A 55,963-nucleotide genomic window follows, 5' to 3' on the forward strand; every position below is an offset into this window, starting at 1 on the left:
CAGCATCAGCAGGCTTTCCGCCCGGGTATCCAGGGTGGCGGGAAGCACCGGCTGCCGCTGCTCGGGCAGATCGTTATCCAGCAGGTTCAGGGCCTGCTCCCAGCCGGCCTCCTCCTGAATCCGCCAGCCCTTGGCCTGCAGCTGCGCGCGCAACGGCGCCAGCGGGCCGGCGACCTGCACATCCAGCGGCCAACGCTGTTCGTCGTCGAACTCGTTGCGCCGCGCGGGCTGCTGTTGCCATTCGTTTTCCCACCAGTCTTCCAGCGGAGTCGAGGTGGTGAACTGTATGACTTCGAACTGCGCGAGCAAGGGCGCGATGTTGCGCGGCGCATGCCAGAGCGCCGCCACGGCGATGGATCCATAGAACAACCACGCCAACGGCTTCATCCATAGCGAGCGGATGGTGCGGCGGCGGTAGGCGATGCCCAAGACCAGCAGCCAGAAGATGCCGAACAGCATTCCGCCGATGACGTCGCTCAACCAGTGCGCGCCCAGGTAGATGCGGGCGAAGCCTATCAACGCCACCACCATGCCCGATACCAGATAAGGCCAGATGCGCCGGCGGCCCGGCAGTTCGCGCGCGATCAGCACGGCGAAGAAGCCGAAGGTGATCGTGGCCATGGTGATGGTGATCGACGGAAAGCTGAAACCGCTACTCACCGCAGGCGGGCGCGGAAAATCCACCGATATGCCCAACCACGCAGTCAGGGCAAGGCCGAAGGCCAGCGCCGCCAGCCAGTGCGCGGCCGCCATCCAGCGCTTGCGCCAGGCCAGGTACAGCAACACCAGCCCAGCGGCCGGCGCCAGCACTTCCACGTCGCCCAGCGAAGCGAGCGCGGCCATCGGGTAATCGGCCAACGGATTGCGCAGAGCCTGCATCGCCTGGTGGATGGCCAGATCGACGCCCAGGGGTTCGCCGTGTCCGAGCACCAAGGCCAGGAACGCGAACCAGATCCAGCCGATGGCCAGCAGCATCACCGCCAGCAAGGCCAACGGCACCGATTCGCGCCGCTGCGGATCGAAGACGGCGATCGAATAACGCCCCAGCACCGGATGCGCGTGCGACCACGCCAATACGCGCGCCAACAGGGAATCGGCGTGCGCGGCGAACCAGCGATAGGTGTACAGCACTCCCGCCCAGGCCAAGGCCATCACCGCCAGCACCAGCGCCAGCACCAGCGCCAACCGTCCCGCGACCGCGGCCACCGCATCGTAGGCCTCGCCCAGCACCCATCCGGGGGCAAGGAACAGCACCGCCCAGCTCACCGCGGCGATCAGGCTGGCCGGGACGTAGCGACGCCAGGGCATCTTCAGCATTCCCGCGATCGCAGGCACGAAAGGGCGGATCGGGCCCACATAGCGTGCGATCAGGATGCTCTTGAGCCCATTGCGGCGGAACATCGTCTCGCCACGATCCAGCAGCTGCGGATACTTGCGGAACGGCCAGTGGTTGCGCAGCTGCGGCCCCCAGCGCCTGCCGATCTGGAAGCTGATCGCGTCGCCCACGAAAGCGCCCAGCGCGGCCGACACTAAGGCGTACGGCCCGGACAGTTCGCCCAGGCCGATCAGCATGCCCACGGCGAACAACAACGGCAGCGCCGGCACGATCGCGCCCAGCACGATCAATGCGTCGCAAAAGGCGATGGCGAAGATCACGGCGCCCGCGGCCACGGGATGCGCAGTGATCCAGGCCAGCAGGTTGTCGAACCAGGAAGGATTCATTAGCGCCCGATTATAGAGTGCGCGCACAGGCGGCGCGGAAGGGCAGACGGTTTAAACTGCCGCCATGAACCGCGAACATGTCATTGAGAAGACAGCCATCGACGAACCGGCCATCGAAGTAGAAGCGCTCAAGGCCGACAGTTTCGGCCGTATCGCCCTGATGCGCGATGCGCGGGGCTTGTTCGTGCGCCGCGATCTTTCCGCGTCGCCGTGGTGGCTGCGCTTTCCCGCCTGGCGGCTGGCGCGCCGCGAAGCGCTGGCCTTGCGCCGGCTGGTGGGGCAGGCGCAGACGCCGCAGCTATTGAACTGGAACGGAACCCACTTGGACCGCAGTTTCCTGGACGGCGTGGCCATGTACAAGAATCCGCCGCGCGGCGATCTTGCGTATTTCCATGCGGCGCGGCGCTTGCTGCAGCAGGTCCATCGCCGCGGCGTCGCCCACAACGACCTGGCCAAGGAGGCGAACTGGTTGGTGCGCGCCGACGGCAGCCCGGCCCTGATCGATTTCCAACTTGCGGTGCTCGGCGATCCGCGTTCGCGCTGGATGCGCCTGCTGGCGCGAGAGGACCTGCGCCATCTGCTCAAACATAAACGCATGTACTGCCGCGACAAGCTCACCCCGGTGGAGTGGCGCCTGCTGAAACGGACCTCGTGGATGCGCGATCTGTGGTTCCGCACAGGCAAGCCGGTTTACCGTTTCGTCACCCGCAGGATATTGAAGTGGGAAGACAATGAAGGGCAGGGACCGAAGCCGTGAATCGTCTGCATCTCGCGGAGCTTTGTCCGTCATCCCAGCGAAAGCTGGGATCCATCTTGATCCTGCCCTTGATTTTGCTTCCGCAGAATTCGGGCAAAGGCAAGAGCAAAATGGATCCCAGCTTTCGTTGGGATGACGAGTAGGCCGCCTCTATCCTGTCTACTATCAAGCGTTGCATTTCCGGAATCACCCATGACCACCCTCGCAGGCAAGACCCTATTCATCACCGGCGCCTCGCGCGGTATCGGCCTGGCCATCGCCCTGCGCGCTGCGCGCGATGGGGCCAACGTGGCCATCGCGGCGAAGTCCGCGGTGCCTAATCCGAAATTGCCGGGAACGATCTATACCGCCGCCGATGCAGTCACCGCGGCGGGCGGCCAAGGGCTTGCGCTGAAATGCGACATCCGCGACGAGGACGAAGTGAAAGCCGCAGTGGCGGCGACCGTGGACCTGTTCGGCGGCATCGACATCCTGGTCAACAACGCCAGTGCCATCTGGCTGCGCGGTGCGCTGGAAACGCCGATGAAGCGCTTCGACCTGATGAGCCAGGTCAACTCGCGCGGCAGTTTCCTGTGCGCGCAGGCCTGCTTGCCATACCTGCTGCAGGCGCCCAACCCGCACCTCCTGACCCTGGCGCCACCGCCGTCGCTGGATCCGAAATGGTGGGCGCCGCATACCGGCTATACGCTGGCGAAAATGGGCATGAGCTTCGTCACCCTGGGGCTCGCCGCGGAATTCGGCCCGCGGGGCGTGGCCGTCAACGCGCTCTGGCCGCGCACGCTGATCGCCACCGAGGCCTTGAACATGATTCCCGGCGTCGATGCCGCCAATGGTCGCAAACCGGAAATCATGGCCGATGCGGCGCATGCCGTGCTCACCCGCGCAGCGGAGGGATTTTCCGGCAATTTCCTGATCGACGACGAAGTACTGGCCGAAGCCGGCGTCACCGATCTCTCGGGTTACGCAGTGGATCCTTCGCAACCACTCTATCCGGATCTGTTTCTCGATTGATCCATACTTCATCGACCCGCCATCGGAGTCCCCCACGACGATGAAATACCTGCACGCCATGATCCGCGTCCACGACCTGGACGCGACCGGCAAGTTCTTCACCGAAGGCCTCGGCCTGAGCGAAACCCGCCGCATCGACAACGAGGCGGGCAGGTTCACGCTGGTCTACTTCGGCGCGCCGGCCAATCCGGAAGCGGAGATCGAGTTGACCTACAACTGGCCCGCCGCGGACGGCTCGCCGGCCGAGGACTACGGCAGCGCGCGCAACTTCGGCCATCTGGCCTTCGAGGTGGACGACATCTACGCCACCTGCGCGCACCTGCAATCGCGGGGCGTCCTGATCAACCGGCCGCCGCGCGACGGGCGCATGGCGTTCGTGCGTTCGCCAGATCTGATTTCCATCGAGTTGCTGCAGAAAGGCGGGCGTCTGCCGCCGCAGGAACCGTGGCTGTCCATGCCCAACACGGGCGTGTGGTGAGTTCTTCTTCCTCAAACTATGGATAAGCGATGAAAAATGCGTTGGTGATCATTGATGTGCAGCAGGGATTGTTCGACGAAACCCCCGCACCGGCCGATGCCGATGCGGTGATCGAACGCATCAATGCCTTGTCCGCGCGTGCGCGCGCCAGCGACGTGCCGGTGATCCTGGTGCAGCACGAAGTGCCAGGCACCCAGCTTCAGCACGGTTCGCCGGGATGGCAGCTGGACTCGCGCCTGCAAGTCGAGCCCGCCGACCATCGCATCCGCAAGACCACGCCCGATTCCTTCCTGCGCACGGGTCTGGACGAGGTGCTCGCGTTCTCCGGCGTCGAGCAGGTGGTGATTTGCGGCTACGCCACCGAATTCTGCGTGGATACCACCACCCGCAGCGCGGCCGCGCACGGCTACGCGGTGATCCTGGCCGCCGATGCGCACACCACCCAGGACAAGGCGCATGCCAGCGCCGCGCAGATCCGCCTCCACCACAACGCGACCTTGCCGGACATCAGCAGTTTCGGCCCGGTGATCGAAGCCGTGCCGGCGGAGCAGATCCGCTTCGCCTCCTGATCCAACCTCCTGATCCATCCCTTCCAGGATCCACCTCGAATGTCCGATACCGCCGACCTGCTCGCTGCCGGCCAGCACTACTACCTTCCGGTCTACCGTCCGCGCGAAGTGATCCTGGAGCGCGGCCAGGGCGCGCGCGTCTGGGATCGCGACGGCAACGAATACGTCGATTTGTCGGCTGGCATCGCCGTGTGCGGGCTCGGCCACAACGATCCCGATCTGGTCGCCGCGCTGACCGAGCAGGCCGGCAAGCTGTGGCATACCAGCAATGTGTTCTACAGCGAACCGCCGCTGCGGTTGGCCGAGGAGCTGGTCACCGCTTCGCGTTTCGCTGCGCGCGTCTTCCTGTGCAACTCCGGCGCCGAGGCCAACGAGGCCGCGATCAAGTTGATCCGCAAGTGGGCCACGGCGCAGGGCCGCGCGCCGGACCGCCGGGTCATCGTCACCTTCCGCGGCAGTTTCCACGGCCGCACCCTGGCCACGGTCACCGCCACCGCGCAGCCGAAATACCAGGAGGGCTACGAGCCGTTGCCGGGCGGTTTCCGTTACGTCGATTTCAACGATCTGGCGCAACTGGACAACGCGATGGCCGCAGGCGATGTCGCCGCGGTATTGGTGGAGCCGATCCAGGGCGAAGGCGGCGTGATGCCGGCGGCGGAAGGTTTCCTGCGCGGCGTGCGCGAACTCTGCGACCGCCATGGGGCATTGCTGGCGCTGGACGAAATCCAGTGCGGCATGGGCCGCACCGGCACGCTGTTCGCGCATTGGCAGGAAGGCGTCACGCCCGACATCGTCACTTTGGCCAAGGCGCTGGGCGGTGGTTTCCCGATCGGCGCGATGCTCGCCGGCCCCAAAGTCGCCGAGATCATGCAGTTCGGCGCGCACGGCACCACCTTCGGCGGCAATCCGCTGGCGGCGGCGGTGGCGCGGGTGGCGTTGCGGAAACTGGGTTCTCCGGAAATCGCCGCCAATGTGCGCAAGCAATCCGGGGCGCTGCGCGAGGGATTGTCGGCGCTGGGTACGGAATTCGAACTGTTCTCAGAGATACGCGGTCGCGGGCTGATGCTCGGCGCGGTGTTGAAGCCGGCGTACGCCGGACGCGCCGGCGAGATTCTCGATCATGCCGCCGCCAACGGGCTGTTGTTGCTGCAAGCAGGGCCGGACGTGTTGCGGTTCGTGCCGGCGCTGAACATCACCGACGTCGAAGTTGCTGACGGTTTAGCGCGCCTGCGTTCGGCTCTGTCGAGTTTCGCGAAGAAGATTCCATCGACCTGAAGCCCCTCTCCAGCTAAAGCCCCTCTCCGGCGGGAGAGGGGTTGGGGTGAGGGTGCGGCGAAACCTTCGGCGGTTGAACCAACGTAACTCCGCCGTACCCTCATCCGGCGCTGCGCGCCACCTTCTCCCGGTGGGAGAAGGGTTGAGACAACGCGTGCATCAAGCTTCCCGCAACGCCTGCGCAAGATCCGCAATCAAATCGTCCGCATGCTCCAACCCCACCGAGATCCGCAGCAGGTTCTGCGGCGTGGTCGTATGCGGCCCTTCGGTGGAACCGCGGTGCTCCACCAGCGATTCGCAACCGCCCAGCGAAGTCGCGTTGGTGAACAGTCGCAGCTTGCCGGCCACGGCCAACGCTGTCTCGCGGCCGCCACGGAACTGCACGCTGAGCATGCCGCCGAAATCGCGCATCTGGCGCGCCGCCAGTTCATGGCCCGGGTGCGAAGGCAGGCCCGGATAGTTCACCCGTTCCACCTGCGGCTGCGCCGCGAGGAATTCGGCGACCTTGCGCGCGTTGGCGCAATGCATGGCCATGCGCGCCGGCAGCGAACGGCAGCCGCGCAGCGTGAGCCAGGCGCTGAACGGAGCCAGCACCGCGCCGGTGATGTGCAGCCGATGGGCGATGCGTTTGCAGAATTCGTCGTCGTGCTTGAACGCCAGCGCGCCGCCCAGCACGTCGCTGTGGCCGCCGAAGTATTTGGTGGTGGAATGCATGACGATGTCCGCGCCCAACGCCAGCGGCTGCTGCAGGACTGGCGAGGCGAAAGTGTTGTCGCAGACCAGCAGCGCGCCGTGTTCGTGCGCCAGCGCGGCCAGGGCGGCGATGTCGGTGACTTTCATCAGCGGATTGGAAGGCGTCTCCGCCCAGATCAGATCGACGCCGCCGGCGCAGGCGCTGCGCACGGCCGCCAGATCGGCCATGTCCAGGCGCTGCACCGCGATGCCGCGTTCGGGCAGGAATTCGGTCGCCAGCATACGCACGCCGGAATAGCAGTCGTCGGGGAGCAGGAGACGCGCACCGGACGGCAGGGATTCCAGCAGGGTGGTGACCGCGGCCATGCCCGATGCGAAAGTGAGCGCGGCTTCGCCGCCCTCCAGCGCGGCGATCGCTGCGCGCAGACGCTCGTTGGTCGGATTGCTCTCGCGCTGGTATTCGTAGCCCGCGATGCGTTCGCCCGCAGGCCCGTGCTTGAAGGTGGTGGCCAGGTGGATCGGCGGCGTCAACGCGCCGGTTTCGCGGTCGCTTTCGCCGCCGGCGTGGATGGCGAGGGTTTCAAGACGCATGGTCTGGCTTCCGATGGGAGAGGTGGGGAAGGTGCTCAGCCCGCGCGAACCGCCTTGAAGGCTTCGCGCGCTGCGGCGACGGTCTGCGCGATGATCGCTTCATCGTGCGCGCTGGACATGAATCCGGCTTCGTACGCCGAAGGCGCCAGATAAACGCCGCGTTCCAGCATGGCATGGAAGAAGCGGTTGAAGGCGGCCGTGTCGCAGGCGATGGCCTGCGCGTAGGTGTCCACCTTCTCGGTGGTGAAGAACAGGCCGAACATGCCGCCGACGCGGTTGGTGGTGACGGCGACGCCGGCTTCCCGTGCAGCCGCTTCCAGTCCATCGCACAACGCGTGAGTGGCCGCGCTCAAGCTGTCGTGGAATCCCGGCGCCTGCACCAGTTCCAGCATCGCCAGACCCGCCGCCATCGCCACCGGATTGCCGCTGAGCGTACCGGCCTGATAGATCGGGCCGCTGGGCGCGATCTGCGTCATCAGGTCGCGACGTCCGCCATAGGCGCCCACCGGCATGCCGCCGCCGATGATCTTGCCGAAGGTGGTGAGGTCGGGCGCGATGCCGTAATGCGCTTGCGCGCCGCCGAGCGCGACACGGAAACCGGTCATCACTTCGTCGAAGATCAGCAACGCGCCGTGCTTGCTGCAAAGCTCGCGCAAGTGCTGCAGATAGCCTTCGCGCGGCGGCAGGCAGTTGGCGTTGCCGACCACCGGTTCCACGATCACGCAGGCGATTTCGCCGCCCAGCGAGTCGAACAATTCGGTGGCGCCGTCGAAATCGTTGTAACTCAGGGTCAGAGTCAGGTCGGCCAATGCCTTGGGCACGCCGGGCGAAGTCGGCACACCCAGCGTCAACATGCCGGAGCCGGCCTTGACCAGGAACGAGTCGCCATGGCCGTGGTAGCAGCCTTCGAACTTGACGATGCGCATGCGGCCGGTCGCGCCACGCGCCAGGCGGATCGCCGACAGGGTGGCCTCGGTGCCGGAGTTCACCATGCGCACCATTTCGCAGGACGGCACCAGCCGGGTGAGGGTCTCGGCCATGGTCACTTCGGCCGGGCAGGGCGCGCCGAACGACAGGCCGTCCTGGATCGCGCGCTGGACGGCGTCGCGCACCTGCGGGTGGTTGTGGCCGACGACCATCGGGCCCCATGAGCCGACGTAGTCGATGTAGCGGTTGCCGTCCACGTCGAACAGATAGGGGCCGTCCGCGCGCTGCACGAAGAACGGTTCGCCGCCCACCGACTTGAAGGCGCGCACCGGCGAATTGACGCCGCCGGGCAGAAGTTCCTGAGCGCGGGCGAACAGAGCGTGGGATTTTTCGTGGTTCATGGGATCGTCGATTCGGGAAGGGATTTCGTATTCGTCGTAGGAGCGACGTGAGTCGCGATTGAGTCTTACCGGCAAGCCGCTTCGCGACTTACGTCGCTCCTACGAAGCGCGGATCAGCGGGCGAAGCATTGGAGGTAGGCGTGGACCGCGGCGACCGGATCGGCTGCGTCGTAAACGCCGGAAATCACCGCCACCAGATCCGCACCGGCGTCGATCAGACTGCGTGCATTGTCCGGGGTAATCCCGCCTATCGCCACCCGCGGCACGCCTAGCGAGGCGGCCTGCGACAAGAGATCCCCCGTGGCCTGGCGCGTACCGGTCTTGCTGCGGGTGGGAAAGAAGGCGCCGAAAGCCACGTAGTTCGCGCCCGCCGCCACCGCGGCTGCGGCCAAATCCAAGCGGTCGTAGCAGGACGCGCCGATGATCGCCTCCGCACCCAGCAGAACCCGCGCTGCGGCGATGTCGCCATCGTCTTCGCCCAGATGAACCCCGGCTGCGCCGACTGCCTTGGCCAGGCGCACGTCGTCATTGACGATCAGCGGGACGCCAGCCTGCCGGCATAGCGACTGCAATGCGGTCGCCTGTTCGTGCCGCAGCGCATCGCCCGCCGTCTTGTTGCGGTATTGCAACCAGGTCGCGCCCGCCGTCAATAGCGGCGCCGTGCGCGCCAGCAGACTCGCGGTGTCGGCTTCGTCAGGCGTAATCAGGTAGAGCCCTACAACAGCCGGCCCTACAACAGCCGGCCCTGAGGGCGCGGGGCCAAGCTGCGGCCAGCGGGAATTCATCGGCAAACTTCCGGTGCGGGGTGGGGAGTGGGACAATAGACGCCCGCTTCCCCGCCATTATCCCCCGATGACCGATACCGTCGACACCCGCTATCAGACCTGGATGTGCGTCGTCTGCGGTTTTATCTACGACGAAGCCAAGGGCCTGCCGGAAGAAGGTCTGGCGCCGGGCACGCGCTGGAAGGACATTCCCGACACCTGGACCTGCCCGGATTGCGGCGTGACCAAAGACGATTTCGAGATGGTCGAAGTCGACTGAACAATCCACGTAGGAGCGCCCCATGGGCGCGAGCTTTTGTGCGGGCCTGCGTTAAGAGCTCGCGCCCATGGGGCGCTCCTACAAAAAACGGATCAATGCATCCGCGATTTGCTGGTGTTCAGTTCCACCAGGCGCTCGCGCAAGGCGTGCGCGTCGGCCGCTTCCGGCGCCACGTGCAGGTAACGCGCCAGGTCGTGCCGCGCCCCCTGTTTGTAGTCCATCTTCAGATAGGCCAGCCCGCGGTCGCGCAAGGCTTCCGGTTGTTCCGGCGACAGTTTGAGCACACGGTCCGCGCTGCGCGCGGCGCGATCCCACTCGTCGCGTTCGGCGTACACGCCGTGCAGGTTGCGCAGCATGCGGATCAGGATGGCGCGGTGCGAAGCCGGGTCCAGGATATGCATCAGCGCGTTGTCGTCGGGAATGTCGCCACCCAGATGTGGCTTGGCGCGTTCGCGCAGTTCGTCCGCGCCCAGCGGGCGGCCGCCGTTGAACGGGTCCATCACCAGGATGCCGTCGTCCACTGGCAGGCGCACCAGGAAATGGCCAGGGAAAGACACGCCATCCAACGGCACGCCCAGGCGGCGCGCGACTTCGATCTGCACCATCGCCAATGAAATCGGATTGCCCAGCCTGCGCTCGAACACTTCGTTCAGATAGCTGTTGCGTGGGTCGTAGTACTCGTCGTGGTTGCCGGTATAGCCCAGTTCGTCGAACAGGTGCCGGTTGATGGCCGCCATCTTCAGCGGCCAGGCGTCGATGGCCTCGATCTCCGGGCGCAGGTGCTCGGCGTGGCTTTGCGCCAGAGTGTCGTAGAGGTCGGCGTCGAGGTTGGGGTATTCGTCGCGCGCGATCAGCAGCGCGGTTTCCAGCAGGGGCACGGTATCGTCAGCCTGCGCCGCCAGCGAACTCCAGTCCGGCAATGTCAGTCGTACCCCCATGGCCCAAGATTGGCGTCAATCGCCGCGACAATCAAGCCCTGGGATGCGCTTTGGTGGGAGCGGCTTCCCGCCGCGCGCTTTGCTCGAATGATGCTCGTATGGCAGCGGACAAGGGCTCGCGGCTGGAAGCCGCTCCCACGTGTCACGGCAGCTTGGGAATATCGTTGCTGAATTTCAGCTCGGCGCCGTTCTGCAGTTTCAGTTTCGCTGCTTCGCCCGCGTTCAGTTCCAGCACGTAGCGCGCTGGCGCATTGCTGGGATACGACGGACAGGCGTTGCCGGCGGTGCAGGGAGGCACGTCGCGCTGCTGCGCCACCAGCTTGCGCGCGTTGTCGAAGTACAGGATGTCCAACGGAATCTTGGTGTTCTTCATCCAATACGCCTGCGGTTCCTCGCGGTCGTGCAGGAAGATCATGCCGGTACCGGTGGCCAGTTCGTCGCGGAACATCAGCCCGCGGGCGCGTTCGGCGTCGTCGTCGGCTATCTCGACCCGGTAGCGCTGGCCGCCCAGTTCCACCCAGCTGCCGGCGCTGGCGCAGCCGCCGAGCAACGATAAAAGCATGAGGAGGCCGGCGCGAAGAAAGAGCATGGAGCGGTTCCCGATGAAGATGCCGCACCTTCCGGCAAGCGGCGGGTGGCGTCAAGAGGCCGCAGGCTTGCGCAGTTCCGCATCGTGCTGGCGTTATTCGCTGATCGGCTGGCGGCCCGACAGGTAGTGGGAGATGCGGGCGGCGACCTGCGCGTTGTCGCGGTAGTAGGCCGCGTTGTCGGCCAGATCTTGCCAGCGGCGCTGATCGCGCGCCAATCGCAACAGCTGCTGGGTCATGCGCATCAGCGTGTCCGGTTCCGGCATGGCGTTGTTGTCCACGCAGCATTCCAGTAGTTCCAGCAACAGTTCCAAGCGGTCCTGGCAAAGCTCGGCTTCCTGTCTGGCGCTGCTGGAAAGCCGGTCGAGCTGGGCATAGGGTAGCGGGGTGATGCCGACATCGGCCAGGCTCGGTTCGGGGCTGCCCTGCAACAGGTGGACCAGGCGCTCAAGGCTGGTATGCGGATCGGCGGAGAATGCGGCGCTCGGCGGCGATGCTTCTTCGGGGGTTTCTTGTTCCGGTTCACCCGGCAACGACAGGCTCATTGGCAATCTCTCCATGTCATGAAAAACGATGCCGACCGGCATCGCGACAAGGCGTTCCGGCAGGAAGGCGTCCGGTGTCCACTCCTTGCGGGACAGCCTTTGAAATCACTCTATGAACCACATAAGTTCATGTCAATGAACATTAATAGTGAATCAGGGGGTCATGCGCGCCAGTAACTTCCCGGGTCATGAGCGACGAGCGTTACGAATTTTCCCAACGGTTGGCGGCGGCGATGCGGACACTCGGCTATGAGCCGCGCCCGGCCGTGCTTTTCCGTCTGTTCAATGCCAAATACCGCGGCCGGTCGGTGAGTTTCCAAACCACGTCGCGGTGGTTGAACGGGCGCTCCATGCCGGAGCAGGACAAGCTGCAGGTACTGGCGGACGTGTTCGGCGTGCCGCCGCACGTCTTGCGTTTCGGCGGAGCGCAGAAGAACAAGGTGGCCGAGACCCAGGCGGTATGGCCGGCGGGCGCGGGCGTCCGCGAACGGCATGTGATCGAGGCGTTCCTGGCGCTTCCGCCCAAACGGCGCGAGCTGGTGGGCGAACTGGTGAAGGCCCTGTCCGCCGGTTGAGATAGATCGGCCCCCGCATCAAATACCGGCGGGGGCTAGGTGGCCGACGCTCTGGAGGGTCGGTGCGCGTCGGGGGCGTAGCCCCGACCTACAGCATCCGCGCTTACAGCAACCGCGGCGGTTCGCCGCCGATGATCACCACATCCGCCGGGCGGCGCGCGAACAGGCCCACCGAAACCACGCCCGGAATCTGCGACAGCTCGCGTTCCATCGCCACCGGGTCGGTGATCGACAGTCCGTGCACGTCGATGATCACGTTGCCGTTGTCGGTGACCACGCCATCGCGCCAGACCGGCTGTCCGCCGGTGAAGGCCAGGATCTGGCGCGCGGCCAGGCTGCGCGCCATCGGGATCACTTCCACCGGCAGCGGGAACTTGCCCAGCACCGGCACCAGCTTGGCCGGATCGATGATGCAGACGAACTTCTCGCTGGCCTCGGCGATGATCTTCTCGCGGGTCAGCGCCGCGCCGCCGCCCTTGATAAGGCGTTTGTGCGGATCGCATTCGTCGGCGCCGTCGACGTACAGGGCCAGGTCGCCGGTGTTGTTGAGTTCCATCACCTCGATGCCGTGCGCGCGCAGGCGTTCGGTGCTCTGGTCGGAGCTGGACACGGTGCCGGCGATGCGGTGCTTGATCCTGGCCAGCGCGTCGATGAAGAAGGCCACGGTGGAACCGGTGCCGACGCCGACGATCATGCCGTCTTCCACGTACTCGATGGCTTTTTCGGCGGCCAGGCGTTTTGCTTCGTTCTGCGACACGGGGTTGGTTCCGGGAGTTGAGTTATTCGAGGGACAACAGCAGCTTCCACTGCGCCGCGCTGACCGGCGATACCGACAGGCGCGAGCCGCGCTGGGTCAGCGCGAAGCCTTCGCCCAGCGCATCGGCGTGTTGCTTGATCTCTTCCAGCGGAATCGCGCGCTTGAGCTTGCGCTCGAAAGCGACATCGACCAGCGACCAGCGGGGTTCCTCGTGCGTGCTCTTGGCATCGAAGTAGTCCGACTTGGGATCGAACTGGGTAGGGTCGGGATACGCCACGCTCGCCACCTTGGCGATGCCGACGATGGCGGGTATCGCGCAGCTGGAGTGGTAGAACAGCACGCCGTCGCCGACCTGCATCTGGCGCATATGGTTGCGCGCCTGGTAGTTGCGCACGCCGTTCCAGGGTTCCACGCCCACCTTCTGCAGATCGTCGATGGAGAAGGCGTCCGGTTCGGACTTCATCAGCCAATAGCGTTTGCGGCTACTCACGGGGCTCGTACTCACGGGGCTCGTACTCATGGGGCTCGGACAGCAGGGTTTGGCTTTCGGTGCAGATCGCGTCGGGCACTACGTCCCACGCTTCGGAAGCGAGCGTGTCGACCCGTTGCGCATCGAAGCCCACGCCCACCAGCCAGGGCGGCGGCATCGAGGCATTGCGGAACGCGAAACTGCGATCGTACCAGCCGCCCCCCATGCCGAGACGGCGGCCGGCGCCATCGAACCCGACAAGGGGCATGACCACCATCGACATGGCTTCGGGGGCGAGCGCGGAATCGGCTTCCACCTCCGGTTCCGGAATGCCGAAACGATTGGTCACCAGCGCATCGCCCGGCCGCCATGGCGCGAAACGCAACTGGTTCTCGTGGTACAGCACCGGCAGGCAATAAATCAGTGCGCGCGGAAGGCGCAGCTGCCAGCTATGCAGTGCGATCTCGCCGTCCATCGCCCAGTAGCCGGCGACATAGCCGGATTCGGGCGCGAAAGCCAGGGAGAGCAGGCGATTGGCCAGCGCGTCGGCCGCAGCGATACGTTGCGGCGCGGGTATGGCGCGACGCTGCGAGCGCAATCCGCTGCGCAGGCTGGCGCGGTCCGGAATCATGGGGAGACCGGAATCATGGGAAGCCGCGCAGGAAATTTCATGTGCGGGATTCTAATCCAAGCGGGCTAAGCCAAGCAGGGCCGAACGGCCGAATGGCGTGGCGGAAAGGTCGGATAAGGGGAATTACGTCGCGTCGACGCGACGGGAAATTCAGGATCGAGCTCGATGAACAGGGCCGATGCATCGGGGCGCTGCTGCGAGCGCGGAAAAAATACATCCTCCGCCATGACGATGCTTGCGAAACGACCTTGAACCCGGGGTTCAAGTGGGAAGAGTTGGGGGCCATCGGGCTTTCCGCTGCGAGGCGGACATGCACTCCCGGCTTCCGTTCCCTTCCCGTGGTCGTATTTAAGGGACAAGGCGAATGTTTTGCACGCCGTCGTTCACGGCAGAGGATGCGGAGTCAGTATAGCGACGTCGACGGAAATGCAAAGTCCGTTCGTCGGTCTAAATTCATTGTGCAGTGTGTATCGCTGTGATTCCGAATGTTCCACGCAAACGGAATCCGGCGCCGCATGGTGTTTTCATTCCACCACGATACCGGCCAGTTTCTGCAGCGCTTCGGCGTATTTCGCGCGCGTACGTTCGATCACTTCGGCCGGCAGCGCCGGTCCGGGCGCGGTCTTGCCCCAGTCCAACGTCTCCAGGTAATCGCGCACGAACTGCTTGTCGTAACTCGGCGGGCTGGTGCCCACTTCGTATTCGTCCGCCGGCCAGTAGCGCGACGAATCGGGCGTCAGCATTTCGTCCATCACGTACAGGCGGCCGTCGGCATCGGTGCCGAACTCGAACTTGGTGTCGGCCAGCAGGATGCCGCGTTGCGCGGCGTAGTCGGCGGCGAAGGCGTAGATGCGTAAGGTCGCATCGCGCACGCGTTCGGCCAGCTCCGGCCCTACGGCCTTGACCATGGTGTCGAAGTCGATGTTCTCGTCGTGATCGCCCACTGCCGCTTTGGTCGAAGGCGTGAAGATCGGTTCCGGCAGTTTCTCCGCCTGGCGCAAACCGTCGGGAAGGGCGATGCCGCTGACCGCGCCGGTGCGCTGGTAGTCCTTCCAGCCGCTGCCGATCAGGTAGCCGCGCGCGATGGCTTCCACCGGCACCGGCTTCAGGCGCTTGGTCACCACGCTGCGTTTGGCGTACAACGCCGGATCCACGCCTTCGGGCAATACCGAAGCCACATCGATGCCGGTCAGGTGATTGGGCAACAGGTGCGCAGTCTTCTCGAACCAGAAATTGGAGATCTGGCAGAGCATCTCGCCCTTGCCGGGAATGGGGTCGGGCAAGACCACGTCGAACGCGCTCAGGCGGTCGGTGGCCACCATCAGCAGGAAATCTCCGGTTAAAGCCGCACCGGAGGGCGCATGGGCGGGCAGACGCTCGCGTGGCAGGTCGAAGACGTCCCGTACCTTGCCGCGATGGCGCAGCGTCAGGCCGGGCAGATCGGATTGAAGCAGGGTCGTGGGCATGGAGCCTGGGTCCGCCGGATGAAAGGGAGCAGGCCGCCTAGTTTACGGCGCGCGGACGCTGCCGTGCCGTAAAATGCAGGCAATAAGGGAACAGGGCCGCCGATGAACCGCTGGTACGGAAAATTATTGGGCCTGATCGCGGGCGCGCTGTTGTTCCGCCCGAATCCCGTTTTCGGTGCGTTGATAGGCCTGATCATCGGCCACGCCTTCGACCAGGACTGGTTCAAACTGAGCCGCGACAACCCATATCGCGTCTTCAATCTGACCAGCGAGGCCAGCGACGCGGAAATCGATCAGGCCTATCGCCGGCTGATTTCCCAGTACCACCCCGACAAGATGAGCGGGGCGGCCGACGACCTGCGCCGCCAGGCCGAGAAGAAGGCCGGCGAAATCAACGCCGCCTACGACCGCATCAGAAAACTGCGCAAGCGCTGATTTTCGACACCGGCCTCCACACCCCACAACAGCTGATCCACAACGGCTGATCCACAACGGAACTCCCTCCATGTCCGACTGCATCATCGCCCCTTCCATCCTTTCGGCCGATTTCGCCCGCCTGGGCGAGGAAGTGGACAACGTATTGAAGGCAGGCGCCGACTGGGTGCACTTCGACGTGATGGACAACCATTACGTGCCCAACCTGACCATCGGCCCGCTGGTCTGCAGCGCGCTGCGCAAGCATGGAGTGACCGCGCCGATCGACGTGCACCTGATGGTGAAGCCGGTGGACCGCATCGTTCCCGATTTCGCCGAAGCCGGCGCCACCCTGATCAGCTTCCACCCGGAAGCCAGCAACCACGTGCACCGCACCATCCAGCTGATCAAATCGCATGGCTGCAAGGCCGGACTGGTGCTGAATCCGGCCACGCCGGTCGATGCGCTGGACTGGGTGCTGGAAGACCTGGACATGGTGCTGCTGATGTCGGTGAACCCCGGCTTCGGCGGCCAGGCTTTCATTCCCTCGGCGCTGGACAAGCTGCGCGCAGTACGCAAGAAGATCGACGCGAGCGGGAAATCCATCCGTCTGGAAATCGACGGCGGGGTGAAGGCCGACAACATCGGCGAAATCGCGGCGGCCGGCGCGGATACCTTCGTGGCCGGCTCGGCGATCTTCAATGCGCCGGACTATGAGGATGTGATCGCCAGGATGCGTGCCGCGGTCGCTGCCGCGGGCAGGTAAAACCCTTCCCATTGAAAAGGGACGGAAGCCTGCGCCCCGTCCCCCGGAAAATTGGAGGCTTATCCTGCCTCCGCCAGTCGTCCCTGCTATGGACTCTGATGCTAGGCGCTGGATGTGACGCGATCGTTACACCGGAGGCTTCCGATAGGGAATCGGTTGTCCGGGAGCCGCTGACTAGCCTCATAAACGGATCCGACCCCGCAACACCGTTCGTGGTGAGCTTGTCGAACCACGCTTTTCGAGGGGAAAACAAGCCATCGCATCCTGAAATAGACCGCACAGAGCGTGGTTCGACAAGCTCACCACGAACGGGATCTTCGATAGGCTCACCACGAACAGATTATTTGTTCACTTCCCTCGAGTCGCCGGCTTCGGGAGGCGTGATCTGGGATTCGCATATCGCGAAAACTCGCGCCTTCGGTCCTGATTCCTGCCGCGCCCAGCCCTGCCAATAGGCGCTGCGGCCACGGCGCACGGCCATGCCGATAATCTTGCCCGCCTCGCCGACCAACACCAGCCGTGGACATGCGGACGTTTCCAGTTCAAACGCAACCGCATAGCCCGGTGAACCCAGACGATTGGCTACGGGCGCGAGTCGCAGATTCTCCACCACTACCGTCTGCGCGTCGGCGGGCAGGGATTCGCCCATGGCGCGGGTTTCGGGCCAGGCGAACATGGCCGTGCCCGATCGCCGCAATAGAGGCAGCGCAGTAGCAATTTCAGAGGGAACGTTCTCGCCCAGCTCCGCATTCGCGCCGATCACGCCCACCGCGGCGCCTACCGCGTTGAGTTCCGCCAGCGACTGGGTGCGATACGCCAGCATCGCCATCCACGCTTGGCTGGGCACCAGCAGCACGGCCGCCAGCAGGGCCCACGCCATGCAATAGCCAGGCTTCGAAGGTCGCCAGCGCAGCACGGTCGTCATCGCCAGGCCGCTCCAGAACAGACTGGACCAGGGCAGGTAACGCGGCGCGACCACCTGTTGCGGATACTGGACGAAATAGCCGGCGCGCGAGACGCAGACCAGCACGCCCACCGTCAGCGCGAACCACGCCATTCCCAACGCCACCCGCTCCATGCGCCCGGCGGCCGGCTGCCGCCACGTTGCGCGACTCGACAGCAGCAACCAGCCCATCCCGCCTATTGCCAGCAACGCGTTCGGCCATACCGCCGTCCGCACCTGTCCGAAAAGACCCTCGAATCCCCGTGCCAGAAGCAGGCAGGCGTCACGCGCCGGCGCGACTGGAATCTGCGCGGCGGCATTGCTGTCCAGCAGCGGCCAGGCCGCGTACACGAAAGGGGCCGACAACCAGCGCAATAGTTGTGGGACCAACTGGAGAGACGGACCTCCGCCAGCGTTGCCCAGTCCCGTATTGCCGAGCGAAAGATGCAGCGCCGCGGCCACGACCGCGCCTGCCGCGATCGCGCCGACGCTTGACCAAGGCGCGCGACGCAACAGCAGCACCATGACGTAGCCAGCGAAACAGGCGATGCCGCTGCCGAAGGAAAACGCGGCCATCGTTCCTAGCAACACCACGATCGCCAGCCGTTTCGGCGAAGCGTCGGCGGACCGGTCCGACAGCAGCCAGCAGCCCAGCGCCAGGCACAGCGTCACCAGGTAGACATGCACCGATTCGTTGCCATGGGCCAGCGACCTTTCATTGCCCAGCCAGAAAATACCGAGCATGGCGAAGAGCAAGGCCGCCGCTTTGGCCGCGGCGCCGACCGGTTCGCGACGGACGCCCCACGCCAGCACCGCTGCCGTGGCGCAGGCCAGCGCGGCGCCGACTGTGATCTGCAGCCACTGGTTGGCTTGCAGCCAATCCAGCTCCAGCACGCGCACCAGGTTGGGGAAGAGCTCGCGGTGCCCGTTGTCCGCTTCCAGCACGTTCCAGGGCCAGGGGGCGGTCAGGAAATGGGCGATGAATCGCCATGGATCGGCGTACAGCACCTTGGGCGATAGCGCGAACATGGCCGCCAGGCCGGCAACGGCGAAGGCGGCGGCGGCCAGCAAAAGCAGTGCGATCAGCCGTCGTTGGCCAGCGGGCATCGGGAAGGAGGCGGCATTCATGCCGTGGGCGATCTCAAGGTCCTGGCGGTCCGGCATCATAAAGGAGCGTCCGCAGAGCGGCCGGCGGATGCGCGCGCGGGCGCTTTCACGCTAAAGTAGCCCTGTGATTACGCAGACGCTCTCCCGCGCCGTTCCTTCCGCTCGCAGTTGGCGATGGTGGCCTGTTGCCATCGTCTGCCCGACCCCCGCGATCCGGAAGGAAACCCGTTTTGATCACGCACCCGCAATTCCTGCAACACGCTGAGCTAGGCCATACCCGCATCCCGGTGGTGCGCGAAGTGCTGTCCGATCTGGACACGCCGCTGTCGGTCTACCTGAAACTCGCCGATGCGCCGCACACCTACCTGCTGGAATCGGTGGAAGGCGGGGAACGTTTCGGCCGCTATTCCATCATCGGCCTGCCGGCCAGGCGCGTGGTCACTTTCCGCGCCCACACCATGGAAATCCGCGACAACGGGCAGGTGGTGGAGAGCCGCGAAGTCGCCGATCCGTTCGCCGAAGTCGAAGCCCTGCGCGCCGAGCATTCGGTGCCCAAGCTGGAAGGTCTGCCGGGATTCACCGGTGGGCTGGTGGGCTGGTTCGGCTTCGAGTGCATCGGCTACATCGAGCCGCGCCTCGCCGGCGACGACAAGCCCGATGAGCTGGATACGCCCGATATCCTGTTGATGCTGTCCGAAGAGCTTGCCGTCTTCGACAACCTCAAAGGCCGTCTGTACCTGATCGTGCACGCCGACCCGCGCGAAACCGATGCATGGGAGAACGCGCAATCGCGGCTGGATGCGCTGACCGCCAAGCTGCGCCAGCCCGGCTCGTATCCGGCGCCGATCACCAGCAACGTGCTGGACGAAAGCCATTTCGTTTCCGGCTTCACCCGCGAGGGCTTCATCGCCGCAGTGGAGCAATCCAAGGAATACATCCGCGCCGGCGATATCTTCCAGGTGGTGCTGTCGCAGCGTCTCAGCGTGCCGTTCCACGCGCGTCCGGTGGATGTGTACCGCGCGCTGCGCGCGCTCAATCCGTCGCCATACATGTATTTCCTGGACGTGGGCGATGTGCAGGTGGTCGGCTCCTCGCCAGAAATCCTGGTGCGTCTTGAACATAACGATAAAGGCGAGAGCGAAGTCACCGTGCGTCCCATCGCCGGCACGCGCCCGCGCGGCCACACGCATGCGGAAGACCTGGCGATGGAAGCGGAATTGCTGGCCGACCCCAAGGAGCGCGCCGAGCACCTGATGCTGATCGATCTGGGCCGCAACGATGCGGGCCGGGTGTCGGAAGCGGGCACGGTGCAGGTGGGCGAGCAATTCGTGATCGAACGCTACAGCCATGTGATGCACATCGTCAGCGAGGTCACCGGCAAGCTGTTGCCGGGCTTGAGCTATGCCGACGTGCTGCGGGCGACTTTCCCGGCCGGCACGGTCAGTGGAGCGCCCAAGATCCGGGCGCTGGAAGTGATCCGCGAGCTGGAACCGATCAAGCGCAACGTCTACGCCGGCAGCATCGGCTACATCGGCTGGCACGGCGATGCGGACACCGCCATCGCCATCCGCACCGCCGTCATCAAGGATGGGCGGCTGCATGTACAGGCGGGGGCGGGAATCGTCTACGACTCGGACCCGCAGAAAGAATGGGACGAGACGATGAACAAGGGCAGGGCGTTGTTCCGTGCGGTCGCGGAAGCGGCGAAGGGGCTGTGAATGCGTATGCATCAACCCCGGGAGTTGGTGTGGGACGTTGCACGAGGACGGTATGCAACGCACGCCGTTCTTTCCATGCCCTCAAACAGGAGATCACGATGAAAGCCAGGACGTTCCTTTTCCTTCTCGCCTCGATCGCAGTCGGCGACGCAGTTGCCCAGGTCAATGCGCTACCGCCAACGCGCCATATTCTGGTCTATGGAGATGCGCAGGCGCGCGCTATCCCAGACCGTTTCAAAATCACGCTGAACTTCGAATCGGTCAACCTGGATCCGGATGCCGCGCGCCGGAGCGTCGAAGCCAACGTGCAGAAAGTTCTGGAACAGCTTCGATCCGCAGGTGTTCCTGACAATGAGATCGTCGCTACGTCGTTGAGCATCGATAGCAAGGAGCGCTACGACGAAAAGACCGAGGAGGAGGTCTTTGTGGGCACAGAAGTCTCAAGGACGCTGACTGCTCGTTTCTCGAGCCAGAAGGAACTGGAAACATTCCTGGCAGGAATCAAGACATCTAGGGAGTTGACTATTTCCGACGTCAGCACCCAGCTGAGCGACGAACCCGCGTTGCGTGCCGCCCTCAGGGAGAAGACCATCGCCTCCTCGCGCGAGAAAGCAGACGTCATCGCCAAAGCGTATGGTGCGCGGATCAGTGGCATATACAGCGTCTCGGATGTCGCGCCGCAGTTCGATTACGGGATTCGCGCCGGGACATGGCCGCAGACATTCGACTGGATCGATACCTTCGGTGAAAGAGGCAGGACGCTCGACCGCATCCAGGTCGCCGGTGCCCGTGAGGCGGCCCCAAACGCTGCCACTTCCCTGCAAACCGGCTACGTAACGTTCCAGGACAAGATCTACACCGTATTCCTGCTTGCGGATTAACCCATGCTCCTGATGCTCGACAACTACGACAGCTTCACCTACAACCTCGTGCAATACCTGCAATCGCTGGGCGCCGAGGTGAAGGTGGTGCGCAACGATGCGCTGACGGTGGACGAGATCGAAAAGCTCGCCCCCGAACGCATCGTCATTTCGCCCGGTCCGTGCACGCCCAACGAAGCGGGCGTGTCGCTGGAGCTGATCGAGCGCCTCGGCCAGCGTACGCCGATCCTTGGCGTGTGCCTGGGTCACCAGAGCATCGGCCAGGCCTATGGCGGCGACGTCATCCGCGCCAAGACCATCATGCACGGCAAGACTTCGCGTATCCGCCACCAAGGCAAGGGCGTGTTCGCTCATTTGCCCGACGCCTACGAGGCCACGCGTTATCACTCGTTGGTGGTGGATCGCGGCACCTTACCCGATAGTTTGGAGATCACCGCCTGGACCGAGCTGGAGGACGGCTCCTTCGAGGAAATCATGGGTTTGCGCCACAAGCAGTTCCCGGTGCAGGGCGTGCAGTTCCACCCCGAGTCGATCCTGACCGAACACGGGCATGCGCTGCTGAAGAACTTCCTTGAGCAATAATCCCCACACTGTCATCCCGAGCGCAGCGAGGGATCTGCTTTTGCTGCTTATGCGAAGAACGACGAAGCAGATCCCTCGCTGCGCTCGGGATGACAAGATTCGTTGATATCGGTTTTCTGACGGAATCCTCTATGCCCATCACCCCACAAGAAGCCCTGCAACGCACCATCGAGCATCGCGAGATCTTCCACGACGAAATGGTCGATCTGATGCGCCAGGTCATGCGCGGCGAAGTCTCGCCGACCATGACCGGCGCTATCCTGTCCGGCTTGCGGGTGAAGAAGGAAACCATCGGCGAGATCGCCGGCGCCGCCACGGTCATGCGCGAGTTCTCCCGCACCGTGGACGTGGCCGACAAGACCCACCTGGTCGACATCGTCGGTACCGGCGGCGACGGCTCGCATACCTTCAACATCTCCACCGCCTCCATGTTCGTGGCCGCCGCCGCTGGCGCGCGCATCGCCAAGCACGGCAACCGCAGTGTGTCTTCCAAATCCGGCAGCGCCGACGTGCTGGAAGCGCTGGGCGCGAGCATCGAATTGCAGCCTGAGCAGGTGGCCCAATCCATCGCCGACACCGGCATCGGCTTCATGTTCGCTCCCGTGCACCACCCGGCGATGAAAGTGGTCGCACCGGTGCGGCGCGAGATGGGCGTGCGCACCATCTTCAACATCCTGGGCCCGCTGACCAATCCGGCCGGCGCGCCGAACATCCTGATGGGCGTGTTCCATCCCGATCTGGTCGGCATCCAGGCGCGCGTGCTGCAGGAACTCGGTGCCGAGCGCGCACTGGTGGTGTGGGGCCGCGATGGGATGGACGAACTCTCGCTGGGCGCGGCCACCCTGGTCGGCGAGCTGCGCGATGGCGTGGTCACCGAGTACGAACTGCATCCGGAGGATTTCGGCATCGCCATGTCGGCCAGCCGCAATCTGCGCGTCTCCGATGCCGCCGAATCCAAGGCGATGCTGCTCGGCGTGCTGGACAACCGGCCAGGCCCAGCGCGCGAGATCGTCGTGTTGAACGCAGGCGCCGCGCTATATGTCGCCGGTGTCGCCGATTCCATCGAGGCGGGCATCGAGATGTCGCGTGAAGCCATCACTACCGGCGCGGCGTTGGCCAAGCTCGAGGAATTCGTGGCAGCGACCAGGAGGCTGGCTCAGTGAACAAAGCGCAGGCGCAGTTTTTCAGATCGTCATTCCCGCGAAGGCGGGAACCCAGCGACTTTCGCTCTTCGCGATCAATCTCAAAGGCAGGAGCAGAGTCGCTGGGTTCCCGCCTTCGCGGGAATGACGACTGGGGGTATACGCATGAATGACGGGTTCGCAAAATTACCAAAACCGCCTTACTACGCCGTAATCTTCTCTTCTCAGCGCAACGAACACGACGAAGCTGGCTACGGAAGCACCGCGCAGCGCATGGTCGAGCTCGCGCAAGAGCAGCCCGGGTTCCTTGGCGTGGAGTCCACACGCGGCGCCGATGGCTTCGGCATCACCGTGGCTTATTGGGAAAGCGAGGAATCCATTCTGGCCTGGCGCCGGCATGCCGAGCACACCGCCGCGCGCGAACGTGGACGCAGCGACTGGTACCAGCATTTCGAGTTGCGTGTGGCGAAAGTCGAACGGGCATATGGGTGGGATAAGAAATAGACAGCAGTTCTTTTCTTGCGATGAGACAATCCATGATCCGTTCGTGGTGAGCCTGTCGAACCACGCTCTTTGCACTGACCCCGACATACCTGCAACGCGCTTTCACAGCTAAAAGCGTGGTTCGACAAGCTCACCACGAGCGGGATCTCCGACAACCTCACCACGAACGGGTTTATAGGGCGAGTCGCCTGAATGACCTAGAATTCCGCACAACAGGGCTGCAAAGCCACCCCACAAGGCCGCAATGAGCGACATCCTCAACACCATCCTCGCCCGCAAGGCCGAGGAAATCGCCGAACGCAGCGCCCGTGCGCCGTTGGCCGAAGTGATAGCGCGCGCCAACGACGCCTCGCCCGTGCGCGGCTTCGCCGATGCCTTGCACGAACGCATCGGCACCGGCGACGCGGCGGTGATCGCCGAAATCAAGAAGGCCAGCCCGTCCAAGGGCGTGATCCGGCAGGATTTCCGCCCCGCCGAGATCGCCATGAGCTACGAATTCGGCGGCGCGGCCTGCCTGTCGGTGCTGACCGACGTGGATTTCTTCCAGGGCGCCGACGCCTACCTGCAGCAGGCGCGCGATGCCTGCACCTTACCGGTGCTGCGCAAGGATTTCACCATCGATCCCTACCAGGTGTACGAAGCGCGCGCGCTGGGCGCCGACTGCATCCTGTTGATCGTCGCCGCGTTGGACGACGGCCAACTGGTCGACCTTTCCGGACTGGCCATGCAGCTGGAGATGGACGTGCTGGTGGAAGTGCACGATATCGACGAGTTGGAACGCGCGTTGCAGGTGCCGGTGCCGCTGATCGGCATCAACAACCGCAACCTGCGCACCTTCGAAGTGTCGCTGGAGAACACCCTGGCGATGAAGGATGCGGTGCCGAAGGACCGCCTGCTGGTCACCGAAAGCGGCATCGTGGTGGCCGACGATATCGCCAGGATGCGGGCGGCGGGCGTGCATGCGTTCCTAGTCGGCGAAACCTTCATGCGTGCGGATGAGCCGGGCGAGGCGTTGCGTCAGTTATTCTTTCCGTATGAGTGAGATCGATTCTCCCGCACAACTTTTCCCCGCGCCGCGAGCCGATGCGCCGGTGGTGGTTTTCGATTTCGACCACACCCTGTACGACGGCGATTCCTTCGGCCATGTGCTGGGCTGGCTGCTGAAGCGAAATCCCTTGCGAACGCTGGTGGCCTTGGCCGCCACACCGTTGCTGGGGCCGATGGTCGCTTTCCTGCCGACCCGCCGTCGCGGCATTTCCGGCTATGTGTGGATCGGCACCTTCGGCCTGCATGGACGCCGCAGCTTCGACGCCATGCTCGATCTGTACGTGGCCACGCATCAGGACGAGATCCGTCGGCGCCTGTTGCCGGTGGCGCTGGAAGTCCTGCGCGGCCATCGCGCTGCCGGCGACCGTGTGGTCATCGCCACCGGCGCGCCGCCGGAGCTGGCGCGCGCGATCCTGGCCTTCGTCGCCCATCAGGACGTGCCGGTGATCGGCACCGCGGTCGGTCCTCGCTTTGGGGCGATGGGCGCACGGCGCCATTGCCACAATGAAGAGAAGGTGCGGATGCTGCGGGAACGCGGTTATGGCGAGATCGCTGCGGCGTATTCCGACAGCAGCGCCGATTTGCCGCTGTTGCTGGCGGCGCGCGCGCCGGTGGTGGTGAATCCCAAGGCCAAGCGGGTGGAGATGTTCCGCCGGCTGCTGCCGCCGGGCACGCCGATCCTCAACTGGGGATGCGCGGGCCGGGCGGGCCAGCCGGTTACCTAGGCGGCTTTAAAGCGGCCGCGCCGGGGCGTCGAGATCTTCGAGCCATTCGGCGAAGCTGTGCTTGGTGTAGTCCGTGTATTCGCCGGCGTCGTAGAAACGACCGAAGCAGCTCTGACAGCTCTCGAACCAGATGTGCGGCTGCTTCGAATCGACCATGCGGATAAGGTCCTGTTCGCCGACGCAGGCCGGGCAGTGAATGCGGTCGATTCGGTTGTATTCCCGGCCTTGTTCGACGCTGCCGGTGTCGATTTGCTGGACGAAAGGCACCAACTGCTCGTGCGCCAGCATCTCGAACCACATCCCATTGCAATGCGTGCAGCGGAGCGCCTGGGCCGGCAGATTGGGCAGTTCGGTCATTTCGTTCGAGCACTTGGGGCATTGCATGCGGCGGCCTCGGAATCGGTGGTTGAGCCAAAGAGTAGCGCGGGCGCGGGGCATTCGGCGGACAAAGAGAAGGCGGGCAGTGCCCGCCTTCCCGGTCTCCCCAATGCGGTGGAATCAGCGGGTGCCGTACAGAACCACGGTCTTGCCGCGAGCATGCAGCACGCCGTCGGCCTGCTGCTTCTTCAGCACACGGCCGGCCATCTCGCGCGAGCAGCCGACCAGGCGGGCCAGCTCCTGGCGGGAGACGCGCAGCTGGGTGCCTTGCGGATGGCTCATGGCTTCGGGCTCGCGGGCCAGGTCATGCAGGGTGCGGACGATGCGGTCGGTGACGTCGAGGAAAGCCAGGCGGCTGGCCTTGCGGCTGGTGTCCAGCAGCCGGCGCGAGAGCTGGCTGCCGATGGAGTAGAGCAGGCGCGGCGCGTCGGCGACCAGGGTGCCGGAAAACAGCTGGTGCAGGCGCTCGTAGCTGATTTCGGCTAGTTCGCACTGGGTGCGGGTACGCAGGATCACTTCGCGGCGGTCGGATTCGATGAACAGGCCCATCTCGCCGACGAATTCGCCGGCGCCGAAATAGCCCAGCACCAGCTCGCGGTCGTCTTCTTCCTCGGTGATGATGCTGACCGAGCCGCTGACCACGTAATACAAGGTGCCGGCAGGGTCGCCCGGGCGGAATACGTCCGCCCGTGCCGGGTAGCGGCGGCGATGGCAGTGGGCCAGGAAGCGTTCAATGGTGGCGGCATCGGGCGTCAGGGGGCTGGCCGCGATACGCGCAGGGTTGGAAATCGGTGTACCTAGGCTCATTCGGGGGAATTCAAATGTGAGTTCAGCAAGCTTAGTCTGAATATGTGCGCAACGGCAAACCCCGGTCAGGCCGACATTTCGCTGTCACCCGGTTTGCCTCATAATCGCGCCCCTCGCCGCTTCCCCCAGAGGGATCACCGCTGTGGTCAAACCACTCCCGCGTCTCAGGCTCCAGGGTTTCAACAACCTTACCAAGGCGCTGAGTTTCAATATTTATGACGTCTGCTACGCGGTCTCGGAAGAGGAGCGCCAGCGTTATATCGCCTATATCGACGAGGAATACAACGCCGATCGCCTGACCCAGATCCTGACCGATGTGGCCGAAATCATCGGCGCCAACATCCTCAACGTGGCCCGCCAGGACTACGATCCTCAGGGTGCGTCGGTGACCATCCTGATCTCCGAGGAACCGGTGATCGACAAGAAGCTGGCCGGCAAGGAGATCATTTCCGATGCCGTGGTCGCGCACTTGGACAAGAGCCACATCACCGTCCATACCTACCCGGAAACGCACCCCCAGCACGGCATCGCCACCTTCCGCGCCGATATCGACGTGGCCACCTGCGGCGTGATCTCGCCGCTGAAGGCGTTGAATTACCTGATCGAGAGCTTCGAGTCCGACATCGTGGTGGCCGACTACCGCGTGCGCGGCTTCACCCGCGACGTGAAGGGCAAGAAGCACTACATCGACCACAAGATCAATTCGATCCAGGACTTCCTGGCCAAGAACATCAAGTCGCGCTACGAGATGTTCGACGTCAACGTCTATCAGGAAAACATCTTCCACACCAAGATGCATCTGAAGGACTTCGACCTGGATCAGTACCTGTTCGAGGAGAAGGCCAAGAACCTCTCGTTCAAGGAACGCATGAAGATCGAAGCGCTGCTGAAGCGCGAGATCGAGGAGCTGTTCCACGGGCGCAACTTGGTCGAATAAGCCCCGGGTTACACGGGATTCGGGAATTCCCCGCTATCCTGAGTGGCATCAGACAAAGGCGGGACGGCCCGCGCGCAGGAATCCATTCCCTGCGTTACCAAGACCGACGGCGGTCCGTGGCGGAAGCCCCGGGCCGTTTTTCGTTTCATGCATCCGTTCGAGGAGAACAACATGCCCTGGATCTATCTGCTGCTTGCCGGCGTTTTCGAGATCGGCTTCGCCATCGGCTTGAAGTACACCGAAGGCTTCACCCGCCTGTGGCCCAGCGTCGGCACCGTGGTATCCGCAGCGATCAGCCTGTGGCTGCTGACCCAGGCGCTGCGTGCGATTCCGGTCGGCACGGCCTATGCGATCTGGACCGGTATCGGCGCAGTGGGCGTTGCGGTTCTGGGCATCGCCCTGTTTTCGGAAAGCGCTTCGCCGGCGCGGCTGGCATGCATCGCCGTGATCGTGGCCGGCGTGATCGGCCTGAAGCTGACTTCGGCAGCCTAAAAACGCGGGCGTAGGGGCGACGTCAGTCGCGAACACATTCGACAGGATCCGGGCGCTTCACGCGAATGGGGATGTCCATGGACTGGAGAATCCGTGGATTGCATTCGCGACTGACGTCGCTCCTACGCGCTCCTACGACTCAGCTCAGAGGCGGTAAGCCACGGCTTTCATGAAGTTGGAGGCAGCGGTCATCAACGCCGGGATAGGCTGCGGCAGAACCCGCGCGCCCGCTTGTTCGGCGTGATCGGCATGGCGGGCCTCGTCGGCCTTCATCACTTTGATGATCTCTCTGCTGCGCAGGTCCGCTTCCGGCAAGCTCTCCAGATGCTCGTCCAGGTGGGCCTCGACCTGGTGTTCGGTTTCCACCACGAAACCCAGATTCCAGCCATCGCCGCGCAGGCCTGCCAGTACGCCCAATGAGTAGCTGCCGGCGTACCAGAAGGGGTTGAACAGGCTGGGGCGGCTGTCCAGTTCCTCCAGCCGGTCCGCGCACCAGGCCAGGTGGTCGGTCTCTTCCTGCGCGGCTTCCAGCAGGTGTTCCCGGGTCTGCGGGTCGCGGGCGACCGCGGCCTGGCCGAAATAAAGGCCTTGGGCGCAGACCTCGCCGACGTGGTTGATGCGCATCAGGCCGGCGGCATGACGGCGTTCGCTGGCGTCAAGCTCCACATCGGCCGTGTCGGCGGCCGGGTTGGGGCGGCGTGCGACGGGCCTGCCGGCCAAGGTTCCGAGGGCGTTCTGGGCATCGACCAGCAGCAGGTCCAGGGGGGAAAGGGCTCGGGAAGTCATATGCCCCATTGTGCCGGGCTTGCCCCTGGGGCGGTAGGTCGGCCCCGTATCAAGTACGGGGCAGGCTCTACGTGGCCCCGACGCGCCGGGCGTTCGGGGTGCGGGACGTGCAAGCGTCGGGGACGTAGCCCCGACCTACGAGGTTGCAATGCAGCACGGCGGTACGTACAATCCCGCCTCTTTCGTTCCACCCTTACAACGCGTGGCAAAGTTCCGCAGGGGGATTTCCCTCCGCGCAATCCGCCCGACCAAACAACATCGAGCTCCTTCATGAATACGTTTAGCGCCAAGTCCGAGACCGTCCAGCGTGACTGGTACGTCGTCGACGCAGCAGGCAAGACTCTGGGTCGCCTGTCTACCGAGCTGGCCCGCCGCCTCCGCGGCAAGCACAAGCCCGTCTACACCCCGCACGTCGATACCGGCGATTACCTGGTGGTGATCAACGCCGAGAAGATCCACGTGACCGGCAACAAGCTGGCCGACAAGAAGTATCACCGCTTCACCGGCTACATCGGCAACCTGAAGACCGAAACCCTGGCGCAGGCGCTGGAGCGTCACCCCGAGCGCGTGATCGAGATCGCCGTCAAGGGCATGCTGCCGAAGAACACCCTGGGCCGCGAGATGTACCGCAAGCTCAAGGTCTACGCAGGCCCCAATCACCCGCACGCCGCCCAGCAGCCGCAAGTCCTGGATATCTGATCATGGCAATTACCCAGAATTACGGCACTGGCCGTCGCAAGTCCTCCACCGCCCGCGTGTTCCTGCGCAAGGGCACCGGCAACATCACCGTCAACGACCGTCCGCTGGACGAGTTCTTCGGCCGTGAAACCGCTCGCATGATCGTGCGCCAGCCGCTGGAGCTGACCAAGAACACCGAAAGCTTCGACATCAAGGTCACCGCCGCTGGCGGCGGCACCACCGGCCAGGCCGGCGCCATCCGTCTGGGCATCGCCCGCGCGCTGGTGGAGTACGATGAGACCCTGAAGACGGAGCTGCGCAAGGCCGGTTTCATGACCCGCGACGCCCGCGAAGTCGAGCGCAAGAAGGTCGGTCTGCACAAGGCACGCCGCGCCACCCAGTTCTCGAAGCGCTAATCGCAAAAGTAATATTGCCCCGTCGCCAAGCGGTAAGGCACCTGACTCTGACTCAGGCATTCGGTGGTTCGAATCCATCCGGGGCAGCCACATCAAAGTCGCAAGCAATCGCTGGAGCAGACACTACGCCCCAGCAGCAAAAGCCCGCCCCGTGCGGGTTTTTGCGTTTTTAGCCAAAGTCCGACCGGCCAGTGATCCGCACGGAGTGAATTGAAAGATGGTCGCCACCTTCCTTCCCCCTTTCGTCGAACCCGACGCGCTGCTGCCACAGCTGCGCGACCGCGGCTATGCGGTGCTGGCGCCGGCGAGCGTGGGTGCGCTCTGCGGCTTCGACGTCGGCGTGCTGGATGAACTGAAGCCGAGCTGGGATGACCTGCAGCCGGACCGCTATCTCAAGGATGGCGGCAGCTATCGCAAACGCCGTCATTCCTGTTTCGTGTCCGAGCATGGGCGCCTTACCCAGGCGCCGCATCGTGCGCACTGGCAGTCCGAGGAATACAACGCGCTGCATGGCGGCATGCGCCGCTGGTTCGAGCCGATGCGGTCCGACACGGTCGCGCACCCGGCCTGGATCAAGTTGCTGCAGGGTCTGGCCGAAGTCTGCACCGCATTGAAGGGCGGGCAACCCTGGTTCGTGGAGGCGCATCAGTTCCGCATCGATACCGCCGACGGCATCGGCCGTCCCACCCCGGAAGGCGCGCATCGCGATGGCGTGGATTTCGTGGCCGTGCTGCTGGTGGGGCGTCATGAAATCAGTGGGGGCGAAACCCGCGTTTTCGCCGCCACCGGCCCCGACGGCCAGCGCTTCACCCTGACCGAGCCCTGGACGCTGATGTTGCTCGACGACGCGCGCGTGATCCATGAATCCACGCCGATCCAGCCGTTGGGCGACTATGGTTACCGCGATACCCTGGTCCTGACCTATCGCGCCGGCAATTTCCAGGGCGACGAGTAACTCTCTGAGAGCCGAGTCGCGCAAGTTTAGTTACAATTGAAACAATATAGTCAGCGCGATCACTGGAGGTTGGGATGAAGCTGGGATCTTTGAAGGAAGGCGGCCGCGACGGCACCTTGATCGTCGTATCACGCGACCTGACCCGCGCCGTCCGCGCCACCGGCATCGCCGCCACGCTGCAGGTCGCTCTGGAAGACTGGTCCAACCTCGCGCCGCGCCTCAACGCCTTGTCCGAGTCGCTCAACAGTGGCGATGCCGACGGCGTGTTCGATCTGGATTTCAACGTGCTGGCGGCGCCGCTCCCGCGCGCCTACGAGTTCGTCGACGGCAGCGCCTATCTTCCGCATGTCGAACGCGTGCGCCGGGCGCGAGGGGCGGACGTGCCGGAAAGCTTCTACACCGATCCGCTCATGTACCAGGCCACCAGCGCCGCCTTCTACGGTCCGCGCGATGCGGTGCGCGTGGTCAGCGAGGACTACGGCATCGACCTGGAAGCCGAGATCGTGGTGATTACCGACGACGTGCCGATGGCGGTGACGCCGGCGCAGGCCGCTGCGCACATCCAGCTGATCGGCCTGGTCAACGACGTATCGCTGCGCAACCTGATCCCGGGGGAATTGAACAAAGGCTTCGGTTTTCTGCAGTCCAAACCGCGTTCGGCCTTGTCGCCGGTCTTCGTCACTCCCGACGAACTGGGCGCCAGCTGGCGCGACAACAAAGTGCACCTGCCGCTGCTCACGCACATCAATGGCGAATGGTTCGGCGCGCCCGAAGCCGGGGTCGACATGCAGTTCGACTTCTCGCAGCTAGTGGCGCATGCGGCCAAGACCCGGCCGCTGTCGGCAGGCACGATCGTCGGATCGGGCACCATCGCCAATGAGGACACTTCCAAGGGCGCCTCCTGCTTCGCGGAGAAGCGCACGGTGGAAACCCTGCGCGACGGCAAACCCAGCACGCCCTTCATGAAATTCGGCGACGTGGTCCGCATCGAAATGAAAAATAGTGATGGCAGTCACATATTCGGTGCGATCGAGCAGCGGATCGAACAGCAGCCCTTGCCCTGAACGCCGGCGAGGGCGCAAATGTGGACACGGCGGTCCCGCAGGTTTGAACGCATGCAGCAACGCACCTCATCCATTGCCTTGAACCACGGGGTCCGCCGCGGATGAGCGAACAGCTGCGTCTCTATTCCTACTGGCGGTCCAGCGCTGCGTATCGCGTGCGCATCGGCCTGAATCTGAAAGGCCTGCATTACGAGACCTTGCCGGTGCACCTGGTCCGCGACGGCGGCGAACAGCATCAACCCGACTACGTGGCGATGAATCCGCAGCAGCTGGTGCCCACGCTGATGCACGGCGTGCGCGTGATCCGCCAGTCGCTGGCGATCCTGGAATACCTGGATGAAGCCTGGCCTTCGCCGCGCCTATTGCCGATGACCGCACGCGACCGCGCCCGTGTGCGCAGTCTGGCGCAACTGGTGGCCTGCGACATCCATCCGCTCAACAACCTGCGCGTCCTGCGTTATTTCGAACACACCTGGCGGGTGCCGCAGTCCGAGCGCGACGACTGGGTCAAGCACTGGATCGCTGAAGGTTTCATCGCGATGGAGGCGTTGCTGGAAGGTGACCCGGCGACAGGCACGTACTGCCACGGACAGACGCCGGGTCTGGCGGATTGCTGCCTGATTCCGCAGGTGTTCAATGCGCGCCGCTTCGGCGTGGACATGGCGGCATTCCCGACCATCGCCCGTATAGAGAAAGCCTGTCTGGAGCTGCCTGCCTTCAGCGAAGCGCGGCCGGACAAACAGCCGGATGCGCAACTGCAAGCCGTCTAGCAGATCAGTCGAGCGTGGTAATTCCGTATTTGCTGCATTTGCAGCTTCGCCCTTTTTCAAAGGGGGCAAAGCAAGCGTGCCCTACAGACCTCAGCCGAAACCTTGGGTGATCCGCGGCGAGCTGCCGGTCGATGCCGAGTCGTAATCCGCATAGGGATCGTGTTCTCCGCTGCTGCCCTCGGACAAGCGGAATTTCAGCGCCAGGCCGTCGCGGGAGTCGGCCGCACGCAGCGCTTCTTCTTGCTCGATACGGCCTTCCTTGACCATCCGGAACAGGCACTGGTCGAAGGATTCCATGCCGTCCTCCAGCGAGGCCTCCATCGCGGCCTTGATCTCGTGCACCTGCCCGCGGCGCAGCAGGTCGCGGATCATCGGCGTGTTGATCAATACCTCGGCTGCAGGCAGGCGGCGGCCGTCCACGCCCTTGACCAGACGCTGCGACACCACCGCGCGCAGGTTCAGCGCCAGGTTCATCAGCACGTTCTTGTGCGCGGTCTCGGGGAAGAAGTTGAGGATGCGCTCGATGGTCTGGTCGGCGTTGTTGGAGTGCAGGGTGGCTAGGCACAGGTGACCGGTTTCGGCGAAGGCGATGGCCGCTTCCATGGTGGTGGCGTCCAGGATTTCGCCGATCAGGATCACGTCCGGCGCTTCGCGCATCGCGTTCTTCAGCGCGTTGTGGAAGGCGTGGGTATCCAGGCCGACTTCGCGCTGGTTGACGATCGACTGCTTGTGCTTGTGTAGGTACTCGATGGGATCCTCGATGGTGAGGATATGCCCGGTGGTGGTGCTGTTGCGATGGTCGATCATCGACGCCAGCGAGGTGGACTTGCCCGAGCCGGTGGAGCCGACCAGCAACACCAGCCCGCGCGGGGTCATGATGATGTCCTTCAGCACTTGCGGCAGGTTCAGCTCTTCGATGGACGGGATCACGCTGCGGATCGCGCGGATCACCATACCCACTTCGCCGCGCTGCTTGAACACGTTGATGCGGAAGCGGCCGGCGTCCTGCAGGGCCAGGGCCATGTTCAGTTCCAATTCGCGCTCGAAGATCGGCACCTGGCCTTCGTCCATCAGCGAATAAGCGATCTTCTTCACCATGCCGGCGGGCAGGCCGGTATTGCCGAGCGGATACAGCTTGCCTTCGATCTTGATGTAGACCGGCGCCCCGGTGGTCAGGAACATGTCCGAGGCGTTCTTTTCCGTCATCAGCTTCAGGAAGTAGCCGATATCCATGTGCGATGTTCCCCAACATTGGCGTCGCACCGTTGCAAGTGCGACGCAGGCTTCCGACAATGGCCGCGCATTCCCCTAACGCCACGGCACTCCTATGCATCGTAGCTTCGCACAATTCCGCCGATCCCTGTGTGTGATGGTTGGCGTATTCATGCTGCTGGCCGGACTCGCTGCGCCGTTACAGGCCCAAGTGGCGGCCATGCCGGAACTGGCCGCCGCGCAGCAGGCGGTCAATCGCGCCGACCAGGCCGACGCGGATCAGTACGCTCCCGATCTGTTGAATTCCGCGCGCAGCGCATTGGCCCAGGCGCAATCGGCCGCCGCCACGCGCCGCGATCGCAAACTGGCCCCCGAGCTTGCCGCGCGCGCCACGGCCGATGCCGACCTGGCCCGTGCGCGCAGCAATGAGGCGGTGGCTAAAGCGCAGCTGCAGCAAAGGCGCCAGGAAATCAGCGAACTCCAGCGCACGCTGGGCGAGGAGCCCGCGCGATGAGCCCCCACACGATGAGCATCCATACGATAAGCATCAGGACACTCACCTGCGCGCTGTTGCTGGTTTCGCTGTCGGCGCTGGCGGCCGAACGCCCCGAAGTGATCGCCCTGAACCAGCGGCTGGTTGCCTTGCAATCCGACCCGCAGCTGGTCGAATTCGCAGCCTACGAAAAACTACAGGCGCAACAGGCCGTGGCCGTGCTGGCCAAGGCGCGCGGCAAGCAACGCGATGGCGCCTTGTATCTGGCCGACCGTCGTGTCGAGATCGCCGAGACCGCCGCGCGCGCCGAGGCGGCACGGCGCGAAGCCGACCGGCTGGACCGCACCCGTAGCGAGTTGCTGGTGGAAGCCAGTCGCCGCGATGCCGCGCGCGCGCGCCAGGAAAGCGAGCGCTTGCGCGTACAGGCGCAGATCCAGGCTGAAGAAGCCGAGCGCCTGCGGATGGCCGCCGAAGCCGAGACCCTGGCCCGCCAGGACGCCGAAGACATGCTGGGCTCGATCGCTGGCCAGCAGACCGCCAAGCTCAGCGCCGCACGCCAGAAGGAAGCGCAACTGGCCCGTCAGGAAGCCGAATTGATGTCCGGGGCCAAACTGCCGGCTTCCAAATTCGAGGACCGGGGCGAGGTGTTCACCTTGGCCAGTTCCGCTTTCAATGCCGGTCAAGCGAAGCTTTCCAGCAGTGGCTCGGCGAGCGTTTCCGCGCTGGCCGCCTACCTGCAGGCCAATCCCAAGGCCAAGGCCAGGATCGAAGGTTTCGGCGACAAGCAGACGCCTGGTCAGCGCCGTGCCGACGCGGTTCGCGACGCGCTGCTGGCGGCTGGCATCCCCAAGGCGAGGCTCCAGTCCGCAGGAAAGGGCGAGGGCAGCAAGAGTCGTGCTGTGGACGTGGTGATCGCGCAGTAGAAAATTGTTCAAAAACAATGATTTGCACCTGTTCTTCTGCGTTCCAGGGCTCCCGCGCGACGCGCCCGGCCGCCTGTCTTTTTCAATCCGATCAAGCACTTGGAAAGAGGGTTGCCGGGTTCGATTTCGAAGAGTAGGGTCGTATACCCAGGCGACCCCCGTCGCTTGGCTCACCGGAGAATCGAGCCGATGACGCTGACCCACAACCCAGAGGACCCCACGCCAGGCCGACAGGTCAGTGCGGGTGATTCCGGGAAATGCGCAGCCCGCCGCAACCCGATATTCCGCTCCCAAGCCAACGCCCCGTGCCTGCAGAGGTCGGGGCGTTCGTATTTCCGCTGAAGGAGGTTACGAAATGTTCGAAGGACAACCGCAAACCGAAATCGACGCACTTATGAAGGCCGACCCCGAGTTCAAGCAGCTTTACCAGCGACACCGCGAACTGAACAAGAAGGTGACCGACGCCGAGCTGGGCGTCCTGCCTATCGACGACACCACTCTGGGTCAGATGAAACGCGAGAAACTCGCTGCGAAAGAACGACTTATACGAATCTACGACGCCATACCCCACTGACGTCTCCCCCTGTTCCATTGTCGCGGGCGGCGACAGCCTCCTCGTCGGCTGTCGCCGTCCGCGCCACTCGAAACATGAAAGCCCGCGAAGCGATTCGCGGGCTTTTTTGTCGAATGAAAGAGCTTTCGAGCAAACCATCGCCGTCATCGTCATCCCAGCGAAAGCTGGGATCCATTTTGATCTTGCTCGTCATTCCCACGTAGACATGGACCCAGGAGCTCTTTTTCCCCGACGGGATCAAGAGCGTTTCGCGCGTTGCGCGAGTCACTTTCTTTGCTTGTGCAAAGAAAGTAACCAAAGAAAGCACACCCTAACGTCGCGCCCAACGATGGAGCCGTTGGGTCCGCAAGCGGGCCGGGAATTTTCGGACGGGGCATCCTGCCCCTTCCGAAAACGGCGCACATCCTTGTGCGCCGCCCCTTCGGGGTTTACCCAGCCCACTTGCCGCGTCTCACGGGGTATCGGAGCCAAAGCCTTAAGAGGCCGGCAATGCGATAATCCCCCTCCTCTCCAAGCCGCACACGAGCGCCTTTCCGCATGGCCATCCATTCTTCTGTCCTGGAACTCATCGGCGAGACGCCCATCGTCAAGGCCCAGCGCCTGGATACCGGCGTGTGCGAGCTGTACCTGAAGCTGGAAAGCGCCAACCCGGGTGGCTCCATCAAGGACCGCATCGGCATGTCCATGATCGAAGCGGCCGAACAGCGCGGTGACCTGAAGCCCGGCGCGACCCTGGTGGAAGGCACCGCTGGCAATACCGGCATCGGCCTGGCCCTGGTGGCGCAGCAGAAGGGCTACAAGCTAGTGCTGGTGGTACCGGACAAGATGAGCCGGGAGAAGATCTTCAATCTCAAGGCCATGGGCGCGGAGGTCATCCTGACCCGTTCGGACGTGGCCAAGGGCCATCCCGAGTACTACCAGGACCTGGCCGCGCGCATCGCCAGCGAAACTCCGGGCGCCTACTTCATCAACCAGTTCGGCAATCCCGACAATCCGGCCGCGCACGAGTTCGGCACGGGTCCGGAGATCCTGCGGCAAATGGATGGACAGTTGGATGCGATCGTGTTCGGTTGCGGCAGCTCCGGCACCATGACCGGCCTGTCGCGCGCCTTCGCCGAGCATGCCCAGAATGTGGAACTGATACTGGCCGACCCGGTCGGCTCCATCCTCACTCAGTACATCAACGAAGGCACGCTCAGCGAGAAGTCGGGCAGCTGGATGGTGGAAGGCATCGGCGAGGATTTCCTGCCGCAGATCTCGGACTTCACCCGGGTAAAGAAGGCTTATTCCATCAGCGATAAGGAAAGCTTCCTGACCGCACGCGAATTGCTGGCCAAGGAGGGCGTCCTGGGCGGCTCCTCTACCGGCACCCTGCTGGCGGCGGCATTGAAATATTGCAAGGAGCAGACCACGCCGAAGAAGGTGTTGGTGTTCGTCTGCGATACCGGCAACAAATACCTGTCGAAGATGTACAACGACTACTGGATGCTGGACAACGGCTTCATCGAGCGCGCGCAGCATGGCGATCTACGCGACCTGATCCTTCGTCCCTACAGCCAGAAGGACACCGTGGTGGTCAGCCCGACCGACCTGCTGACCACCGCCTACCAGCGCATGAAGTTGTATGACGTCTCGCAATTGCCGGTGATGGGAGGCGAAAAATTGGTCGGCATCGTCGACGAAAGCGACGTGTTGCTGCACGTCTATGGCGATGAAGCCCGTTTTCGCGATCCGGTCTCCACCGCCATGGTCAGCAAGCTGGATCGGCTGGACATGAAATCGCCTATCGAGGCCCTTTTGCCGGTCTTCGACCGCGGGCAGGTCGCCATCGTCACCGACGGGGACGCGTTCTTGGGCCTGATTACCCGCATCGACCTGCTGAACTTCCTGCGGCGTAGGGTCCAGTAAGTCGCAAGCCGAATTGAGACGGCCGTGTCACCTTTTCGCCATATGGACGATTGGTTAAGGCCCAGCTGCTAAAATCACCGGCTGTCCAAAAGGATTAGGCCATGTCGGCATCCCCCACTCATCCCGCCGCTGGCGGAACCCTTGCCTTGGGCACGTTGGCCATCCATGGCGGGCAGTCCCCCGATCCGAGCACCGGCGCGGTCATGCCGCCCATCTACGCCACCTCCACCTATGCCCAGAGCAGCCCCGGTGTGCACCAGGGCTTCGAGTACTCGCGCACCCATAATCCCACCCGCTTCGCCTACGAGCGCTGCTTGGCCGCATTGGAAGGCGGCAGCCGCGGCTTCGCCTTCGCTTCGGGCATGGCGGCCACGTCGACCGTCCTGGAGTTGCTCGACAGCGGCGACCACGTCATCGCCATGGACGACATCTACGGCGGCACCTACCGCCTGTTCGAGCGGGTGCGCAAACGCAGCGCCGGCCTGGACTTCAGCTTCGTCGACCTGACCGACCTATCCGCGTTCGAGGCCGCCATCCGCCCCGAAACGAAAATGGTCTGGGTAGAAACCCCGACCAATCCGATGCTGAAGATCGTCGACATCGAAGCGGTCTGCGCGATCGCCCGCAAGCACGGCCTGCGCGTGGTGGTGGACAACACCTTCGCCTCGCCCATTCTGCAGCGACCGCTGCAACTCGGCGCCGACATCGTCATGCACTCGGCCACCAAGTACCTCAACGGCCATTCGGACATGGTCGGCGGCATGGTGGTGGTGGGTAATGACGCCGAGCTGGCCGAGCAGATGGCGTTCCTGCAGAACTCGATCGGCGCGGTGCAGGGGCCGTTCGACAGTTTCCTTGCTCTGCGCGGATTGAAGACGTTGCATTTGCGGATGAAGGCGCATTGCGCGAATGCGCAGGCCTTGGCCGAATGGATGGAAACCCATCCAGCGATCGAGAAAGTGATTTATCCGGGACTCGCTTCCCACGCGCACCGTGCACTCGCAAAGCGTCAGATGGACGGATTCGGTGGCATCATCTCTATGGTGCTGAAAGGCGGCTTCGAATCAGCCAGGCGCTTTTGCGAAAACACGCAACTGTTTACGCTCGCCGAATCATTAGGCGGTGTCGAAAGTCTGATTAACCACCCCGCGGTGATGACCCATGCGTCCATTCCCCTGGAGCGAAGGCAGCAATTGGGCATCGTCGATGGCCTGGTGAGGTTGAGCGTAGGCATTGAGAGCGAAGGTGATTTGAAAAACGATCTGAATTCGGCGCTTGAGAGTGCTCAAGACACTACAGGCCAGTAGTCGCGCCATGCCAGCTCTTCGATTGGATCGGACATTGCTCGACATTGCTACATGGGTGCGCGGGCGCGGGTGGCTGACGCCCGTGTACAGATTGGTTCCAAAGGTTTGGCGTGCCGCCGCCTTGAACAAGGCGTTGTCGGTGGCAAGGGGGTCGCTTCGTTTCGAAAGAACCCCGGCTTGGAGCCACCATGCCGAAGCCAATGGGCCAGTCGAGCAATCGTCGGCAGTTGAAGGCTCGCAAGGTCCTGGGGTGAATCTCTTCGGTTTTCTGCGAGGCGAGTTCGGACTCGCCGAGGGTGCACGCCTGTACTCGCGCGCGCTTATCCAAGGCGGCTTCAAGATCGCCCTGAACGATATCAACCTTGAAGTCGCCCACGGATGGAACGACCGCAGCATGGATCCCTGGATAACCGACCAGGCTCCCTACTCGAACACGATCATCTTTGTGAACCCGGATTTCCTTGCGCCTGTGCTGGAAAAGATCGGCTCGGAGCGTCTCGCAGGTCACCGGATTATCGCCTGTTGGTTCTGGGAACTTGAAACCATCCCCCAAGCTTGGCTTCCTGTGTTCGACATGGTCGACGAGATCATCGTGGCCTCTACCTTCGTCGAGACGGCGTTCCGCAAAGTGACGGACAAACCGATACTTCGTGTGCCGCTGCCGCTCTGGTCCGTTCCCGATAGCGGTCTCCAGCGTCGGGATTTCGGTCTGGAGGCAGGAAAGTTCATCTTCCTGTGCACGTTCGACTTCCATTCCTCGATCGAGCGGAAGAATCCTTTCGGTGCCATCGCTGCCTTCAAGCTGGCGTTTCCGGGCGGGCGCGACGACGTTCGCCTGCTCATCAAGTCCAGCGGCGGCGAGCAAGCGCCGGAACAGCTGGGGCGCCTGCTGGACGCCGTCGCGGACGACCCTCGCATTTTGGTTCGCGACGACCTCATCGCCAGGGCTCACGTGCAGGCATTGCAGCGGTGCTGCGATGCCTATGTCTCGCTTCATCGCGCAGAGGGTTTCGGCCTGGGAATCGCCGAATGCATGGCCTTGGGCAAGCCCGTGATCGCGACCGGCTGGTCGGGAAACATGGACTTCATGGACGTGGAAAACAGCGTTCCCGTCGACTATGCGTTGTCGCCGATTGCGCCGGGAGATTACCCGCATTCCGAAGGCGGTCGTTGGGCGGACCCCGACGAGAATTCGGCGGCGGCGGCTATGGTCAAGCTGGTTGACGAACCGTATTTCGCAAGCAAGCTCAGCGTCAAGGCCTTGGTGGTGAAAGAAAAACTGTCTCCGGCCGTCGTGTGCGGAACGATAGGCGCTTGGCTGGATCGCCCTCGTCCGCATCCAGAAAGAAGAATGTCTTGAAATCGATGAGTGCCACACAGGCGGCAAACGCATGAAAGAACTATTCCACGCTGTATTCAACTACCGCTTGTTCATCCTATCGTCCATAAAGAATGACCTGCGTGTGCGCTTCATTCAAAGCAAGCTTGGCACTTTATGGATCGTCATCCATCCATTGATGCAGGTGCTGATCTTCGCGCTGATACTTTCCGAAGTGCTTTCGGCCAAGTTGCCCGGGACCGACAACAAGTACGCGTACGCCCTCTACTTGATGGCCGGCACTCTGTGCTGGACGCTGTTTTCCGAAACCGTCTCCAAATGCCTGACGCTTTTCATCGACAACGGGAACCTGATGAAGAAAATGGCGTTCCCAAGGATATGCCTTCCGTTGATCGCGGCCGGCACCATGCTGGTCAACAACGTGTTATTGCTGGCCGCGGTGTTCACAGTGTTTGCGGTTCTTGGTCATTTTCCCGGCCCCCAGGCCTTGTGGCTTCCTGTTCTCTTGGTAGTGACGATGATGCTGGCGATGGGCATCGGTCTCCTGCTTGGAACGATGAATGTCTTCATGCGGGACATCGGACAGATCGTACCTGTAATCCTCCAGGCATTATTCTGGCTAACTCCCATCGTCTATAGGCTCGACATACTTCCCAAGAGCCTGCAGCACTGGTTCAAGTACAATCCTTTGTACCCGCTGGTTTCCAGCTACCAGAATATTTTGGTGTTCGACACTCAACCCATGTGGGGGGGGCTGACGATGCTCGCGGGCGCATCCGTACTCATTCTTTTTTCCGCGCTTGTCGTGTTCCGACGGGCGAGTCCCGAAATGGTAGATGCCCTGTGAGCGGCACTTTGTTTGTCCAAGGCGTGGGGAAATCCTACCGGCGCTGGGAAAGCGAATGGCTGCGGGTGGCGTCGTGGCTCGGAATGCCGGTAAAGCCCTCCGAGGAGAACTGGGTATTGAGGAACATCAACTTCGCTATCCAGCCAGGCGAAGCCGTCGGGGTGATCGGCCAGAACGGAGCCGGCAAAAGCACGCTTCTGAAGATCATCACGGGTACGGTCAGGCCAAATGAAGGCCATGTCGTGCGGACCGGGCGGATCGCCGCCATCCTCGAACTGGGCATGGGCTTCAATCCGGACCTGACGGGTCGCCAGAATGCGTTCCATTCGGCGGGACTGATGGGTTATTCGCAGCAGGAAATCGAAGCAGCCATGCCGGAGATCGAGGCGTTTTCGGAGATCGGGGAATATTTCGACCTGCCGGTGAGGACCTACTCCAGCGGCATGCAAGTGCGGGTTGCGTTCGCGGTGGCGACGGCGTTCACGCCGGATCTACTCATCGTCGACGAAGCGCTATCGGTGGGCGACAGCTACTTCCAGCACAAGAGCTTCGAACGGATGCGCCGTTTTCGTGAGCAGGGCACGTCCATCATGCTGGTGTCCCACAGTCTGGCGGACGTCAAGTCGTTGTGCGATCGGGTGATCCTCATCGAACGCGGCGAGGTGCTCAAGGATGGCCCGCCGGATGCGGTGGTCGACTACTACAACGCATTGGTGGCGGAGAAAGAGAACGCGCAGCACACCATCGAGCAATCACGCTCCAGAGAGGGCTGGGTTACCACGCGAAGCGGGACGTTCGAGGTCACGGTGGCCAGCCTTGGCTTCCACGATCCCAAGGACGGCAAGAAGCTGGGCATCCTGCAGGTCGGCAACGAAGTGGACCTTGTGCTCGAGGCCGAGGTGCGCGGCGAAGTGCCACGCCTTGTACTGGGATACATGATCCGCGACAAGCAGGGGCATGTGGTGTGGGGAACCAACACATGGCATACCAACCAGGTGGTGAATGGGCTGACCGCCGGGGATCGTGTGATCTACACCCTGAAATTCAAATGCACCCTGGGGCCGGGTTCCTATTCCATATCGCCGGCTCTGGTCAGTTCCGATACTCATCTGGACAATAACTACGAGTGGACGGACAACATGTTGGTCTTCGATGTCGTTAATTTCGACCATCCCGTGTTCATCGGCACAAATTGGCTCGACGCCGAGTTCAGCGTGTCCAGAACCCGGGCTGCGGGAGAACTCGAATGAGCACCTTCATCTCATACGCACAGAATTTCGAGGATGTACTGCTCTGGCGCGCGTTGAAACACATCGAGTCAGGTTTCTACATCGACATAGGAGCCAACAGTCCGATCATCGATTCGGTGAGTCTTGCCTTCTACGAGAACGGGTGGACCGGAATCAACGTAGAGCCGTCCCTGAAATTTGTCCAGGAATTGCATGACAACCGCGAGAAGGACGTCAATCTCCATGCGGCAATTTCCGATGACCGGGGAGTGCTGAAGTTCTACGATATTGCGGAAACCGGCCTCAGCACCCTGCTGAAGGAAGTTGCCGACAAGCACGCGCAAGCCGGCTTCCAGGTTAGCGAGACGATGGTTCCCGTCATTACCCTGGACGACCTGCTACAGGATGTTTCGACGCCCGAAGTGCATTGGATGAAGATCGACGTGGAGGGCGCCGAGCAGCAGGTGCTGCGGGGTTGGAAGACCTCGACTGTCCATCCTTGGGTCGTGGTCGTCGAAAGCGTGTTGCCATCGACCCACGTCGAATCGCACGCGGGCTGGGAATCGATTTTGCTAGACAAGGGGTATCGCTTTGCGTTCTTCGATGGGTTAAACCGGTACTTCGTCTCCGAAAGCCATCTCGACCTGCTGGATGCATTTCAGGTTGGTCCGAATGTCTTCGACCGCTTTTGCCTCAGCGGGACGGCGACTTCCACGTTCTGCGCGATCGTGAATCACAAGGCATTGGTGGCTGCGGAAAACCTTTCGACGATGGCTGCCGAGCTCTCGGAGAGCCGGGACGAGCTTACGCAGAGCATCGAGCAGCGTGAGCTTGCAGAAAGAAAGTTCTACGAGCGCGAGGCGGAACAGCAGAAGATCATCGCGTCCACTTGGACGCAGTTGGAGGAAAGCCAGCGAGCCAACACGTCGCTGCATGCGGGGTTCGAGCTTGCGGAAAACGAAAGCAAGCAGCTTCGCAATAGGATGATAGAGACGCTTTCCGAATACCGTAGTCTCATCCAGGACAGGAACCAAGCGCAGGAATCCCTCAGCCGGCATGTGCATCAACTCTCCATGTCAAAGGCGGAAGCCGAGGCATTGAAGGCTGAGCAGGGCACGCTTATGGCTAACCTACGGGCGTCGTCGCTCCGGATCGGCAGCCTGGAATCCGCGCTCGCCGCCGTCGAGGGGCAAGTGAAGGAAACACTGAATAGCACCTCGTGGAAAGTGACGGCGCCTTTGAGATTCCTATCTGCGATCGCGCGCGGAAGCAAGAGCGAATCGTCGTCCTATTTCAGAGAGACGCTGCGTAACTTGGCTCAGGTGCCGGCATTGCGGCGCATTGCGGAGCGGCTGCTTCCCGAGCACGGTCGGGCCAGGCGCTTCCTGGTAGCCAGGGTGCGGACCGACACGAGCCACGAGGTGTCGTCCGCGACCCGTGCGCAACTCGAAACGTACGACGGGGCGAGCGCCGAAAGGAGTCGCTTGTTCAACAGGATGGCGAGCCGGATCCGCGACGAGCGGCGCCACATGGAGCGGCTAAAATGAAGATCGCATTGGACATGCAGTCCAGACAGACAGCGGGAAGCCGCGAGCGCGGCATAGGCCGCTATTCGCTGTCGCTGGCAATGGCAATGCTGCGAAACGGAAGCAGTCACGACTTCTCGATACTCCTGAATGGCGTATTCGATCGCACGATCGACAAGGTTAGAGCCGATTTCAATCTGGACCGTGACGATCCGAGGATCAAAATCTACCAGACCCTCCCCAACTCCACTGATTGGTACCCCCAAGACGCTTGGCGCCACAAGGCTTCCGAGTACCTTCGTGAGTCCTTCATCGCATCGCAGCAGTTCGATTTCGTGCATTGCACGAGCCTGTTCGAAAGCCCGATGGACGACTCCTCCACGTCGTGGGGACAAGTCGGAAACACCGCGTCTCACGCAGTGACGCTCTACGACCTCATTCCCTATGTGTTCTCGGACATCTATCTGGCCGAGCCGCCCATGCGGATATCCTATTTGCGAAAGATCCAGGAACTTAGAAAGGCAGATCTCCTGCTGGCGATATCCGAATATTCCCGCCGTGAGGCCGTTGAGCGGCTGGGCGTGGATCCGGGACGCATTTTCAACATCGCTGGCGCTGCGGACGATCGATTCCATCCCGTCGTAGTGCCGTCCCAAGTCAGTGAAGGGTTGTTGGCACGTCATGAGCTCAAGAAGTTCATCATGTACACCGGCGGCATAGACCATCGTAAGAATATCGAGCGACTCATCAGAGCCTACGCCCGCTTGCCTGAGCGACTTGTGCAGGAGTTCCAGCTGCTGATCGTGTGCACGGTGCAGCCGTATCAGCGCGAAGCCTTGCTGCGGCTGGCAGCCGCGGAAGGGTTGGCGTCGGATCGCCTGGTTATGACCGGATATGTCAGTGATGACGACTTGGTCAATTTCTACAACCTGTGCGACTTGTTCGTTTTCCCATCGTGGTGCGAGGGATTCGGACTGCCTGCACTGGAAGCGATGCAATGCGGCGCACCTGTGATCGCGGCTGGCACTTCCAGTCTTCCCGAAGTGGTCGGTTTCCAGGACGCGCTATTCGATCCCCACTCTATCGAAGACATCGCTGCGAAGATGGAGTTCGCTTTGGAGGATCGGGGCTTTCGCGAGCGGCTCCGTGAACACGGGCTATCGCAGGCGAGGAAGTTTACCTGGGACAAATCCGCAGCGATCGCCTTGGCCGCGATGGAGCAGTCGCACGAACGGGATTCCGCTTCCTCGAAGGTCCAGGTTCCAGTGGCGAGCCTTCGACCGAAGCTGGCTTTCGTTTCTCCGCTTCCCCCCAGCAAGTCAGGCATTGCCGGCTATTCGGCCCAGCTGCTTCCGTTCCTGGACAAGCATTATCGGATAACGCTCATTTGCAAATCGGGCCAGGTTTCCGACGATTACCTCGAAGCGAACTTCCCGGTCAGGACGCCGGAGTGGCTTCGCGACAACGCCAGACAATTCGACCGCGTGCTTTATCAATTCGGCAACTCTGACCACCACGATTACATGTTCCGGCTGCTTGAGTCTGTCCCGGGCACGGTGGTTCTTCATGATTTCTGGATGAGCAACGTGTTGGAGTACATCCAGCTCTACCAGAACGAGCCCACCATCTGGGATGAACATCTCCATTTCTCGCATGGCTGGCCTGCCCTCAGCCGTAGAAGAGGGGGAGGGCACGATATTCCAGTGGTGAACGAATACCCATGCAATCTTCGCATCATCGCGTCGTCAGTCGGCGTTATCGTCCACTCCAGCTACAGCGCCAGTTTGATGGCAAGCTGGTATGGCGAAGGGCTGCTCAAGGATGTCTGCCTTATTAACAGCCTGAAAGCCATGGTTCCCGAGGCTGACAAACCGGCAGTAAAGCTGAAACTGGGCCTTTCGCCTTCGGCTCCTCTCATCTGCTCGTTCGGTTTCATCCATTCCACCAAGCACAGCCTGAGGTTGGCCGAGGCTTTCGTTCGATCCTCGCTCTATGCATCCGGCGACGCGCGGTTGGTATTGGTTGGCCAGAACGCCGATGGCGATTACGGCGCGGAGATCGCGCGGATCGTGTCCCAGAGCGGCGGGAGGGTCAGCTTTACCGGTTTCGTGTCTGATTCCGATTACGCTCTCTACTTGGCAGCGGCCGATGCAGCGGTGCAGCTCAGGGGTGTAAGCCGAGGCGAGACCTCCGCCGCCGCTCTCGATTGCTTGGCCAACCGGGTAGCTCTGGTGATCAACGACAACGGTGCCTTCTCCCAGATCCCCGACGATGCGGTAGTCAAGATCCCCGCCGAGTTCGACGATGAGATGCTGGTCCAGGCGTTCGACGGGCTTCTTGTGGACGAGGACCGTCTGACGCGGTTGAGGGCGGCTGGCGAAGCGTATCTAAGACGGGAGTGCGACCCTTCGACGGTTGCGTGCCGGTATCGGGATGCGATCGAGCACTTCGATCGTTCCACTCCCATCGCCCTTCGCGATGCAGTGGCCGACCAGTTAGGCGGAATCGATAGTCCGGTGACGCCGGTTGCCTACGATGTGGAAGGTGCGGCTTCGGCAACGATCGCTAATTTTCCGCGCTATGCGACACGACGCCACCTTTATGTCGATGAATCCTTGTTGCCGGGACTGGACGCCGAAGGAAAGGTTTTGCTGCGCCAATGGTTGGTCTCCAAAGCCCAGCCTCTGCGCACCGAACTCTTCCGCATCGAGCGAACGCAATACGTCAATGCGATTGATACCACCAGTCGTTTCTTGGGCGGCGACGCACTACGCCTCGATGATCTCGAATTTGACTTGGCATCAAGCGATGTATGCTTACTGGGGCCAGGAATCGAGTGGGGCGCGGGAGAGTCGGCCGAGGCGACCGGTTGGGACAGGCTGCTGCGGGACGCTAGGCTGAGCGGCGCCAAGCTCTGGCTATGCTGGCCGTCCCTAGCCGAGGATCTGGCGGCCCATGGCTTCCAGCGCGTCAGCTCGCGATTGGAGCGTATCTTGCCTTACGTGGACGGTGCGATTGTCGAGAGCGAAGGTGCGGCCCAGCTGATCAACGACCAGCTTGCGCTGTTCGGCAAGGCTTTCGGATCGCGCTTGCCATCGGTGCTGTATCCCGCGCCCGGCAGCGAGGCAACGCTCGCCAGCGCCATGCGGTTGATCGAGCGTGGAGCAAACGACGGCTGGCAAGTTCTGGGATTTCAACCTGCCGCCGTCCATGCATGGCCTGCCTCAGACAAGGCATTGCTGACTGAAAGCGGGGTGTTGTCGGATGGTTTCTACCTTAGCCAGGAGAAGGAAGGATTTCTGGTCTACGGGCCTTACGCCGTGCTCAAAGCGGGCGAATATACTTTGAGGATCCTTGGCTCCTTGGGAAGTGAGAAAACGCCTGGCGTGGCCCGATATGAAATAGTCGCCGACAAGGGCCGGACCGTCATCGGCGATGGCGTACTGGACGGCAGTTCATACTGCCTGGCCGAAAATACGTTCCAGCTCGACAAAGCGGTAAAAGGCCTGGAAATCAGGATCTGGACCGATTCCGCGGCTCGCATGGTGCTCCGCGGGTACTATCTGTCCCAACATTAGTGCATCACAACCGGATAAGGACACAAAACATGCTTAATCAAAAAAATAGCGCACTTGCGGCTTTTCTCGCAGTGTCCATGCTGGTTGTTTCGGGCTGCAAGCCTTCTACCCAGGCACCTGAGGAAGCCGCCGTTTCCGTTTCCGCCCCGTCCGCCCCGACGGCATCCGGTAAAACAGTACTGGAGCTTGCGGCGGCCGATCCGAAAGTAAGGACCCAGGTCGGCGTAAAGGAAGCCGGCGCATTGGTTTCCACCGGCAAAGCCGGTGTGCTCGCATTCGGTCCCTATCAGCCATTGCCGGCGGGAAGATATTTGGTATCGCTACAGGGCAGCGCTTCGAAACCGTTCTCCCTCGACGTGGTGTCCAATATCGGCAAGCAGGTCCACGGCCGCAAGCAATTCGCTGCTCAGGAAAGCGCTGATACGCTGGCTTCCCTTTCGTTCGATCTGGCCGCTCCGGTCCAGAACCTGGAGGTCAGGATTCTGATCCCCGAAGGATCGGACGCCAAGGTCGTGGGCTACAAGATCGTCACGCGATGAGTCGATCGAGCGTACCGCGGCAACTCAGGATCAACATTGAAAGGAAGTGAAGTGAAGAAAGCCATAGTCACCGGTATCACCGGCCAAGATGGAGCCTACCTTGCGCAGCTGCTGCTGGAAAAAGGCTATGCGGTGTACGGAACATATCGTCGAACTAGTTCGGTGAATTTTTGGCGCCTGGAAGAGTTGGGCGTCCAGGCGCACGCGAACTTGAACCTCGTGGAATACGACCTGACCGATCTAGGTACAAGCATTGCCCTTGTCCAGAGCGTGAAGCCGGATGAGATTTACAATCTTGCCGCTCAGAGCTTTGTAGGGGTTAGTTTTGAGCAGCCAACCACGACAGCGAAGATAACCGGTTTGGGCGCACTGAACCTGCTTGAAGCTATTCGTCTGGTCAACCGACGCATACGTTTTTATCAAGCATCCACGTCTGAAATGTTCGGCAAGGTACAGGCGATTCCGCAGACGGAAGAAACGGCCTTCTATCCGCGTAGCCCATACGGGGTAGCGAAGCTGTATGCACACTGGATGACGGTCAACTACCGCGAGAGCTATGACATCCATGCGTCGAGTGGAATCCTGTTCAATCATGAGAGCCCTCTTCGCGGACGCGAGTTCGTGACTCGCAAGATCACGGATACGGTAGCAAGAATCAAGCTTGACAAACAGGACGTGCTGGAGCTCGGAAATCTCGATGCCAAACGTGATTGGGGCTTCGCCAAAGAATACGTTGACGGAATGTGGCGGATGCTCCAAGCCGAAGAGGCGGACACATTCGTTCTTGCGACCAATCGCACGGTCACGGTTCGCGAGTTCGTAAGGATGGCTTTCAAGTGCGCGGGCATCGAATTAGAGTTTGTCGGCGCCGATCTAGACGAAACCGCTATCGACACCGCAAACGGGAAAACAGTTCTGCGCATTAACCCGAAATTTCACCGGCCGGCCGAGGTGGAACTTCTGATCGGCGATCCGAGCAAAGCGACCGCGAAACTGGGCTGGTCACCGAAAACCTCACTCGAGGAACTATGTTCAATGATGGTGGAAGCCGATCTTCGCCGTAATAAATCTGGTTTCTCCTTCTGACGATGGCCCAGAAAACCGTCCTAATCACCGGTGCCGAGGGTTTTACCGGAAAGTACGTGGCGGAGACGCTTGTCCGCACTGGCTACGGCGTCACAGCTTGGTCTCATGGGGTTAGCGGCCGGGCGGGGGTTTCGGTGATTGACCTTACTGATCGAAGCGCCGTGCGTCGAGAACTGCGCGATCTCGCCCCGGATTTCGTCATCCATCTTGCGGCTATTTCTTTCGTGGCTCATGGCGAAATCGAGGATATCTACCGCACCAACGTTATCGGCACGCGGAACCTACTAGAGGGTCTTAGTCTTCTGCACAAACGTCCGTCGCGCGTCCTGATCGCCAGCAGTGCCAACGTCTATGGCAATAGGGAGGGGGTGGTCGATGAGAGCTCGGTATTGTCGCCCCAGAACGACTATGCCGTCAGTAAGATGGCCATGGAATACATGTCAAAGCTATGGAGCGATTCGTTTCCGATCACCATCGCCCGCCCATTTAACTATTCAGGAGTTGGCCAGTCCGAAAAATTCCTGATCCCCAAGATCGTCTCCCATTTCAAGCGCGGAGAGCGGGTTATCGAACTGGGTAATATCGACGTTTCTAGGGATTTCAACGATGTTAGGAGTGTGGCCGAGATCTACTCTCAACTTATGCTTGGGCAAGATCGTTGGGAAGTATTCAACATCTGCACGGGACAGGAATACTCTCTACGACAGATAATTTCTGCGATGGAGCAGATCGCGGGCTACAAAATGGAAGTCAGAGTAAACCCGGATTTCGTAAGGACAAATGAGGTCAGGCGTTTGATCGGCGATCCTAATCTGCTCGCGCGAAAGCTTGGTGGATTGCCGGGTTTTTCGATGGACGGCATGCTCAAATGGATGTACGAAGCATAAGACGTCGCAAGCTGGCGGCATGCACAACAAGAACGGACTGCAGACCATGAAGGGATCGCTCCAATCCACATTCGATGCCGCCAAGCGCAACTGGATCCACATCGCAATGGTTTTGCTCGTGGTAATCGCGGCCGTTGCTATCAAATGGATTTATTTTGAAACCGCTGAAAGTGCATATAACGTCGAAGAGCTTCCATTGGCTTCCATGGCGCTGGTGGCCGGTAACAGCCATCTCTCGGACATAGCGGCAACGCGACTCTACGGCACCGCACCAATAACTACCGCTTTGTCGCTAAAGGCGTTCGGATTCTCTGTTTTCGCGATCAAGTTTCCGAACTTGGTTTTCTTTTTCGCCGCATTGGCGTTCGTCTACCTGACTGCGCGGAATCTCTTCGGCAAAGAGGCGCGCGGGTTTGCGCTGGTTCCAGTCGTTCTTTTCGCGTTGGGACCACCGGTCACACAGATTTGGGCGATGAAGAACAGGGGCGGATTCATTGAGAATATTTTCGCACTCGCTTTCTGTATCTGGGTTTGTTCCCGGCGGGGCGCTGCGGGTACGAGTCAGCTAGCAAATCTATGCCTGGCTATAGTGATAGGACTGGCTGCATGGTCTCAACCGATCGCGTTTGTATGGGGGTTAGCCGTCGTCGCTTACCTGCTAGCGGTGGACTTCAAGCAAGGCCCGACGCGTCCAATAAAGACGGTTCCCATTCTGCTGTTTGGATTGGCCGTCGGCATGATGCCGTTGATCTTGTTGAACTTCCTGTTCAATTTCAACACGTTCAAGGTCATCGACGCTGGTGAATTGATTGCGGGCGCTGATCTTGGTCATATGGGGAGATTCAAGGAAATCCTATCCGGTGGGATTCCCAGGCTACTGGGTCTAAAAGAGCAGTGGAGCAATGATTGGACGCTGTATCCGCCGATCGCGCGCACCATTTATATTCTGCTGGTCGTGCCGGCGGCCATTTCGGCGATCACTGCGGTGCTCGCATTCATTAGGAGCCGTCAAGTAACGATCGGGCTACTCTTGGTCGCAACAGCCGTCGCAGTCATCGGCGCGAATGTCTTCTCCACGTGGGGAAACTTTCAGCTGGAACCCCGCAGGCTGCTGTTGCTGTACGTACCCTATTTCCTACTCACGGCGCAGGCGCTTTCAAAATCCCGGGCGCTCACGGTCTTGTTCATGGCTTTGTGGCTGACGTTCAATACGTGGGCTAATTACTCCTATGTAGAAAAGAATAAGCATGGCTTCTCTCACCCGATGTATACGCCCTTGAATGACCTCGCTACTTTTCTTGAAAAACGCCATATCGATGGCGTGTACACGGATGTCTGGACCGGGGGGCGGGTCACGTTTGCCAGCCAAGGAAGGATCGCGTGGTTCAAGAGCGATTATATTCCCGGTGCCTATGGATTTGTGTCGGACGAGCAATTCGAACCAACGGAAGCCTTCTTGTTCAATCTCAATCGTCCCGAGAGTCGAACTGAACGAGACAGGTTCCTTGAGGACATCAAGAAAGCGAAAGTGCAATGCGAGATCGATACGATTCAGCAGATCAGCGTCGTCCACGATTGCGGCGAAAACATTGATCTCGCAGAACTGCCATTTGGCCTGCCCGACCTGCAGGCGGGTGCGTCAGGGGATATTGTTCTCGACATATCCATAAACGATGAGCGTGTTTCAAGCGTTGTCGGCTTCAAGAAAGGTGGGCTAATAACATCCAAGGGCGAAGCGGGTTACCTCATGTACGGCCCGTATAGCGCCATTGGACCCGGCAAATATAAGGTTTTGTTGTTAGGTGACTCGTCAACGTCGTTTGTTGTTGACGCAGCCGCCATGAATGGGAAGCGCGTTTTGGGGTCGAGGCAATACATCAAAGCGCAATCCTCGATCAATGGAGAGCTCGCGGAACTTGAATTCGATGTCCCGCGTTCGATACGCGATTTTGAAATTCGCATCCTTGTCCCGCCCGGGGCGGACACAAGGGTGAAAGGCTACAAGATCGTCAGGCGTTGACCGATGGAGTGTCGGTTTCATTTTCAAGTTTGTACTCGATAGCCTGCAACCTGAAGCTGATACGTTCCAGGAGCTTGCGATTTACCGATAACATGTCGGCGAGTAAGCCTAGTACCAGGAACAAAAAGCCAAGAATGAGGCATAACGCGGAGAACACAACAGACTGGATGTGTCCGCCACCCTGGCCAACTAGCAAGAAGTAAAGGTATCTGATTCCAGCGATGGTACCCAGAAAGATAAATGCCGAACCAGTGATCGAGAATACGAAGAAAGGTCGGTATATCACCAGAACCCTGAAGATCGTGATCAGGGATCTCCGTACATAACTCGATATGCTCTTGACCAGTCGGGAGGGTCGAAGATCCGCGTTGGTGCGAATTGGAACTGAGGCGATGCGCAAATTGCTGACGCCCGCCTGGATGATAGTTTCTAATGTGTAGGTGTATGCGTTGAAGACGTTGAGCCGCATTGCGGTGTCACGCGAAAATGCACGAAATCCGCTCGGTGCATCTGCGACATCGGTCTTGCTTGCCATGCGCACCGCCCAGCTGCCTAGCCGTTGCAGTTTGCGTTTTATCCAGGAGAAATGCTCGGTTTCGTCGATGGGCCGTGCGCCGATTACCATGTCCGCCTCGCCGGCCATGATGGGTGAAGTAAGTAACGGAATATCGCCAGCCTCGTACTGGTTATCGGCGTCTGTGTTGACGATCACGTCCGCACCACGGCGCAGGCATGCGTCCAAACCGGTCATGAAGGCAGTTGCCAGCCCGCGGTTGACAGGATGCCTGACGACATGGTCCACGCCCAGTTTCGTCGCCAGTTCGGCGGTGTTGTCAGTCGAACCGTCGTCCACTACGAGCCATTCAACACGGTCAAAACCCGGCACTTCTCGAGGCAGTGCATTAATGGCAATTGCAAGAGTGCCTGATTCGTTCAGGCATGGGATCTGGATGATGAGCTTCATTCTGTATGTAATCCCATTAGTGCATGCGTGACGCTATCGAGGCGGTCAATGCCTGGCCATTGGCGACTTATTTGGCCCGGCCATAAACATCGTCGAAACGTACGATATCGTCTTCGCCGAGATAACTGCCCGATTGTACTTCGATGAGTTCGAGCGGCAGCTTGCCAGGATTCTCAAGGCGGTGGGTAACACCCAATGGTATGTAAGTACTCTGATTCTCTGCCAGGAGAATCGTTTCTTCTCCGCGCGTCACCAGAGCCGTACCACTGACCACGATCCAATGTTCGGCGCGGTGGTGATGCATCTGTAGGCTCAGGCTGGCACCGGGCTTGACCGTGATGCGCTTGACCTGGAAACGGCCGCCATTGTCGATCGAATCATAAGCCCCCCACGGACGGTAAACTTTCCGATGGGCGGCGGCTTCGCTGCGGCCGTCGCGCTTAATCCGCGCAACTACTTCCTTCACGTCCTGTACGCGATCCCGGTGCCCAACCATGATGGCATCGTCGGTTTCGACCACGACTATGTCTTGCAGACCCACCATGGCAATCAAACGGCTGCCATAGGCATAAGTGTCGCGACAATCGATTTCGATCACGTCACCATGATGGGCGTTGCCGGAAGCGTCCTTGTCGGAGACCTCCCACAGTGCGGCCCATGAACCGACGTCGCTCCAGCCCGCATCGAGCGGTACCATCACCGCGTCGGCGGTCTTCTCCATGACCGCGTAATCGATCGAATCGCTCGGAGATTCGGCAAACGCATCGGCATCAAGGCGAATGAAATCGGGGTCATGAGTGGCTTTGGACAAGGCCTGTTCGCATGCGCTCAGCATGTCTGGCTGAAGAGTCTTCAGTTCCTCCAGGTACCGTGAGGCCTTGAACAGGAACATTCCGCTGTTCCAAAAATACTCCCCGGAAGCCAGGTATTCTTGCGCCGTCGCCTGGTTTGGCTTTTCAACGAAGCGGTCAACAGCGCGTACACCAACGCCTACACCCGCGCCTGCCTTGATATAGCCGTAGCCGGTTTCCGGGGCGGTCGGAACAATTCCGAAGGTAACCAGTTTGCCGACATCGGCAGCGACCGCAGCTTCACGGACGGCAGCATGAAACGCACCGTCGTTACGCACTACATGGTCCGAGGGAAGGACCAGCAGCAGAGCGTCTTCGCCCGCTGAAAGGGCCTGCAGAGCCGCAATGGCAATGGCAGGGGCGGTATTGCGGCCGATAGGCTCGAGGATGAGGGCTGCCGGCGTCACGTCGCACCCGCGGAGCTGCTCCGCAGCCATGAATCGATGTTCCTGATTGGCCACCACGATCGGGGCTGCGCTTGCTACAGGCGCTACCCGTTTCCAGGTGGCCTGCAGCATAGTGTCGTCCCCTACAAGCGGGAGGAATTGCTTGGGGTACGCCTCGCGCGAGAGCGGCCACAGTCGGGTGCCGGAACCGCCGGACAGGATGACGGGAAGGATAGGCAGCATGGGGCAGTCCTATATCAGTGGGGGAAAGTCGCGCCGCCGATCAGGGCGGAAAGCTCTTCGGTGCGAACCTGCAGCAAGGCCGGGTTAGCCCGTGTTTCGATGTTTAGCCGGAGTAGCGGCTCTGTGTTGGAGCTGCGCAAATTGAATCGCCAGTCGCTGAAGTCGGCGCTGACGCCATCGGTATGGTCGAGGACCGGCGATTGCCCTGAGTAGTGTTCGATGATGCGGGCCACGGTGGCCTTGGCGTCGTCGACACGGAAGTTGATCTCACCGCTGCAGGGGAACGCGCGCATGCGATCAGCGACCAGCTTGCCCAGCGGCACGCCGGTACGCGAAACCAGATCGGCGATCAGCAGCCAAGGAATCATCCCCGAGTCGCAATAAGAGAAGTCGCGGAAATAGTGGTGTGCGCTCATTTCACCGCCATAGATGGCGTCTTCCGCGCGCATACGCTCTTTGATGAAAGCATGGCCTGTCTTGCTCATCACCGGGATACCTCCCGCTTGCTGCACCATCTCGACGGTGCTCCAGGTCAGGCGGGGGTCGTGGATGATCTTGCCGCCCGGCTCACGTGCCAGCAGCGCCGTGGCGAGCAGGCCCACCAGATAATAGCCTTCGATGAAGCTGCCATCGGCGTCGAAGAAGAAGCAACGGTCGAAGTCGCCGTCCCATGCAACGCCAAAATCTGCGCCGTGCTCGCGTACTGCGTCGCCGGTCGCTGCGCGATTTTCCGGCAGCAACGGATTAGGGATGCCGTTGGGAAAGCGGCCATCGGGTTCGTGCTGAATCCGAATGAATTCGAATGGAAGGTGCGGCGCAAGCTGGTCAATAATGAGACCCGCGCCGCCGTTGCCGGCATTAACCACGATTCTCAATGGCTTCAATGCAGTTTGATCGATGTACGACAGCAAGTGCTCGATGTAGGCCGTCTTATCGGTCGACTCATGACGGCCAGGGTCTGCGACTGCTGCCGGGCTTTCACTGCCTGCAACAAAATCACGGATTTCGAATAGACCGGTGTCGCCGCTGATCGGCCGTGCTCCTTCGCGCACCAGTTTCATGCCGTTGTAGTCCATCGGGTTATGGCTGGCAGTGACCATTACTCCGCCAGCTGCACCCCGATGCGCGGTCTGGAAGTAGACTTCCTCGGTGCCGCACAAGCCGATATCGATGATCTCGCGGCCGGCATGGCGAAAGCCGTCTTCCAACGCATTCTGCAGGTTGGGACTGCTCAGGCGTACATCGCGGCCCAGAACCACAGGTCCGGCATTCAGCAGGCGTGACATGCCCATGCCGATTCGACGGGCCAGTGCCGGATTCAGTTCGTCGGGCACACGGCCGCGAATGTCATAGGCTTTGAAGCTTGGCAAAGGCATTGCATTCCTTCTATGAACGACAACAGGTCGGACGGACTCAACCGAGCGCCGCATCCAGTTCTGGCAACAACTTGAACAAGTCTCCGACCAGTCCGATATCAGCGATCTCAAATATCGGCGCTTCGGC

Annotated in this window: 57 protein-coding genes, 1 tRNA gene and 1 other RNA gene (2 of these 59 only partly in view); 38 read left to right on the top strand and 21 right to left on the bottom strand. The window is 61.9% G+C overall.

The genetic code is table 11. The features are described 5' to 3' along the window. On the bottom strand, window positions 1-1,722 hold the 5' portion of the coding sequence (locus J2W94_RS15805; protein ID WP_310095509.1) for a bifunctional DedA family/phosphatase PAP2 family protein. 279 nt of this gene lie to the left of the window's left edge; the window shows 1,722 of its 2,001 coding nt (coding positions 1-1,722); its start codon is at window positions 1,720-1,722; its stop codon lies off the left edge, out of view. Between the two features lie 64 nt (window positions 1,723-1,786). Between J2W94_RS15805 and J2W94_RS15810 the strand changes: the two genes are divergently transcribed. From J2W94_RS15810 to J2W94_RS15830, 5 genes are all read left to right on the top strand, one after another. Then, the gene (locus J2W94_RS15810; protein WP_310095512.1) at window positions 1,787-2,479 is read left to right on the top strand and encodes a serine/threonine protein kinase; all 693 of its coding nucleotides are present in this window, start codon (window positions 1,787-1,789) and stop codon (window positions 2,477-2,479) included. 192 nt (window positions 2,480-2,671) lie between these two features. Then, window positions 2,672-3,490, top strand: coding sequence for an SDR family oxidoreductase (locus tag J2W94_RS15815; protein WP_310095515.1), 819 nt, complete (start codon window positions 2,672-2,674; stop codon window positions 3,488-3,490). Between the two features lie 40 nt (window positions 3,491-3,530). Next, the gene (locus tag J2W94_RS15820; protein WP_310095518.1) at window positions 3,531-3,968 is read left to right on the top strand and encodes a VOC family protein; all 438 of its coding nucleotides are present in this window, start codon (window positions 3,531-3,533) and stop codon (window positions 3,966-3,968) included. A 29-nt stretch (window positions 3,969-3,997) separates the two neighbouring features. After that, window positions 3,998-4,537, top strand: coding sequence for a cysteine hydrolase family protein (locus J2W94_RS15825; protein WP_310095520.1), 540 nt, complete (start codon window positions 3,998-4,000; stop codon window positions 4,535-4,537). A 39-nt stretch (window positions 4,538-4,576) separates the two neighbouring features. After that, on the top strand, window positions 4,577-5,812 hold the full coding sequence (locus tag J2W94_RS15830; protein ID WP_310095522.1) for an acetylornithine transaminase: 1,236 nt from the start codon (window positions 4,577-4,579) through the stop codon (window positions 5,810-5,812). A gap of 159 nt (window positions 5,813-5,971) precedes the next feature. On the opposite strand, the gene J2W94_RS15835 is transcribed toward J2W94_RS15830, so the two are convergent. The 3 genes from J2W94_RS15835 to thiE all read right to left on the bottom strand — a co-directional run bounded on the left by J2W94_RS15835 (window position 5,972) and on the right by thiE (window position 9,209). Beyond that, window positions 5,972-7,096, bottom strand: coding sequence for a trans-sulfuration enzyme family protein (locus J2W94_RS15835; RefSeq protein ID WP_310095524.1), 1,125 nt, complete (start codon window positions 7,094-7,096; stop codon window positions 5,972-5,974). 35 nt (window positions 7,097-7,131) lie between these two features. Beyond that, entirely contained in the window at window positions 7,132-8,424 is a 1,293-nt protein-coding gene (gene hemL / locus J2W94_RS15840) for a glutamate-1-semialdehyde 2,1-aminomutase (protein ID WP_310095526.1), read from the bottom strand. A 113-nt stretch (window positions 8,425-8,537) separates the two neighbouring features. Continuing rightward, the gene (thiE, locus tag J2W94_RS15845; RefSeq protein WP_310095528.1) at window positions 8,538-9,209 is read right to left on the bottom strand and encodes a thiamine phosphate synthase; all 672 of its coding nucleotides are present in this window, start codon (window positions 9,207-9,209) and stop codon (window positions 8,538-8,540) included. Window positions 9,210-9,276: 67 nt separating this feature from the next. Here thiE and J2W94_RS15850 point away from each other — a divergent pair, with 67 nt between their 5' ends. Beyond that, on the top strand, window positions 9,277-9,468 hold the full coding sequence (locus J2W94_RS15850) for a rubredoxin (protein ID WP_310095530.1): 192 nt from the start codon (window positions 9,277-9,279) through the stop codon (window positions 9,466-9,468). 92 nt (window positions 9,469-9,560) lie between these two features. Here the strand turns inward: J2W94_RS15850 and J2W94_RS15855 are convergent, their stop codons facing one another. The 3 genes from J2W94_RS15855 to J2W94_RS15865 all read right to left on the bottom strand — a co-directional run bounded on the left by J2W94_RS15855 (window position 9,561) and on the right by J2W94_RS15865 (window position 11,538). Beyond that, window positions 9,561-10,406, bottom strand: a complete 846-nt coding sequence (locus J2W94_RS15855; protein WP_310095532.1) for a SirB1 family protein — start codon at window positions 10,404-10,406, stop codon at window positions 9,561-9,563. 142 nt (window positions 10,407-10,548) lie between these two features. Next, window positions 10,549-10,995 carry a DUF192 domain-containing protein gene (locus tag J2W94_RS15860; RefSeq protein ID WP_310095534.1) on the bottom strand — a complete coding sequence of 149 codons (447 nt, stop codon included), beginning with the start codon at window positions 10,993-10,995 and terminating at the stop codon, window positions 10,549-10,551. A gap of 93 nt (window positions 10,996-11,088) precedes the next feature. Next, the gene (locus tag J2W94_RS15865; protein WP_310095537.1) at window positions 11,089-11,538 is read right to left on the bottom strand and encodes a hypothetical protein; all 450 of its coding nucleotides are present in this window, start codon (window positions 11,536-11,538) and stop codon (window positions 11,089-11,091) included. A gap of 188 nt (window positions 11,539-11,726) precedes the next feature. Here J2W94_RS15865 and J2W94_RS15870 point away from each other — a divergent pair, with 188 nt between their 5' ends. Further along, window positions 11,727-12,113 carry a helix-turn-helix domain-containing protein gene (locus J2W94_RS15870; protein WP_310095539.1) on the top strand — a complete coding sequence of 129 codons (387 nt, stop codon included), beginning with the start codon at window positions 11,727-11,729 and terminating at the stop codon, window positions 12,111-12,113. Window positions 12,114-12,216: 103 nt separating this feature from the next. Here the strand turns inward: J2W94_RS15870 and rpiA are convergent, their stop codons facing one another. From rpiA to J2W94_RS15895, 5 genes are all read right to left on the bottom strand, one after another. Next, the gene (gene rpiA, locus J2W94_RS15875; protein ID WP_310095541.1) at window positions 12,217-12,870 is read right to left on the bottom strand and encodes a ribose-5-phosphate isomerase RpiA; all 654 of its coding nucleotides are present in this window, start codon (window positions 12,868-12,870) and stop codon (window positions 12,217-12,219) included. Window positions 12,871-12,892: 22 nt separating this feature from the next. Continuing rightward, complete coding sequence (locus tag J2W94_RS15880) at window positions 12,893-13,360, bottom strand: EVE domain-containing protein (RefSeq protein ID WP_310095543.1); 468 nt, start codon at window positions 13,358-13,360, stop codon at window positions 12,893-12,895. Further along, window positions 13,353-13,970: a 5-formyltetrahydrofolate cyclo-ligase gene (locus J2W94_RS15885; protein WP_310095545.1), complete on the bottom strand. Its 618-nt coding sequence runs from the start codon at window positions 13,968-13,970 to the stop codon at window positions 13,353-13,355. Before J2W94_RS15885 ends, J2W94_RS15880 begins: the two co-directional genes overlap by 8 nt. Before the next feature lie 213 nt (window positions 13,971-14,183). Next, window positions 14,184-14,368: non-coding RNA, 6S RNA (gene ssrS / locus J2W94_RS15890), on the bottom strand. Between the two features lie 126 nt (window positions 14,369-14,494). After that, window positions 14,495-15,436, bottom strand: a complete 942-nt coding sequence (locus J2W94_RS15895) for a phosphoribosylaminoimidazolesuccinocarboxamide synthase (protein WP_310095547.1) — start codon at window positions 15,434-15,436, stop codon at window positions 14,495-14,497. Between the two features lie 102 nt (window positions 15,437-15,538). Between J2W94_RS15895 and J2W94_RS15900 the strand changes: the two genes are divergently transcribed. Then, the gene (locus tag J2W94_RS15900; RefSeq protein WP_310095549.1) at window positions 15,539-15,871 is read left to right on the top strand and encodes a J domain-containing protein; all 333 of its coding nucleotides are present in this window, start codon (window positions 15,539-15,541) and stop codon (window positions 15,869-15,871) included. A gap of 70 nt (window positions 15,872-15,941) precedes the next feature. Next, the gene (gene rpe / locus J2W94_RS15905) at window positions 15,942-16,616 is read left to right on the top strand and encodes a ribulose-phosphate 3-epimerase (RefSeq protein ID WP_310095551.1); all 675 of its coding nucleotides are present in this window, start codon (window positions 15,942-15,944) and stop codon (window positions 16,614-16,616) included. Between the two features lie 340 nt (window positions 16,617-16,956). Here rpe and J2W94_RS15910 read toward each other — a convergent pair whose 3' ends face one another. Further along, window positions 16,957-18,726, bottom strand: coding sequence for a hypothetical protein (locus J2W94_RS15910; protein WP_310095553.1), 1,770 nt, complete (start codon window positions 18,724-18,726; stop codon window positions 16,957-16,959). 170 nt (window positions 18,727-18,896) lie between these two features. Here J2W94_RS15910 and trpE point away from each other — a divergent pair, with 170 nt between their 5' ends. The 7 genes from trpE to J2W94_RS15945 all read left to right on the top strand — a co-directional run bounded on the left by trpE (window position 18,897) and on the right by J2W94_RS15945 (window position 25,265). Continuing rightward, a complete protein-coding gene (gene trpE, locus J2W94_RS15915; protein WP_310095555.1) occupies window positions 18,897-20,384 on the top strand; it encodes an anthranilate synthase component I in 1,488 nt (495 codons plus the stop codon). 98 nt (window positions 20,385-20,482) lie between these two features. Continuing rightward, window positions 20,483-21,265 carry an SIMPL domain-containing protein gene (locus tag J2W94_RS15920; RefSeq protein ID WP_310095558.1) on the top strand — a complete coding sequence of 261 codons (783 nt, stop codon included), beginning with the start codon at window positions 20,483-20,485 and terminating at the stop codon, window positions 21,263-21,265. A gap of 3 nt (window positions 21,266-21,268) precedes the next feature. Next, on the top strand, window positions 21,269-21,847 hold the full coding sequence (locus J2W94_RS15925) for an anthranilate synthase component II (protein WP_310095560.1): 579 nt from the start codon (window positions 21,269-21,271) through the stop codon (window positions 21,845-21,847). Between the two features lie 131 nt (window positions 21,848-21,978). Further along, window positions 21,979-23,010 (top strand): anthranilate phosphoribosyltransferase, encoded by a 1,032-nt coding sequence (gene trpD, locus J2W94_RS15930; protein WP_310095562.1) that lies wholly within the window; start codon window positions 21,979-21,981, stop codon window positions 23,008-23,010. A 144-nt stretch (window positions 23,011-23,154) separates the two neighbouring features. After that, window positions 23,155-23,493, top strand: coding sequence for an antibiotic biosynthesis monooxygenase family protein (locus tag J2W94_RS15935; protein ID WP_310095564.1), 339 nt, complete (start codon window positions 23,155-23,157; stop codon window positions 23,491-23,493). A gap of 244 nt (window positions 23,494-23,737) precedes the next feature. Then, complete coding sequence (gene trpC, locus J2W94_RS15940; protein ID WP_310095566.1) at window positions 23,738-24,535, top strand: indole-3-glycerol phosphate synthase TrpC; 798 nt, start codon at window positions 23,738-23,740, stop codon at window positions 24,533-24,535. Continuing rightward, window positions 24,528-25,265, top strand: coding sequence for a haloacid dehalogenase-like hydrolase (locus J2W94_RS15945; RefSeq protein ID WP_310095569.1), 738 nt, complete (start codon window positions 24,528-24,530; stop codon window positions 25,263-25,265). Before trpC ends, J2W94_RS15945 begins: the two co-directional genes overlap by 8 nt. A 6-nt stretch (window positions 25,266-25,271) precedes the next feature. Here the strand turns inward: J2W94_RS15945 and J2W94_RS15950 are convergent, their stop codons facing one another. After that, window positions 25,272-25,703: a zf-TFIIB domain-containing protein gene (locus tag J2W94_RS15950; protein WP_310095571.1), complete on the bottom strand. Its 432-nt coding sequence runs from the start codon at window positions 25,701-25,703 to the stop codon at window positions 25,272-25,274. A gap of 60 nt (window positions 25,704-25,763) precedes the next feature. Further along, window positions 25,764-26,450, bottom strand: a complete 687-nt coding sequence (gene crp / locus J2W94_RS15955; RefSeq protein WP_310095573.1) for a cAMP-activated global transcriptional regulator CRP — start codon at window positions 26,448-26,450, stop codon at window positions 25,764-25,766. 142 nt (window positions 26,451-26,592) lie between these two features. On the opposite strand from crp, the gene speD reads away from it, so the two are divergent. Together speD and sugE are read left to right on the top strand one after the other, a co-directional pair. Further along, on the top strand, window positions 26,593-27,387 hold the full coding sequence (gene speD / locus J2W94_RS15960; RefSeq protein ID WP_093286533.1) for an adenosylmethionine decarboxylase: 795 nt from the start codon (window positions 26,593-26,595) through the stop codon (window positions 27,385-27,387). Between the two features lie 171 nt (window positions 27,388-27,558). Then, the gene (gene sugE, locus J2W94_RS15965; RefSeq protein ID WP_310095577.1) at window positions 27,559-27,879 is read left to right on the top strand and encodes a quaternary ammonium compound efflux SMR transporter SugE; all 321 of its coding nucleotides are present in this window, start codon (window positions 27,559-27,561) and stop codon (window positions 27,877-27,879) included. Window positions 27,880-28,023: 144 nt separating this feature from the next. Here sugE and coq7 read toward each other — a convergent pair whose 3' ends face one another. After that, window positions 28,024-28,665: a 2-polyprenyl-3-methyl-6-methoxy-1,4-benzoquinone monooxygenase gene (gene coq7 / locus J2W94_RS15970; RefSeq protein ID WP_310095579.1), complete on the bottom strand. Its 642-nt coding sequence runs from the start codon at window positions 28,663-28,665 to the stop codon at window positions 28,024-28,026. Between the two features lie 270 nt (window positions 28,666-28,935). On the opposite strand from coq7, the gene rplM reads away from it, so the two are divergent. The 6 genes from rplM (at window position 28,936) to maiA (ending at window position 32,548) form a co-directional block, all read left to right on the top strand. Further along, a complete protein-coding gene (gene rplM, locus J2W94_RS15975) occupies window positions 28,936-29,364 on the top strand; it encodes a 50S ribosomal protein L13 (RefSeq protein WP_310095581.1) in 429 nt (142 codons plus the stop codon). A gap of 2 nt (window positions 29,365-29,366) precedes the next feature. Then, entirely contained in the window at window positions 29,367-29,759 is a 393-nt protein-coding gene (gene rpsI, locus J2W94_RS15980; protein ID WP_310095583.1) for a 30S ribosomal protein S9, read from the top strand. 15 nt (window positions 29,760-29,774) lie between these two features. Beyond that, window positions 29,775-29,849: transfer RNA gene (locus tag J2W94_RS15985), tRNA-Gln, on the top strand. A 127-nt stretch (window positions 29,850-29,976) separates the two neighbouring features. Next, complete coding sequence (locus J2W94_RS15990; protein WP_310095585.1) at window positions 29,977-30,714, top strand: 2OG-Fe dioxygenase family protein; 738 nt, start codon at window positions 29,977-29,979, stop codon at window positions 30,712-30,714. Window positions 30,715-30,788: 74 nt separating this feature from the next. Beyond that, on the top strand, window positions 30,789-31,778 hold the full coding sequence (locus J2W94_RS15995; protein ID WP_310095587.1) for a fumarylacetoacetate hydrolase family protein: 990 nt from the start codon (window positions 30,789-30,791) through the stop codon (window positions 31,776-31,778). Between the two features lie 101 nt (window positions 31,779-31,879). Further along, the gene (maiA, locus tag J2W94_RS16000; RefSeq protein ID WP_310095589.1) at window positions 31,880-32,548 is read left to right on the top strand and encodes a maleylacetoacetate isomerase; all 669 of its coding nucleotides are present in this window, start codon (window positions 31,880-31,882) and stop codon (window positions 32,546-32,548) included. Between the two features lie 90 nt (window positions 32,549-32,638). Here the strand turns inward: maiA and J2W94_RS16005 are convergent, their stop codons facing one another. Next, entirely contained in the window at window positions 32,639-33,781 is a 1,143-nt protein-coding gene (locus J2W94_RS16005) for a PilT/PilU family type 4a pilus ATPase (protein WP_310095591.1), read from the bottom strand. A gap of 94 nt (window positions 33,782-33,875) precedes the next feature. Here J2W94_RS16005 and J2W94_RS16010 point away from each other — a divergent pair, with 94 nt between their 5' ends. From J2W94_RS16010 to J2W94_RS16075, 14 genes are all read left to right on the top strand, one after another. Next, window positions 33,876-34,274, top strand: coding sequence for a DUF4398 domain-containing protein (locus tag J2W94_RS16010; protein WP_430540633.1), 399 nt, complete (start codon window positions 33,876-33,878; stop codon window positions 34,272-34,274). Window positions 34,275-34,285: 11 nt separating this feature from the next. Next, window positions 34,286-35,176, top strand: coding sequence for an OmpA family protein (locus tag J2W94_RS16015; protein WP_310095643.1), 891 nt, complete (start codon window positions 34,286-34,288; stop codon window positions 35,174-35,176). A 355-nt stretch (window positions 35,177-35,531) separates the two neighbouring features. Further along, a complete protein-coding gene (locus tag J2W94_RS16020; RefSeq protein WP_310095595.1) occupies window positions 35,532-35,750 on the top strand; it encodes a YdcH family protein in 219 nt (72 codons plus the stop codon). A gap of 537 nt (window positions 35,751-36,287) precedes the next feature. Continuing rightward, the gene (locus tag J2W94_RS16025) at window positions 36,288-37,658 is read left to right on the top strand and encodes a pyridoxal-phosphate dependent enzyme (protein WP_310095597.1); all 1,371 of its coding nucleotides are present in this window, start codon (window positions 36,288-36,290) and stop codon (window positions 37,656-37,658) included. Window positions 37,659-37,759: 101 nt separating this feature from the next. Beyond that, on the top strand, window positions 37,760-38,965 hold the full coding sequence (locus tag J2W94_RS16030; RefSeq protein WP_310095600.1) for a cystathionine gamma-synthase: 1,206 nt from the start codon (window positions 37,760-37,762) through the stop codon (window positions 38,963-38,965). Window positions 38,966-39,086: 121 nt separating this feature from the next. Next, window positions 39,087-40,325, top strand: coding sequence for a glycosyltransferase (locus J2W94_RS16035; protein WP_310095602.1), 1,239 nt, complete (start codon window positions 39,087-39,089; stop codon window positions 40,323-40,325). Between the two features lie 31 nt (window positions 40,326-40,356). Beyond that, a complete protein-coding gene (locus tag J2W94_RS16040; RefSeq protein ID WP_310095604.1) occupies window positions 40,357-41,151 on the top strand; it encodes an ABC transporter permease in 795 nt (264 codons plus the stop codon). Beyond that, on the top strand, window positions 41,148-42,401 hold the full coding sequence (locus J2W94_RS16045) for an ABC transporter ATP-binding protein (RefSeq protein WP_310095605.1): 1,254 nt from the start codon (window positions 41,148-41,150) through the stop codon (window positions 42,399-42,401). Before J2W94_RS16040 ends, J2W94_RS16045 begins: the two co-directional genes overlap by 4 nt. Continuing rightward, window positions 42,398-43,927 (top strand): FkbM family methyltransferase, encoded by a 1,530-nt coding sequence (locus tag J2W94_RS16050; protein WP_310095607.1) that lies wholly within the window; start codon window positions 42,398-42,400, stop codon window positions 43,925-43,927. The genes J2W94_RS16045 and J2W94_RS16050 overlap by 4 nt, the downstream gene beginning before the upstream one ends. Further along, window positions 43,924-47,484, top strand: coding sequence for a glycosyltransferase (locus tag J2W94_RS16055; RefSeq protein ID WP_310095608.1), 3,561 nt, complete (start codon window positions 43,924-43,926; stop codon window positions 47,482-47,484). The genes J2W94_RS16050 and J2W94_RS16055 overlap by 4 nt, the downstream gene beginning before the upstream one ends. A gap of 77 nt (window positions 47,485-47,561) precedes the next feature. Continuing rightward, window positions 47,562-48,023, top strand: a complete 462-nt coding sequence (locus tag J2W94_RS16060; protein WP_310095611.1) for a hypothetical protein — start codon at window positions 47,562-47,564, stop codon at window positions 48,021-48,023. Between the two features lie 51 nt (window positions 48,024-48,074). Continuing rightward, complete coding sequence (gene gmd / locus J2W94_RS16065) at window positions 48,075-49,109, top strand: GDP-mannose 4,6-dehydratase (protein WP_310095613.1); 1,035 nt, start codon at window positions 48,075-48,077, stop codon at window positions 49,107-49,109. Between the two features lie 2 nt (window positions 49,110-49,111). Continuing rightward, window positions 49,112-49,996, top strand: a complete 885-nt coding sequence (locus tag J2W94_RS16070) for a GDP-mannose 4,6-dehydratase (RefSeq protein WP_310095615.1) — start codon at window positions 49,112-49,114, stop codon at window positions 49,994-49,996. A 19-nt stretch (window positions 49,997-50,015) separates the two neighbouring features. Further along, a complete protein-coding gene (locus tag J2W94_RS16075; RefSeq protein WP_310095617.1) occupies window positions 50,016-52,016 on the top strand; it encodes a glycosyltransferase family 39 protein in 2,001 nt (666 codons plus the stop codon). Here the strand turns inward: J2W94_RS16075 and J2W94_RS16080 are convergent. From J2W94_RS16080 to J2W94_RS16095, 4 genes are all read right to left on the bottom strand, one after another. Continuing rightward, window positions 52,006-52,980 carry a glycosyltransferase family 2 protein gene (locus J2W94_RS16080; RefSeq protein WP_310095619.1) on the bottom strand — a complete coding sequence of 325 codons (975 nt, stop codon included), beginning with the start codon at window positions 52,978-52,980 and terminating at the stop codon, window positions 52,006-52,008. The two genes, J2W94_RS16075 and J2W94_RS16080, sit on opposite strands and share 11 nt — an antisense overlap. A 67-nt stretch (window positions 52,981-53,047) precedes the next feature. After that, window positions 53,048-54,460, bottom strand: a complete 1,413-nt coding sequence (locus J2W94_RS16085; RefSeq protein WP_310095621.1) for a mannose-1-phosphate guanylyltransferase/mannose-6-phosphate isomerase — start codon at window positions 54,458-54,460, stop codon at window positions 53,048-53,050. Between the two features lie 14 nt (window positions 54,461-54,474). Then, a complete protein-coding gene (locus J2W94_RS16090; protein WP_310095623.1) occupies window positions 54,475-55,836 on the bottom strand; it encodes a phosphomannomutase in 1,362 nt (453 codons plus the stop codon). A gap of 37 nt (window positions 55,837-55,873) precedes the next feature. After that, the coding region annotated (locus tag J2W94_RS16095; RefSeq protein ID WP_310095625.1) for an electron transfer flavoprotein subunit alpha/FixB family protein crosses the window boundary (this coding region is incomplete at its 5' end): on the bottom strand, window positions 55,874-55,963 show 90 of its 651 nt. The annotated region continues 561 nt past the right edge of the window.

Origin of the sequence: Pseudoxanthomonas sacheonensis, from assembly GCF_031455975.1 — a bacterium.
Taxonomy (GTDB): domain Bacteria; phylum Pseudomonadota; class Gammaproteobacteria; order Xanthomonadales; family Xanthomonadaceae; genus Pseudoxanthomonas_A; species Pseudoxanthomonas_A sacheonensis_A.

Bases quoted from the DNA above. Each gene is read 5' to 3' on its own strand.
- J2W94_RS15810 (WP_310095512.1), top strand. From the start codon at position 1,787: ATGAACCGCGAACATGTCATTGAGAAGACAGCCATCGACGAACCGGCC.
- J2W94_RS15815 (WP_310095515.1), top strand. From the start codon at position 2,672: ATGACCACCCTCGCAGGCAAGACCCTATTCATCACCGGCGCCTCGCGC.
- J2W94_RS15820 (WP_310095518.1), top strand. From the start codon at position 3,531: ATGAAATACCTGCACGCCATGATCCGCGTCCACGACCTGGACGCGACC.
- J2W94_RS15825 (WP_310095520.1), top strand. From the start codon at position 3,998: ATGAAAAATGCGTTGGTGATCATTGATGTGCAGCAGGGATTGTTCGAC.
- J2W94_RS15830 (WP_310095522.1), top strand. From the start codon at position 4,577: ATGTCCGATACCGCCGACCTGCTCGCTGCCGGCCAGCACTACTACCTT.
- J2W94_RS15835 (WP_310095524.1), bottom strand. From the start codon at position 7,096: ATGCGTCTTGAAACCCTCGCCATCCACGCCGGCGGCGAAAGCGACCGC.
- hemL (WP_310095526.1), bottom strand. From the start codon at position 8,424: ATGAACCACGAAAAATCCCACGCTCTGTTCGCCCGCGCTCAGGAACTT.
- thiE (WP_310095528.1), bottom strand. From the start codon at position 9,209: ATGAATTCCCGCTGGCCGCAGCTTGGCCCCGCGCCCTCAGGGCCGGCT.
- J2W94_RS15850 (WP_310095530.1), top strand. From the start codon at position 9,277: ATGACCGATACCGTCGACACCCGCTATCAGACCTGGATGTGCGTCGTC.
- J2W94_RS15855 (WP_310095532.1), bottom strand. From the start codon at position 10,406: ATGGGGGTACGACTGACATTGCCGGACTGGAGTTCGCTGGCGGCGCAG.
- J2W94_RS15860 (WP_310095534.1), bottom strand. From the start codon at position 10,995: ATGCTCTTTCTTCGCGCCGGCCTCCTCATGCTTTTATCGTTGCTCGGC.
- J2W94_RS15865 (WP_310095537.1), bottom strand. From the start codon at position 11,538: ATGAGCCTGTCGTTGCCGGGTGAACCGGAACAAGAAACCCCCGAAGAA.
- J2W94_RS15870 (WP_310095539.1), top strand. From the start codon at position 11,727: ATGAGCGACGAGCGTTACGAATTTTCCCAACGGTTGGCGGCGGCGATG.
- J2W94_RS15885 (WP_310095545.1), bottom strand. From the start codon at position 13,970: ATGATTCCGGACCGCGCCAGCCTGCGCAGCGGATTGCGCTCGCAGCGT.
- J2W94_RS15895 (WP_310095547.1), bottom strand. From the start codon at position 15,436: ATGCCCACGACCCTGCTTCAATCCGATCTGCCCGGCCTGACGCTGCGC.
- J2W94_RS15900 (WP_310095549.1), top strand. From the start codon at position 15,539: ATGAACCGCTGGTACGGAAAATTATTGGGCCTGATCGCGGGCGCGCTG.
- rpe (WP_310095551.1), top strand. From the start codon at position 15,942: ATGTCCGACTGCATCATCGCCCCTTCCATCCTTTCGGCCGATTTCGCC.
- J2W94_RS15910 (WP_310095553.1), bottom strand. From the start codon at position 18,726: ATGATGCCGGACCGCCAGGACCTTGAGATCGCCCACGGCATGAATGCC.
- J2W94_RS15920 (WP_310095558.1), top strand. From the start codon at position 20,483: ATGAAAGCCAGGACGTTCCTTTTCCTTCTCGCCTCGATCGCAGTCGGC.
- J2W94_RS15925 (WP_310095560.1), top strand. From the start codon at position 21,269: ATGCTCCTGATGCTCGACAACTACGACAGCTTCACCTACAACCTCGTG.
- trpD (WP_310095562.1), top strand. From the start codon at position 21,979: ATGCCCATCACCCCACAAGAAGCCCTGCAACGCACCATCGAGCATCGC.
- J2W94_RS15935 (WP_310095564.1), top strand. From the start codon at position 23,155: ATGAATGACGGGTTCGCAAAATTACCAAAACCGCCTTACTACGCCGTA.
- trpC (WP_310095566.1), top strand. From the start codon at position 23,738: ATGAGCGACATCCTCAACACCATCCTCGCCCGCAAGGCCGAGGAAATC.
- J2W94_RS15945 (WP_310095569.1), top strand. From the start codon at position 24,528: ATGAGTGAGATCGATTCTCCCGCACAACTTTTCCCCGCGCCGCGAGCC.
- J2W94_RS15950 (WP_310095571.1), bottom strand. From the start codon at position 25,703: ATGCCCCGCGCCCGCGCTACTCTTTGGCTCAACCACCGATTCCGAGGC.
- crp (WP_310095573.1), bottom strand. From the start codon at position 26,450: ATGAGCCTAGGTACACCGATTTCCAACCCTGCGCGTATCGCGGCCAGC.
- sugE (WP_310095577.1), top strand. From the start codon at position 27,559: ATGCCCTGGATCTATCTGCTGCTTGCCGGCGTTTTCGAGATCGGCTTC.
- coq7 (WP_310095579.1), bottom strand. From the start codon at position 28,665: ATGACTTCCCGAGCCCTTTCCCCCCTGGACCTGCTGCTGGTCGATGCC.
- rplM (WP_310095581.1), top strand. From the start codon at position 28,936: ATGAATACGTTTAGCGCCAAGTCCGAGACCGTCCAGCGTGACTGGTAC.
- rpsI (WP_310095583.1), top strand. From the start codon at position 29,367: ATGGCAATTACCCAGAATTACGGCACTGGCCGTCGCAAGTCCTCCACC.
- J2W94_RS15990 (WP_310095585.1), top strand. From the start codon at position 29,977: ATGGTCGCCACCTTCCTTCCCCCTTTCGTCGAACCCGACGCGCTGCTG.
- J2W94_RS15995 (WP_310095587.1), top strand. From the start codon at position 30,789: ATGAAGCTGGGATCTTTGAAGGAAGGCGGCCGCGACGGCACCTTGATC.
- maiA (WP_310095589.1), top strand. From the start codon at position 31,880: ATGAGCGAACAGCTGCGTCTCTATTCCTACTGGCGGTCCAGCGCTGCG.
- J2W94_RS16005 (WP_310095591.1), bottom strand. From the start codon at position 33,781: ATGGATATCGGCTACTTCCTGAAGCTGATGACGGAAAAGAACGCCTCG.
- J2W94_RS16010 (WP_430540633.1), top strand. From the start codon at position 33,876: ATGCATCGTAGCTTCGCACAATTCCGCCGATCCCTGTGTGTGATGGTT.
- J2W94_RS16015 (WP_310095643.1), top strand. From the start codon at position 34,286: ATGAGCATCCATACGATAAGCATCAGGACACTCACCTGCGCGCTGTTG.
- J2W94_RS16020 (WP_310095595.1), top strand. From the start codon at position 35,532: ATGTTCGAAGGACAACCGCAAACCGAAATCGACGCACTTATGAAGGCC.
- J2W94_RS16025 (WP_310095597.1), top strand. From the start codon at position 36,288: ATGGCCATCCATTCTTCTGTCCTGGAACTCATCGGCGAGACGCCCATC.
- J2W94_RS16030 (WP_310095600.1), top strand. From the start codon at position 37,760: ATGTCGGCATCCCCCACTCATCCCGCCGCTGGCGGAACCCTTGCCTTG.
- J2W94_RS16040 (WP_310095604.1), top strand. From the start codon at position 40,357: ATGAAAGAACTATTCCACGCTGTATTCAACTACCGCTTGTTCATCCTA.
- J2W94_RS16050 (WP_310095607.1), top strand. From the start codon at position 42,398: ATGAGCACCTTCATCTCATACGCACAGAATTTCGAGGATGTACTGCTC.
- J2W94_RS16055 (WP_310095608.1), top strand. From the start codon at position 43,924: ATGAAGATCGCATTGGACATGCAGTCCAGACAGACAGCGGGAAGCCGC.
- J2W94_RS16060 (WP_310095611.1), top strand. From the start codon at position 47,562: ATGCTGGTTGTTTCGGGCTGCAAGCCTTCTACCCAGGCACCTGAGGAA.
- J2W94_RS16070 (WP_310095615.1), top strand. From the start codon at position 49,112: ATGGCCCAGAAAACCGTCCTAATCACCGGTGCCGAGGGTTTTACCGGA.
- J2W94_RS16075 (WP_310095617.1), top strand. From the start codon at position 50,016: ATGCACAACAAGAACGGACTGCAGACCATGAAGGGATCGCTCCAATCC.
- J2W94_RS16080 (WP_310095619.1), bottom strand. From the start codon at position 52,980: ATGAAGCTCATCATCCAGATCCCATGCCTGAACGAATCAGGCACTCTT.
- J2W94_RS16085 (WP_310095621.1), bottom strand. From the start codon at position 54,460: ATGCTGCCTATCCTTCCCGTCATCCTGTCCGGCGGTTCCGGCACCCGA.
- J2W94_RS16090 (WP_310095623.1), bottom strand. From the start codon at position 55,836: ATGCCTTTGCCAAGCTTCAAAGCCTATGACATTCGCGGCCGTGTGCCC.